Here is a 56597-nt window from a genome sequence, read left to right on the forward strand (position 1 = left end):
CCCGGAACCCGCCCTGCCGCCGCTGCGCCGACTCATCGAATCGCCACGTCACGACGTCATCGCGGTGTTGACCCGCCACCACCGCTGCTGCCGCCGCCACTGGACGACTGCGATGCGGTGTACGCGCCGATCGACGACGACAATGCCGACTCGAAGCTGTCGAAGTTCGCTCCGCCGGAACTGCCGACGAAGCCCGTCCCGCTGGATGAGGACGAGTGGTACCAATCCGGTTGTGGCGCCGGGGTTCCCATCGCCATCTCGTACTTCTTGGCCCACAGCGCCGCGGCGCCCGCCGCGACCGCGAACGGAACGTAGGCGGAGTAGAGGTCCTTGCGCGCGCCGAAGTCGAACCGCGCCTCGGCCGAATCGGTGGTCAACATGCGGTGGAAACCCCCTGCACGCGACCATAGTTCGCGACCCGCCTCGGTTCGCCGTGTGCCGACGCCGGCGGCCCACGATCCGATCGACAGCAGGAAGAACGCCGCGAACGGCAACGCCCACATCGTGGTCGGGAACAGCCAGCGGAAGACGGCACACAGCATGAGCAGGAACGCGATCGCGTTCGCGGTCCGTAGCCACAGTTCCTTGCTGCGCTTGACGAGCAGCTTGTTGTCGAAGGCCCAATTCTGTACGGCCTTGGTCAGATCGGTTTTGGCCTTGTTGAGCTTCTGCCCCGACTTGACCGTCTTCTTCGCCTCGAACTCGCTGCCAGGATGCAACAGCTTCAACACCGATCCGACGGTCACGCTGACCGGATCGACGTCGGCCCACGCACCGTGTTCGGCGATGCTGCGGATCTTCCAATGGTGGACGCTGACCTGGCGGAGTTCGATCAGACCCCGTTCCGCGAGGTAGAACAGCGTCGCGGTGAGTGCCTGTTTGGGCACCGCCTCGGTGCGGATGTACTCGGTCTGCACCGGGCCCAGCCCCTGGGGCGGCGCGTACTGCAGCGGGAAACCCGGCGACGGTTCGACCGTGGTGCGGTACCACAGCAGGGCCGCCAGACCGGACGCGACAGTCAGCCCCGCGACCCACAGCACTCCGGTCAGCGTCCGTCCCAGCACCCGATCCCACTTGTAGCTCCACGGCAGCTCGACTCGTGGCGGCGTCGGTACGTCCACGCTCGCGCGCACCGTCACGGGCGTCCGCGGCGGCAGGTTGCGCGCCGAGAACGTGACCCTGTGCCCCGTCGTCGTCAGACCCTGACACGGTCTGCCGACGCCGTAGCCGACCGAACACTGCACGGCGGGAACGTCTCCGGGCAGCCGAACCGAGATGTCGGCGCGTTCGATCTTGTTGTTCCAGGCCGGCGCGATCACGTTCCAGAAGAACACCGAACCCGTGTCGGCGGGTTCGCCCGTCGAGCTGGCGAACCGGCGGTCGGCTCCGGTGGTCCCGGGGTCCAGGACGCCGTCGACGGAGTAGCGGATCTCGTACACGTGCTCGCCGTAGCTGAGGTAGCTGCCGGGGTCGCCGATCTTGGCCACCAGGAACCGCTCGTCGCCCTCCCACAGCATCTCGTAGGGCACCGAGTCGCCGTCGAGCAGAATCGATTTGATGTCCGGCACCTGGCGGACGCGAGGGCTGCTGGCGTTGGTCACGTCCCAGTACCGGAAGATCCCGTGCCGGCTGGTCGGGAAATCCGCGGTTATGGTCTCCACGGCGTTCAGGCGGCCCTGCCCGTCGACGACGAAATCCACCTTGTAGTTCGTGATGACGACGGGGTCGTCGGCGGCAGGTGCGTTCGAGTCGCCGGCGGTGAACACCAGGGGCCACAGCACCGCAAACGCCAACACCAGCAACGTGAACACCCACGCGAACAGCCGACGCATGCGGACCTCCTGTTGCGTGCGACCCCGGTTTTCCGGTTCACCCTAAGTGCAACGTGGCGATTTCGACGTGAACTCGCCGGTGATCGTCTTCTCGACGGCCGGGGCGGGGCTCACCACGAGCCGCCCCCGCCCCCCCCGCCACCGAAACCGCCGCCGCCGCTGAAGCCGCCGCCGAAACCGGTACCGCTGAACCCACCACCGCTTGTGCTGCTCGACGACTGGGATGTCGTGTAGGCGCCGATCGACGACGACAACGCCGATTCGAAGCTGTCGAAGCCATCGAAGCCATCGAAGCCCCCGAAACCGGAACCGCCGTAGGTGTAGACGGCGCCAGTGGCGGAGGTGGTGTGATACCAATCCGGTTGCGGTGCAGCCGAACCCGTGTCCGCCTCGTATTTCTTCGCCCACGCCGCCGCGGCGCCCGCGGCCACCGCGTAGGGAACATACGCCGAATACCGGTCGCTACGGGCCCCGAAGTCGAACCGCGCCTCGGCCGAATCGGTGGTGAGCATGCGATGGAAACCGCCCGCGCGCGACCACAGTTCACGGCCCGCCTCGGTCCGGCGGGTTCCCACGCCCGCGGCCCACGACCCCAGCGTCAGCAGGAAGAACGCCCCGAAGGGCAATGCCCACATCGTGGTGGGGAACCCCCAACGGAACACGCCGAACGGGATGAGCAACAACGCGATCACGTTCGCCGCGCGCACCCACAACTCGCTTCGCGCCTTGACCAGCAGCGTGCCGTCGGCCCATTTTTCGACGGCCTTGGTCATGCCGGACTTCGCCCTCGAGAGCTTTTCTCCGGATCGCGCGGTCTCGTTCGCTTCGAACTCTTCGCCCGGGCTCGTCACCCTCAGCGCCGACCCGACGGCGACGCTGACCGGATCGACGTCGCGCCAGGCCACGCGCTCGGCCTGACCGCGAATACGCCAGTGTCCGTTGGTCATCTGCCGCAACTCGACCAATCCGCGTTCGGCGAGATGGAACAGCGTGGCGGTGAGGGCCCGTTTGGGCACCGCCTCGGTGCGGATGTACTCGGTCTGAACCGGGCCGAGACCCTCTGGCGGTGCGTACTGCAACGGGAACCCGGGCGGTCGTTCGACGGTGCTGCGATACCACGCCAGACCCGCCAAGCCGGCCGCCGCGGTGAACGCCGCGATCCACCACACACTCGATAGTGACTGCCCGAGGACGCCATCCCATCTGGGTGTCCACGGGACCGTGGCGCGCGGGGGGGTCGGCACGTCGACGCCCGCAAGAATCGTCACCGGAGTCCGCGGGGCCAGATGCCTGGCCGACAGTCGCACCTTGGTGCCGTCGATCGTCAGGTTCTCGCACGGTGCCCCCACGCCGTAGCCGACCGAACACTGCACGCGGGGGACCCCACCGGGGAAGGCGACCGAGATGTCGGCGTTGTTGATCGTGTTGTTCCACGCAGGGGCGATCACGTTCCAGTAGAAGACCGAATCGGCAGGGGCGCCGGCGGTATTCGGATCGAGGACGCCGTCGATGGAGTACCGGATCTCAAAGACCTGTTTGCCGCCGCTCAGCGTGCGGTCGGGGTCGCCGATCCTGGCGACGCGGAAGCGCCGACCGTCCTCCCAAAGCATCTGATAGGGAACGCTTTTCCCGTTCAGGGAGATCGATTCGATCTCGGGTATCTGGCGCACATGGGTGTCGTTGCGGTTGGTGACGTCCCAATAGCGGAAGATTCCGTGCCTGTCGCCGGGAAACGACGCGGTGATGGTCTCGACGGCCTCAAGCCGGCCGTCGGCGTCGATGACGAAATCCGCGTGGAAGTGGGTGATGACGACCGGATCGGCGGCGGGGGCGGCATCGAAGTCGCCGCCGGTGAGTGTCACCGGCCACAACACCCCAAAGGCCAACGCCAGCAGGCTGATAACCAACACGAGCCGCCGACGCACGTGAACCTCCTGTCGCCAGGTCGGTGTCCGGGTCACCCGATGTGCAGCGGGTCGATCTGGACGCGGACCGGCTGTTGGTCGTGACGGGCGCTGAGCACGGCGGTGGCCCGGCGCAGGGCCGAGGATAGGGCCAGGCCCGTATCGCGCGGAACCCGGAGCAGCATCCGGATCACCGCCGCGTCCGGCGGCAGGCCCGGTGGACGGCGAGCGCCGACCGGCAGTTCCACCGGTCCGAGTTGTTCGGCGAGATCGGGGAGGTCGGCGCTGTCGAGCAGCGCGTGCACCGCCTCGGGTATCCCGTCGATCGCGGCCATGTGCACGGCGGGCGGAAGGCCGACTTCGGCGCGGGCGTTCACCTCGGCGTCCGCGTGCCCGACGGGGTCCCAGCGGATCAGCGCCTGCACGGTGGGGATCGCGGATTCGGCGACGGCAGCGATCACCCCGCCCTCGCCGCGGCTGCGCACCAGGGCGCCAGCGGCCATCCAGCGGCGCAGGGTGTCCTCGGCTGCCCGCAGGTCCTGGCGGCCGAGCAGTGCCCAGCTGTCCAGCAGCAGCGCGGCCCCGTAACCGCCCGCGGCCACCGGTTCGGCGCCGGGCGTCGCCACCACGACCGCGGCGCGCTGCGGCACCTCGGTGACCATCGCGTCGCCGCCGGACGTGATGACCGTCGTACCCGGGAAGGCGCGGCCTAGCTCCTCGGCGGTGCGCCGGGCGCCGACGACGACCGCCCGCACCGCGTCCGAGCCGCAGCGGGCGCAACGCAGCGACGCGTGCGCGCGGCCGCACCACCGGCACACCGCGCCCGCGGCGTCGCGGTCGGGCAGCGACAGAGGGCCGGTGCAGTGCCGGCATCGGGCGATGGTCCGGCAGCGCGCACACGCGAGGGCGGGCACGTAGCCGCGCCGGGGCACCTGCACCAGCACGGGGGCGCCGGACTCCAGCGCCTTGCGCGCGGCCTGCAGCGCCATGGACGGAAGCCGGGCCGTCCGTGCGGCCGGGTCGCGCTCCTGTTCGAAACCGCTGTCCTCGAGGGCGACGACGCGCGGCGAGGCCACCCGCACCGCGGGCCGCAGCGCCACCAGATCGTGTGCCCAGCCGCTGCGCACCAGCGCCTGCGCCTCGGCGGTCCTGGCGTAGCCGCCGATCAGCGCCGCGCAGCGGAGTTGGTGCGCGCGCAGCATGGCCACCTCACGCGCATGTGGATACGGCGCGCGCGGTTCGGCGAGCGTGTCGTCGCCGTCGTCCCACACCATCACCAGACCCAAGTCGGCGACCGGGGCGAACACCGCGCTGCGGGTGCCGATCACCAGCCGGGCGCTGCCGCGCAGCACCGACAGCCAGCGCCGATACCGTTGTGCGGGGCCCAGTCCGGCCGACAACGCCACCACCAGGCCCTCGTGCAGCAGTCCGAGCGCCGCGGCGTGCACGGCGTCGATATCCCGTTGATCCGGCACGATCACCAGCGCGCCCCGGCCCGCGTTGACCATCACCGCCGCGGCTTCGGCCAGCCGATCGGCCCATGCCTCTCCGGGCAGCGCCTGCCACACCGCGCGGGCGGCGCGTCCGCCGGTCAGCGCCGCGAGGAATTGCTCCCCGCGGCCGTAGGAGTTCCAGGCCGCGGTGTCGACCGGGCGGCGCTCGGCTTGCGTCGGCTGCGGCGGGTCCTGCTTCTCGACGCGCGCGTGGCGCGGCGGGACGGCCAGCCGCAGGACGTCGGCGCGGGTGCCGGCGTAGCGGGCCGCCACGGCGTCGGCCAGCCGGCGAATGTCTGGCGTCAGCACCGGTTCCGGTGACACCACGCGATCCAGCCAGCCGAGCTTGCCGACGTGGTCGGTGTCGGACCGCCGTTCCAGGACGAACGCATCGACCAGCCGTCCGTGAAACCGCACCCGCACACGGACGCCGGGCTGGGCGTCGTCGGACTGCTCGGCCGACACCAGGTAGTCGAATTCGCGGTCCAGGTGCGGCACCGTCAGCATGGGCAGTACCCGCGCGACCGGTTCGTGCTCGGCGGGCTGTCGGGTGGCGCCCGGGCGGGCCGGGCCGTCGGGTGCCGTCACGCAGACGTGATAGCAGACGACACCGACGCCCTGCCGAAGAAGAACCCGGCGGTGATGAGCATCAGCGAGGCCGCGTACACCCACCAGATCGGCACTGCGAGGGCCTCGGAACCTAGTACGAACTTGCCGATCCCGATCATCGCGTCCGACACCGCGAAGCACACCGCGCCCAACGCCGTCCACGGTGTGGGCAGCCGCGCCATCAGCGCCGCACACACCATCGCGCCGAGCACGGTGATGTACAGCGTGACCGGGAGGGCCATGCCCTCGGCGACGAGTCGCGACCAGAACCACACCAGCAGCGCCAGGCAGGCCGCGACCGTGAGCGCGGCCGCGGCCAGGCGCGGCGCCGAGCGGGTTACCAGCGGCCACAGCGCGGCCAGGAAGCACAGGTGCGCGAAGAGGAAGGCGCCCAGCCCCAGCACGAACGACGGCTCCCACCACGGCAGCGCCAGCAGGAAATCGCCCGCGGCTGAAAACAGCAGCGCGGCCACCAGCCAGCGTCGTTCGCGAGTGACCGGATGCGTCAGCGCGGCCACGGCCAACAACACCGCCGCGGCGGCCTTGACCGCGGGCTGCAAGGTGAACTGACCGGTGAGCTCGGCACCGGCGGAAACACGTACCGCGGTGACGATCAGAAACACTCCGTAGCAGGCAGCGACGACGGCAGCGGCCACCCACAGAATCCTGGTGCGCGCGTGAACGTACGGTGTCTCCATGTCTGTCGCTGAAGAGAAGCCGGCTGTCGACGCCATTCTGCTGAAGGTACTGGAGGCGGTCCCGTTTCAGTTGACAACCGACGGCGGTCCGCAGGCGGCGCGGGAGCGCTTCAACGCGCTGCCCCGCATCGAGATCCTGCCCGAGATGCGCGCCGAGGACCGCGCGGTCGACGGGCCCGGCGGCCCGATCCCGGTGCGGGTGTACCGGCCGCCGACCGAAACCGAGGCGCCGCCCCCGGTCGTGCTGTTCTTCCACGGCGGGGGCTGGTCGGTCGGTGATCTCGACAGCTACGACGGGACGGCCCGACGGCACGCGGCCGACGCCGATGCCGTGGTGGTCTCGGTCGACTACCGGCTCGCGCCCGAGCACCCCTACCCCGCCGCCGTCGACGACGTGTGGGCGGTGACGCAGTGGGTGGCCGAACACGCCGACGAGTTGCGGGTCGACGCGTCGCGGCTCGCGGTGGCCGGTGATTCGGCGGGCGGCAACCTCGCCGCGGTGGTGGCGCAGCTGGCGCGCGAAAGCGGGCCCGCGATCCGCTTTCAGCTGCTGTGGTATCCGGCGACGACGTGGGATACCTCGTTGCCGTCGTTCGCGGAGAACGCCGACGCGCCGATCCTGAATCTCGCTGCGATAGGCGGGATTTCGCGGTGGTACATCGGCGACATGGACCTGTCAGACATGCCTGCGACGCTGGCGCCCGCGCGCGCGAAGGATCTGCGCGGCCTGCCGCCGGCCTACATCGCCGTCGCGGGACATGATCCGTTGCGCGACGACGGCACCCGGTACGCCGAGTTGCTGTTTGCCGCGGGCGTTCCCGTCGAAGTGCACAACGCCGAGACGCTCGTCCACGGCTACCTCGGTTTTGCGGGCGTGGTGCCCGCAGCGACCGAGGCCGCCGAACGGGGATTGCGGGCGCTGCGCACCGCCTTACACGCCGTGTGAACACAACGACAGCCGCGCTCACGACCCGGCCGCGACAGACCACTACGTGGTCGACTTCGTGATCGTCACCGTCGGCGAGGACGGCAAACTGCTCGCCAACTGGGTCGAGCGCAGTGCTTGGGAGTTGTCGCGACGGCTGACCGATGGGGGTACCGTGAGCGGGACGTGAGCAGCGCGGGAGGCCCTATGACAGTGCCCGATCACGACACCCTCATCGTCGGCGCCGGCTTCTCCGGTATCGGCGCCGGGATCAACCTCGACAAGGCAGGACTCGGTGACTACCTGATCGTCGAGGCCGGCGAGGGTCCCGGCGGCACCTGGTACTGGAACACGTATCCCGGTATCGCCGTTGACATTCCGTCGTTCTCATATCAGTTCTCCTTCGAGCAGAGTCCGGAGTGGACCCGCACGTACGCGCCGGGACACGAGTTGCGCGCGTACGCCGAGCACTGCGTCGACAAGTACGGGCTGCGTCCCAAGATCCGCTTCAACACCAAGGTTCTCGGCGCCGTGTTCGACGACGACCACAGCATGTGGCGGGTCGAACTCGACTCCGGCGAGGTCGTCACCGCGCGGTTTTTGATCAACGCGTGCGGCGTGCTGATCACGCCGAAACTGCCCGATATCGACGGGGTGGACTCGTTCGCCGGGGTCACGATGCACACCGCGCGTTGGGACCACGAGCAGGACCTGACCGGTAAGCGGGTCGCGGTCATCGGCACCGGAGCGTCGGCGGTGCAGGTGATCCCCGAGATCGCGCCGATCGTCAAGCAACTCACCGTTTTTCAGCGCACGCCGATCTGGTGTTTTCCGAAGTTCGACGTGCCGCTGTCCCCGACGGCGCGGCGGATGATGCGGCTGCCCGGCGGCCACGTCGTGCAACGGCTGCTCAGCCAGGCCTATGTCGAGCTGACGTTCACGCTGCCCGCGCAGTACTTCACCATCAATCCGATGGCCAAGAACATGTCCAAGGTCGGCGAGGCGTATCTGCGCAAGGAGGTCGACGACCCGGAGGTCCGCGACAAGCTCACGCCGCGCTATGCGGTCGGATGTAAGCGGCCCGGCTTCCACAACACCTACCTGTCGACGTACAACCGCGACAACGTCGAGTTGGTCACCGAGCCGATCGACAAGATCACCGGCTCGGGTGTGGCGACCGCCGACGGTATGACCCGCGACGTCGACGTGCTGATCCTGGCCACCGGGTTCAAGGTGATGGACGCCGACGACATGCCGACCTATCCGGTCACCGGCTCGGGCGGTCGGTCGTGGAGCCAACACTGGCAGGAGAACCGACTGCAGGCCTACGAAGGCGTGAGCGTGCCGGGCTTCCCGAACTTCTTCACGGTGTTCGGCCCGTACGGCTACGTCGGCTCGTCGTACTTCGCGCTGATCGAGACCCAGACCCACCACATCGTGCGCTGCCTCAAGCACGCCCGGCGCAAGAACGCGCGCCGCGTGGAGGTGACGCAGGAGGCCAACGACCGCTACTTCGCGGAGATGATGCGCAAGCGTCATCGCCAGATCTTCTGGCAGGAAAGCTGCCAGCTGGCCAACAGCTACTACTTCGACAAGAACGGCGATGCGCCGCTGCGCCCTACCACCACACTCGAGGCCCTGTACCGCAGCCGCCGCTTCCCGCTGCGGGACTACGCGTTCAGCTCCTGAGCGGGATCTCTTCTCCTCGCGGACAGACGCAAAACTGCCCGATTTCGCGTGGAAATGGGCAGTTTCACGTCTGCTCGGCGTTAGCTCGTCAGACGGAGGCCTTGAGCTCCTCGACCTTGTTCAGCTGCTCCCACGGCAGTTCGACGTCGGTGCGACCGAAGTGGCCGTACGCGGCGGTCTGCGCGTAGATCGGGCGCAGCAGGTCGAGATCGCGAACGATCGCGCCGGGGCGCAGGTCGAAGACCGACGTGATGGCCTTCTCGATGCGGGCCGGGTCGACGGTCTCGCTGCCGAACGTCTCGACGAACAGGCCGACCGGAGCGGCCTTGCCGATCGCGTAGGCCACCTGGACCTCGACGCGCTCGGCCAGACCCGCTGCGACGACGTTCTTCGCCACCCAGCGCATCGCGTACGCCGCCGAGCGGTCCACCTTGGACGGATCCTTGCCCGAGAAGGCGCCGCCGCCGTGACGGGCCCAGCCGCCGTAGGTGTCGACGATGATCTTGCGGCCGGTCAGGCCGGCGTCCCCCATCGGGCCGCCGAGCACGAACTTGCCGGTCGGGTTCACCAGCAGTCGGAAGTCCGAGGTGTCCATCGAGTCGTGTCCCAGATCGGCCAGCACGGTGTTGACGACCTTCTCGCGGATATCCGGGGTCAGCGTGCCCTCGAGGTCGATGCCCGCCGCGTGCTGCGTCGAGAGGACGACGGTGTCAAGGCGCACGGGCGTCGTGCCGTCGTACTGCACCGTGACCTGGGTCTTGCCGTCGGGCCGCAGGTAGTCCAGCACGCCGCTCTTGCGGACCTCGGTCAGCCGCCGCGACAACCGGTGCGCGAGCGCGATCGGCAGTGGCATCAGCTCGGGCGTGTCCTTGATTGCGTAGCCGAACATCAGGCCCTGGTCGCCAGCGCCCTGCAGGTCGAGCGGGTCGCCCGCCCCGCCGACGCGGGTCTCGTGCGCGGTGTCGACGCCTTGGGCGATATCCGGCGACTGCCGGCCGATGCCGATGTTGACGCCGCAGGTCTCGCCGTCGAAGCCCTTCTCCGAGGAGTCATAGCCGATCTCCAGGATGCGCTCGCGCACCGTGTTCGTGATGTCGGCGAAGGCCTCCTTGGCCGTGGTCGTCACCTCACCGACGACGTGCACCTGGCCCGTCGTCACCAGCGTCTCCACCGCGACCCGCGACTTGGGATCGCCCGCGAGCAATGCGTCGAGCACCGAGTCGCTGATCGCGTCGCAGATCTTGTCGGGGTGGCCCTCGGTTACCGACTCGCTGGTGAACAGCCGAGCTTCACTCACGGTGTGATCCTTCCCGCTCAAGTCAACTTGAGTTAGTTAGTTCATCAAATTATAGAAGTGCCCTGTTGCACCCAAGCCTGTGCGTTCGTCGCGCGCAAGCATTTCACGCAGCCAGATGCGTGATTCGTGCTACCCGCCGCCGCTCTGCAGGAAGGCCACGATCGCGTCCACGATACGGCTGGCCATCAGGGTTTTCGAGCCGTGCTCCAAGGCGGACTCCGTGCCGTCGGCCGCGAGCAGCCAGCCGTCGTTGTTGTCCACTTCGAACGCCCGATTCTCACCCACCGCATTGACCACGAGCAAATCGCAACCCTTGCGCTGCAGCTTCGCACGTGCGTGGTGAAGCACATCGCCGTTGGCGTCGCCGGTCTCCGCAGCGAATCCCACGATCGCCCGCATGTTGGGCAACTGTCCGTCGGCTCGGCCCCGCACGGCGCCCGCCAGGACGTCCTCGGTGCGGGTCAATTCGATGACCGGCGCGGCGGCGTCCGGATCGGCGGACTTCTTGATCTTGCTGGTCTGCATCTGGGTGGGCCGGAAGTCGGCGACCGCGGCCGCCATCACCAGCACATGCGCGTCCGGGGCGTGCTTGGACACGGCGTCCTTGAGTTGGGCGGCCGATCCGATGTGCACGACTTCGACACCGGCCGGGTCGATGAGTCCCGTGGTGTTGCCCGCGATCAACGTGACGTCGGCCCCGCGCTGGGCCATCACCCGGGCCATCGCATACCCCTGCTTGCCGGAGCTGCGGTTGCCGATGAACCGCACCGGGTCGATCGGCTCGCGCGTCCCCCCCGCCGAGACCAGCACCTTGACGCCCGCGAGGTCGTAGGGCAGCGCATCGGGCCGCGTCAGCAGCAGCTGGGCCAGCGTGGTGATCTCTTCGGCTTCGGGCAGGCGGCCCGCACCGCTGTCGGAACCGGTCAACCTGCCCGAGGCCGGTTCGAGAACGACGGCACCGCGACGGCGCAGCGTCGCGACATTCTCCACCGTCGCCGGATGAAACCACATCTCGGTGTGCATCGCCGGGGCGAACAGGACCGGACATCGCGCGGTCAGCAGCGTCGCGGTCAAGAGGTCGTCCGCGCGGCCGGCGACCGCACGCGCCAGGAGATCGGCGGTGGCGGGCGCGACGACGACGAGATCGGCTTCCTGACCGAAGCGCACGTGCGGCACCTCGTGCACGTCGTCCCAGACACCCGTGTGCACGGGATGACCCGATAGGGCTTCGAAGGTGGCGGTGCCGACGAACCGGAGTGCGGATTCGGTGGGTACGACGCGGACATCGTGGCCTGCCTCGGTGAGCTGTCTGACCACGGTGGCCGCCTTGTAGGCGGCGATACCACCGGCGACGCCGACGATGATCCGCTTGGGCTCCATGGCGGCCGCTCCCCTATGCCTCGCGGTGTTGCTACTCGCCTTCGGTGTGCTCGAGCAGGTCCGCGTGAATCTCACGCAGCGCGATCGACAGCGGCTTCTCCTGCAGGCCCGGCTCAACCAGCGGGCCGACGTACTCGAGGATGCCGTCGCCGAGCTGGTTGTAGTAGTCGTTGATCTGGCGTGCGCGCTTGGCGGCATAGATCACCAGCGCATACTTGCTCGACGCGCGATCCAGCAACTCGTCGATGGGCGGGTTGGTGATGCCCAACGGCGTGTCGTAGGCGCTGACGGCCGACGTGTCGAGGTCGTCCACAGCTGCCAGCTGCGTGTCGGCGTGCGGGGTGCTCACGTAAAAAATCTCCTGGCGGTTTTGACTGGATGCGAGATAGCTGTCAGGCCGTCCGGCGCCGAGGCCGGCGCGTACTTATCAGCGGTCCACCAGCAAGGATACCAATTCGGCGCAGGCAGACTCCAATTGACTGTTCACGACGACGGTGTCGAAGTCGTCCTGCGCTGCGAGTTCGGCCCGGGCGGTGGCCAACCGGCGCTCGATTGCCTCGGGAGTCTCGGTGCCGCGCCCGGTCAGCCGGTTCTGGAGCTCTTCCCAGCTCGGCGGGGCGAGGAACACCGACAGAACCTCGGGCATCGCCTTCTTGACGGCCCGCGCGCCCGCCAGGTCCACCTCGATCAGGACGGGCCTGCCTGCGGCGATCGCCTCGCGCACGGGCCGGGCGGGGGTTCCTGAGCGGTGTAGACCACCGTGGATCTCCGCCCATTCGAGCAGGGCGCCGTCGGCGATCAGCTGATTGAATTCATCCGGGGTGACAAAGGAGTAGTCAACGCCGTCGACCTCACCGGGGCGAGGAGCCCTGGTGGTGACTGAGACGCTGAAGTGCAGGTCGGGAACGCGTTCGCGCAGACAGCGGACGACGGTCGACTTCCCGACGGCTGAGGGGCCGGACAGCACGACTACCCGGCCGGCCCCTCGGCCGGCGCTCAACTTCTGCGCCTAGGACTGGTCGAACTTTTCCAGCAGCGCCTTGCGCTGACGATCGCCGAGACCACGCAGACGGCGGGTCGGGGCGATCTCGAGTTCGGTCATGATCTCCTGCGCCTTGACCTTGCCGACCTTGGGCAACGCCTCGAGAAGCGCCGAAACCTTCATCTTGCCCAAGACCTCGTCGGTCTCGGCATCCTTGAGCACCTGCTTAAGGTTGGTGCCGCCGCGCTTGAGCCGGTCCTTCAGTTCGGCTCGGGCTCGACGTGCGGCGGCAGCCTTCTCCAACGCGGCCGCGCGCTGTTCGTCGGTCAACTGGGGAAGGGCCACGGGTTCCTCCGTCTCATCACCATCAATTTTCACTGCCTCGGCTGATAGGGAAAACCCAGAAACAGCCAGCGACGACGACCGTACCCACGCAGGCTGACGAAAGCGAACCCCACCCCCTGGTTACGGCGTCAAAAGCCCAGCGTGTCGGGCCGTCGTCCGCCGGGCGTGTCAGCCACGTCCGACGGCCCGGAACGACGAAATCTCCCATTCCCCGGCCGGAACCGCCTGCATATCAAGGCAATTCGGCTCGCATCGGGGCGCTTTTCGACCGTTCAGCGCGTGACCTGCGCCACACTCAGGCGGCCCGGCGGCGCCTCCAAAGAAAATTTTCGCTGGTCATCCGCTTTCGGGCGTGTCGCGAACTGGCCGTTTGTGACATATGTGACAGCTGAGACAGACGTTGCATTTGTTGCTTCGCCGACGGCCGTCGTCACGCCAAGTAGGCCACGGCGTCGCGCATCGCCTCGGCCGCGGAGCGCAGGGCACCCACGTCCGGGCCGGCCCGCAGCACCTCCCGGGACACCGCGGGCAACAACTGGCCGGATTGGGCCCCTCCGAGCCCGCCCAGCGCCTCGGGGCGCCCGCCCTGGGCACCGACGCCCGGAACCAGCACCGGTCCCCCGAGCGCGCTGACATCGGGCGGGTCGGCCAGGGTCGCGCCGACCACCACGCCGATCGGACCCGGTCGGCCCTGTGCCGACCGGTTGACCTGCGCGGCGGCGTCGACGATCGACTGCGCGACGGTGCGGCCGCCGGTGTCGGCGCGCTGCACGGATGCGCCCTCCGGATTCGACGTGGCCGCGAGCACGAACACCCCGCGGCCGTTGACGACCGCCGTCTCGATCAGCGGCTGCAGCGAGCCGAAGCCCAGGTACGGCGACGCCGTCACCGCGTCGGCCGCAAGCGGCGAATCACCGGCCCACGCGTCGGCGTAGGCGGCCATCGTCGACCCGATGTCACCCCGTTTGGCGTCGGCGAGCACCAACACTCCCGCGTCGCGAAGCGCGGCGAAGGTGCGTTCGAGCACCGCGAACCCGGCGGCGCCGTACGCCTCGAAGAAGGCCACCTGCGGTTTGACGATCGCGAAGTCGGCGAACGCCGTCACGCACGCGGCGCAGAACCGGCGCAGTCCGTCGGCATCGGTGGTAAGTCCCCACGCCCGCATCAAGTCCGGGTGCGGATCGATGCCCAGACACAGCGGTCCACGCCGGGCCACCGCGTCGGCCAACCGCGGACCGAAACCGGTCACGGTCCCAGCACGCTGTGCAGTTCCTGCAGCGACATCACGCCGATGTCGCCGCGGATGCCGGCCTCGATGCCCTGTACCGCCGCCGACGCTCCCTGCACCGTGGTCACACACGGGATGCTGTTCGCCACCGCCGCGGAGCGGATCTCGTAGCCGTCGACACGAGGACCGGAGTTGCCGTACGGGGTGTTGATCACCATGTCCACCTCCCCCGCCTTGATGAGGTCGACGGCCGACGACGCAGGCCTGCCCTCGCTCGGCTCCTCGAAGTGCTTGCGGACCTCTTCACATGGAATGCCGTTGCGCCGCAACATCTCCGCGGTGCCCGCGGTGGCCAGCACCCGGAACCCGAGATCCGCGAGCCGCTTGACGGGGAACACCAGCGAACGCTTGTCGCGATTGGCCACCGACACGAACACCGTGCCCTCGACGGGCAGCGATCCGTAGGCGGCGGTCTGGCTCTTGGCGAAGGCGCTGCCGAAGTCGTGGTCGATTCCCATCACCTCGCCCGTCGACTTCATCTCCGGGCCCAGCAGTGAATCGATCTGCGTGCCATCGTGTTTGCGGAATCGGTTGAACGGCAGGACCGCTTCCTTGACCGCCACGGGAGCGTTGCGTGCGGTGGCCGCGCCGTCCCCGCTGCGTGCCAGCACCCCCTCCTCGCGCAGCTGGGCGATCGTCGCACCGAGCATGATCCGCGCACATGCCTTGGCCAGCGGCACCGCGGTGGCCTTGGAGACGAACGGCACGGTCCGGCTTGCACGGGGGTTGGCCTCCAGGACGTAGAGCACATCGTCCTTCAGCGCGTACTGCACGTTGAGCAGGCCCACCACGCCGATACCGTGGGCGATCGCTTCAGTGGCGCGCCGCACGGCCTCGATGTCGCTGCGGCCCAGCGTCACCGGAGGCAGTGCGCACGCCGAGTCGCCGGAGTGAATGCCGGCCTCTTCGATGTGCTCCATGATGCCGCCGATGTACACCTCGGATCCGTCGCACAGCGCGTCGACGTCGATCTCGATGGCGTCCTCGAGGAACCGGTCCACCAGCACCGGATGTTCGGGCGAGAGTTCGGTGGCCCTGGTGATGTAGCCCTGCAACGTCTCGTCGTCGTAGACGATCTCCATGCCGCGACCGCCGAGCACGTAGGACGGCCGCACCAGCACGGGATAACCGATGTCGGCGGCGATGCGCCGCGCCTGGTCGAAGCTGGTGGCCAGGCCGAACTTCGGCGCGGGCAAGCCCGCGTTGGTCAGCACCTCCCCGAAAGCACCGCGATCCTCGGCGAGGTCAATCGCCTTGGGGCTGGTCCCGACGATCGGCACGCCGGCGTTCTGCAGGCGTTCGGCCAGCCCGAGCGGTGTCTGCCCGCCGAGCTGCACGATGACACCAACCACGCCGGGACCGCCTGCGCCGGAAGCGGATTCGGCGTAGTAAACCTCGAGCACGTCCTCGAACGTGAGCGGTTCGAAGTAGAGCCGGTCGGCGGTGTCGTAGTCCGTGGACACGGTCTCGGGGTTGCAGTTGACCATGACCGTCTCAAAACCGGCCTGGCTCAGCGTCGTCGCGGCGTGCACGCAGCTGTAGTCGAACTCGATGCCCTGCCCGATGCGGTTGGGGCCCGAGCCGAGGATCAGCACCTTTGGACGCTCGGTCTGCGGCGCGACCTCCGTCTCCGCCGCGGGGTCGAGCTCGTAGCTGCTGTAGTGGTACGGCGTCTTGGCCTCGAATTCGGCCGCGCAGGTATCGACCGTCTTGAACACCGGGTGGATACCCAGCCGCTGACGCAGTGCCCGCACCCCGACCTCGCCGGCGAGTTCGGGTCGCAGCGCGGCGATCTGGCGGTCGGACAGCCCGTGGTACTTGGCGCGGCGCAACAGCCCGGCGTCGAGCACGGGCGCGTCGACGATCTCGGCGCGCAACCCGACGAGCCCGGCGATCTGCTCGACGAACCAGGGGTCGACGCCGGAGGCCTTCGCGACCTGCTCGACGGATGCGCCCTTGCGCAGCGCGAGTTCCAGGTCATAGACGCGTCCGTCCGACGGTGTCCCCAGTCGGGCCAGCAGTTCGTCGACGGTGACCGTGTCCTCGTCGGGGTCGGACTTGGTCCAGAACCCGGCGCGGCCGGTCTCCAGCGAACGCATCACCTTGCCGAGCGCTTCGATGAAGTTGCGGCCCAGCGACATCGCCTCGCCGACCGACTTCATCGTGGTGGTCAGCGTGCCGTCGGCGCCGGGGAACTTCTCGAACGCGAAGCGGGGCGCCTTGACCACGACGTAGTCGAGCGTCGGCTCGAAACAGGCCGGCGTCTCCTTGGTGATGTCGTTGACGATCTCGTCGAGCGTGTAGCCGATCGCGAGCTTCGCGGCGATCTTGGCGATCGGGAAACCGGTTGCCTTGGAAGCCAATGCACTCGAGCGCGACACCCGCGGGTTCATCTCGATGACGATCAGCCGGCCGTCGGCGGGGTTCACTGCGAACTGGATGTTGCAGCCTCCGGTGTCGACGCCGACCTCGCGCAGGATCGCGATGCCCAGATCGCGCATGGTCTGGTACTCGCGGTCGGTGAGCGTCATGGCCGGGGCGACGGTGACCGAGTCGCCGGTGTGCACACCCATCGGGTCGAAGTTCTCGATCGAGCAGACGACGACCACATTGTCGCGGCCGTCGCGCATCAGCTCGAGTTCGTATTCCTTCCAGCCGAAGATCGACTCCTCGATGAGCACGTTCGCGCTCGGGGAGGCCGCGAGCCCGTCGCCGGCCATCCGGTCGACGTCCTCGGCGGAGTACGCCATGCCCGAGCCGAGCCCGCCCATCGTGAACGACGGGCGCACCACCACCGGCAGGCCGAGGTCCTCGACCGTCTCGCGGACCTCGTCCATCGTGAAACAGACTCGCGAGCGTGCGGATTCACCGCCGACCTTGGCGACGATGTCCTTGAACCGCTGCCGGTCCTCGCCGCGCTGGATGGCCTCGAAGTCCGCGCCGATCAGTTCTACGCCGTGCTTGGCCAGCGCCCCCGACTCCGACAGGGCGACCGCGGTGTTGAGCGCCGTCTGCCCGCCGAGTGTGGCGAGCAGGCCGTCGATCTTGTTGCCGCGTTCGGCCTGCTGCACGATCACCCGTTCGACGAACTCCGGTGTGATGGGCTCGACGTAGGTGTGGTCGGCGTATTCGGGGTCGGTCATGATCGTCGCGGGGTTGGAGTTGATCAGGCTGACCTGCAGCCCCTCGGCGCGCAACACCCGGCACGCCTGGGTCCCCGAGTAGTCGAACTCCGCGGCCTGCCCGATCACGATCGGCCCGGAGCCGATCACCAGGATGTGGTTGAGGTCGCTGCGCTTAGGCATCGGCGCCCCTGTCCCGCGAAACTGCGCGCAAATCGAGCCTCACTTGCTCTCCCCCGCCATCAGGTCGATGAACTGATCGAACAGATAGTTCGCGTCGTGCGGGCCCGCCGCCGCCTCCGGGTGGTACTGCACCGAAAACGCCAGTCCGCTGACGAGTTTGATGCCTTCGACCACACCGTCGTTGGCGCACGTGTGGCTGACGACCGCCTCGCCGAACGGGGTGTCGAAGCGCTCCCCCGCCTCGCCCTCGAGGGCGAATCCGTGGTTCTGCGCGGTGATCGCGACGCTGCCGGTCTGGTGGTCGATCACCGGAACGTTGATGCCGCGGTGGCCGAACACCATCTTGTACGTCGAGCGCCCGAGTGCCCTTCCCAGGATCTGGTTGCCGAAGCAGATGCCGAACAGCGGAATTCCCGCGCCGAGCACCTCCTGGGTGACGGCGACAATGTGGTCGGCGGTGGCGGGATCGCCGGGGCCGTTGGACAGGAACACCCCGTCCGGCTTGAGATCGGCGATCTGCTCGAAGCTCGCCGACGCGGGCAGCACATGGCTGCGGATGCCGCGCTTCGCGAAGTTACGCGGGGTGTTCGTCTTGATGCCGAGGTCGATCGCGGCCACCGTGAACCGTTGCTGCCCTTCGGTTTCCACCACGTAGACCGCATCGGTGCTGACCTCGCCCGCGAGATTGGCGCCGAGCATGCTGGGCTGATTGCGCACCCGCTCGAGCAGTTCGTCGAGATCGGCGAGCGCCGGACCGGAGAACAGCCCCGCCTTCATCGACCCGCGGCTGCGCAGATGGCGCACCACCGCGCGGGTGTCGATGCCCGCGATACCGACGATGCCCTGGCGTTCGAGTTCCTCGTCCAGCGTGGACGTGGCCCGCCAGTTCGAGGCCCGCGGCGAGGGGTCACGCACCGCGTATCCGGCGACCCAGATCTTGTCGCCGCGGCTCTCTGCGTCCTCGCGGTTCCATCCGGTGTTGCCGATCTGCGGCGCCGTCGCGATCACGATCTGCCCGTGGTAGCTCGGATCGGTCAGCGTCTCCTGGTAACCCGACATTCCGGTGGAGAACACCGCTTCGCCGAGCGACTGACCGATCGCACCGAACGTCGTGCCGGTGAAGACCCGGCCGTCCTCGAGCACCAGAAGTGCCTTGTCGGTTCCCGTCACGCCGCCTCCTGCTCCACCCAGTGCGAGTACTCGCGACGGTCGTTGGCGCGGAACCCCGTGTCGATCTCGGTGCCCGACGGTAGCCGCCACCGGATCGCGAGAATGCCTTCGTGCGTCATCGCCTTGCCGGTGATCCCACGCTCGGTGCGGATCTGGGTGATCGACTCGTCGGGGATCCAGATCGGCAAGGCGCCACTGCGCTGCAACATGATTCCTTCGGGGTAGCGAGTCAGCACGGCCTTGGTGCGGAAACCGAGGTCGCCGACCACGATGCGGTTGTTCCAGTCGGGAGCCAGCGTGCTGCCGACGTACAACCCCTTGGTGGGCGGCACGATGGCCGGCCCGACGATGTCGGGAAGCGGCGGCAGCGTGCCGATGATCTCGGCCTGGCGCTCCGCGCGGCGGCGCCATCCGCGGATCATCGCCTGGATCAGAACCGCGATCAGCACGGCCACGACGGCGGCCATGATCAACGAACCGACGAGCGTGCCGGTGTTCACGCGGGGCACTTCCCATCCCGCGCGGTGACCTCGCCGCGCAACAGCGTCAGCGTCACCGCCGCCGGCAGTTCGAGCGCCTCATAGGGCGTGTTGGCCGAGCGGCTGGCCAGCGCGGAACCTTCCACGGTCCACGTCGCGTCGGGGTCGACCACGGTCAGGTTGGCGGGCTCGCCGACCTCCAGCGGGCGGCCCTGATCGGGCAGACCGACGATCTCGGCGGGCCGCTCGCTCATCACCCGCGCGACGTCGCGCCACGTCAGCAACCCCGGGCGCACCATCGTCTCGGCCACCACCGACAGCGCGGTCTGCAGTCCGAGCATGCCGGGACGTGCGACGGAGAACTCGCAGCACTTCTCGTGCTCGGCGTGCGGTGCGTGATCGGTGGCCACACAATCGATGATCCCGTCCGCCAGCGCCTGCCGCAGTGCCCGAGCGTCCGAGGTCTCCCGCAGCGGCGGGTTCACCCGGTAGCGCCCGTCGTACGTGGCCAGCCGTTCGTCGTCGAGCAGCAGATGGTGCGGGGTCACCTCGGCCGTGATCGAGATGCCCTGTGACTTCGCCCACCGCACGATCTCGACGGTGCCCGCGGTCGACGCATGGCAAACGTGCACCCGCGCCCCGGCGTCTCGGGCCAGCAGCGCATCGCGCGCGACGATCGACTCCTCGGCCGCCCGCGGCCACCCGGCCAGCCCGAGCCTCGCCGCATTGGGACCCTCGTGGGCCACCGCGCCGACGGTGAGCCGTGGCTCTTCGGCGTGCTGGGCGATCAGCACGCCGAGGCCCGTCGCGTATTCCAGCGCGCGGCGCATGATCAACGGATCGTGCACACAGATGCCGTCGTCGGAGAACATCCGCACCTGGGCGGCGCCGCCGGCCATCATGCCCATCTCGGTGAGCTGCGCACCCGCCAGGCCGACGGTCACCGCGCCGACGGGATGCACGTCGACCAGGCCGACCTGCTGCCCTCGCTGCCAGACGTGGTCGGTCACGACGGGGCTGTCGGCGACGGGGTTGGTGTTGGCCATCGCGAACACCGCGGTGTACCCACCCAAAGCCGCTGCCGCCGAGCCGGTTTCGATGTCCTCGGCGTACTCGCGGCCCGGTTCGCGCAGATGGGTGTGCAGGTCGACGAATCCCGGCAGCAGCACCTGGCCGGTGGCGTCGACAACGTCGGCATCGTCGGGAATCCGAAGATCGGCACCGATCTCGGCGATCTGCCCGTCGCTCGTCAGCACATCGACGGGATCGCCCTCGCCGTACAGACGGACCCCTCGTATCAACACGCTCATACGCTGATCGCCTCTTTCTCGGCACCCACCAGCAGATGGAAGAGCACCGCCATCCGGATGTGCACGCCGTTCGAGACCTGTTGCAGCACCGCCGATTGCGACGAGTCGGCGACCGAGAACGCGATCTCCATACCGCGGACCATCGGCCCCGGATGCAGCACCACCGCGTTGCCCGACAGCAGCGCCTGGCGCTTCTCGGACAGGCCGTAGAGCACCGAGTACTCCCTGGCCGACGGGAAGAAGCCGCCGTTCATGCGCTCGGCCTGCACCCGCAGCATCAGCACCGCGTCGGCCAGCGGCAGTTCGGCGTCGAGGTCGTGCGACACCGTGACCGGCCAGTCGGCGACCCCGACGGGCAGCAGCGTCGGCGGCGCCACCAACACCACCTCCGCGCCCAGGGTGTGCAGCAACAGCACGTTCGAGCGGGCCACCCGACTGTGCAGGACGTCACCGACGATGACGACCCGATTGCCCTCGATGTCGCCCAGCCGCTGGCGGATGGTGAGCGCATCCAGCAGCGCCTGGGTGGGGTGCTCGTGGGTGCCGTCGCCGGCGTTGATGACCGCCGGGCCATGTCCGTCCTCGGTGGCCGTCCACTCGGCCAGCTGCTGCGGTGCGCCCGAAGCGGGATGGCGCAGGATCAGCGCGTCGGCGCCCGCGGCGCGCAGCGTCAGCGCTGTGTCGCGCAACGACTCGCCTTTGGACACCGACGATCCCGAGGCGCTGACGTTGATCACGTCGGCGCTCATCCACTTGCCCGCGACCTCGAACGAGACCCGGGTGCGGGTGGAGTTCTCGTAGAACATCGTGATGATCGTGCGCCCGCGCAGCGTGGGGAGTTTCTTGACCTCGCGGCCGAGCAGCGCCTGGCTGAACCGGTCGGCGTTGTCGAGGATCGCCAGCGCGTCGTCGCGCGACAGATCCGCCGCCGAGAGCAGATGTTTCACCTGATGGGACCTCCGTACGGCGCAATGGACACCCCGTCGTGACCATCGTCTTCGGCTAGCCGGACCTTGACGTTCTCGCTGCGGGACGTGGGCACGTTCTTGCCCACGTAGTCAGCGCGCAGCGGCAACTCCCGATGGCCGCGGTCGACAAGCACCGCCAGCTGCACCGCCTTCGGCCGGCCGATGTCGCGCAGGGCGTCCAGCGCCGCGCGGACCGAGCGGCCGGTGTAGAGCACGTCGTCGACGAGGATGACCAGGGACTGGTCGATGCCGCCCTCGGGGATCGACGTCTCCTCCAGGGCGCGGGGCGGCTTGAAGTCCAGGTCGTCGCGGTACAGCGTGTTGTCCAGCGCGCCGTGCGGGACGACGACGCCGGAGAACTCCTTGATCTTCTCCGCGAGCCGGGTGGCCAACGTCACTCCCCGAGTGGGGATCCCGAGCAAGACGACGCGGGGAGCATCGGAACCGTCGAGTGCGGTCTTCTCGATGATCTGATGGGCGATGCGGGAAATGGTTCGGCCGACGTCCGCTGCGGACATCAGCTCCCGGTCGGTGCCCGACGAGCCTGATTGCGCGCCCAAGCGACTCTGACCTCCTTCTCCGCCTCTCTGGACGGCTCTTTAAAGGACGTCGAAACTGCCGGGAAGCTTAGCATCCGCGCAAGGGTGTTCCGCTCAGTAGGCTTGCCGCGATGAAACTCGACGGCAACTCCGCGTCCATTCGCGAGGCGATCGACGCCGGACTTCTCGCCGGAGCGGTGACCCTGGTGTGGCACGCCGGTGAGGTACTTCAGGTCAACGAGTTGGGGCATCGCGACGTCGACGCCGGGCTGCCGATGCAGCGCGACACGATCTTCCGCATCGCATCGATGACCAAACCGGTGACAGTCGCGGCCGCGATGAGCCTCCTCGAGGAGGGTCGCTTTTCACTGAACGATCCGGTCACGACGTGGCTGCCCGAACTCGCTGATCTACGAGTGCTCCTCGATCCGCAGGGCGATCTCGACAAGACGACGCCGGCGCGCCGCCTCATCACCTTCGACGACCTGATGACGCACCGCAGCGGTCTGGCCTACGCCTTCTCGGTGCTGGGCCCGTTGAGCCGCGCCTACGGCCGCATGTCGTTCCGCCAGGATCAGGACCGCTGGCTGACCGATCTGGCCAAGCTTCCGCTGGCGCACCAGCCTGGCGAGCGGCTCACCTACAGCCACGCCACCGACGTGCTGGGCATCGCGCTCTCGCGCATCGAGGGCAAGCCGCTCTCCGACATCCTGCGCGAACGGATCTTCGAGCCCTTGCAGATGCCCGACACCGGCTTCTCCGTGGGCACGTCGCGACGGCACCGCGCCGCCACGATGTACAAGCTCGACAAGAACAACACCCTGCAGCACGACGTGATGGGTCCCGCGCCGATCACCGATCCGCCGTTCTGCGCAGGCGGCGCCGGGCTGTGGTCGACCGTCGACGACTACCTGCGCTTCGCGCGAATGCTGCTGACCGGCGGCGCGCTCGACGGGGCGCGCGTGCTGTCCGAGGAGTCGGTGCGGCTGATGCGCACCGACCGGTTGACCGACGAGCAGAAGCGCCAGAACTTCCTCGGCGCACCGTTCTGGGTGGGCCGCGGCTTCGGGCTCAACCTGTCGGTGGTCACCGACCCGGCGAAGTCGCGTCCGCTGTTCGGCCCCGGCGGGCTGGGCACGTTCAGTTGGCCGGGCGCGTACGGCACCTGGTGGCAGGCCGACCCGTCGGCGGAGCTGATCCTGATCTACCTGATCCAGAACCTGCCCGACCTCAACATCGACGCGGCCGCCATCGCGGGCAACACGTCGCTGGCCAAACTGCAGAGCGCACAGCCGAAATTCGTCCGCCGGACTTACCAGGCACTCGACATCTGAGCGTTTAGTCTGACGGCATGAATCAGCCGACCGTCCTGATCAGTGGCGCCGGCATCGCCGGACCGTCCCTGGCGTTCTGGTTGAGCCGCAACGGCTATCGCGTCGTGGTCGTGGAGATCGCACCCGGCGTCCGGCCCGGCGGCCAGACCGTGGATCTACGGGGCGCTGGCGGCGACATCATCGAGCGGATGGGATTGATCGACCAGATGCAGGCCCGCGCCCTCGAGCAGCGGGGCGCGGCGTGGGTCCGTTCCGACGGCAGCAGACGCGCCGAGATGCCGGTGACGGCGTTCGACGGCAACGGTCTGGTGTCCAAACTCGAGATCCTGCGCGGTGACCTGGTGGACGTGTTGTATCAGGCCACCAGGGGCTCGGTCGAATACCGGTTCGGACAGCGCATTTCGGAACTGCGTGACGTCGACGGCGGCGTGGAGGCGACGCTGTCCGACGGGACGGTGCTGCACGCCGACCTCGTCGTCGGCGCCGACGGCCCGCACTCGACGGTGCGCCGGCTGGTCTTCGGCCCCGAAGAGAAGTTCGCCAATCCGATCGGCGGCTACAACGCGTGGTTCTCGGCGCCCGACAGCGTCGGACTCGACGGCTGGTTCCTGCTGTATCAGGCGCCCGGCGGACTCAACGCGTCGATGCGTCCCTCCCACGATCCCGCAATCGCCAAGGCCGGTATGGCTTTTCGATCCGAGCCGCTCGAGTACGACCGGCACGACGTCGACCAGCAGCGCCGGATCCTGGTCGAGCGGTTCACGGGCGCCGGATGGGAGTGTGACGCCCTGCTGGCGGCGGCCGAGAAAGCCGACGACTTCTACTTCGACTCTTTCATCCAGATCCACATGCCGTCCTGGTCGGCGGGACGCGTCACGCTGGTCGGCGACGCCGGATACTGCGCCTCGCCGCTGTCCGGCATGGGCACGAGCCTGGCTCTGGTCGGCGCCTATCTGCTCGCGGGCGAGTTGGGTCCCGCGAGTTCGCTTCAGCCAGTGAGCATTCCAACGGCGCAGGCCCGGTACGAGACCCGCATGCGCCCGTACGTGGACACCTGCCAGAAACTGAACAACACCATCGACCGGTACGCGCCCAGCACGGCTTCCGACATCGCGATCAACGCCGCGGTGATGAAGTGGATGCAGCGCTGGCCGTTTCGGCCGGTGGCCGCGCGGCTGTGGTTCACGACGGCCGATTCGATCGAACTGCCGGACTATCCGGCCAAGTCCGTCTCGTAACCCGCACGCACCAGCGCCTGACGGGCATAGGCGCGCACGTCGGCGTCGCCGTCCTTGAGTGCTAGCTCCAACGCATCCCGCGCAGCCTGTTCCGAAGCTGCCCACCGGGTCAGGCTCAGCACGGCAGCCTTTCGCACGTCGAGGTGCTGATCGCTCAGCGCCCGCGACAGCGTCGGCACCGCCACGGCGGGCACCGCGCCCGCCAGAGCCCGGGCCGCGCCCTCGCGCACCTGCCAAGCCGGCGCGGTGAGCGCCTCGCGCACACCGGGCTCGTCGTCGTCACCGCATCCCACCGCACCGAGCGCCGACAGCGCGGCCGCCCGCACCAGCGGATCGGTGTCGGCCACCAGGCGACGCACGGTCTCCGCGCCGGTGCCGAGCGTCGCCAGCCCGTTGGCCGCCGCGATGCGGACCTCACGGTTGTCGTCACCTGCGGCCGCCGCCACGCCATCGGCGTCGTCGACCGACACCAGGGCCCGCACGGCCTCGATCCGTACCCGATGGTCGACGTCGTCGAGCACGCGGCGGTACGTCTGTTGGCCACCGACACGACGCGCCGCCAGGACGTAGATGGCCACCGCACGCACCTCCGGATCCGCCGACTCGGCATGCGGAGCAACGTGTTCCGGACCGGTGAGCACCTCGACGAGCTCGCGCACGCCGTCGGCGGCCACACGCCGGACGCCGGAATCGGCATCATCCAGCGCGTCGATCAGCGGTGCCTCGTATCCTTCGGGCAGATGTTCGACGAGCGTGGCGACCGCGGTGCGGCGCACCCCGGCGTCGGCGTCGGCGAGGAACTCGGCGAGTTCCGGCACGGACGGCAACTCGAGCGCGAGCACCGCGGCGATGCGCGGTGACGGGGGCTCAGCCGGCGTGGTCGAGCGGATCCGGGAGGCAGCGTCGACCGGTGCGCGGCCGATGGTCATCGTGGGCTGTTCGACGTGGGTGACCGGGTCGTCGGAGGGTAGGTGCTCCAGATCGGGCACCGCTACGAAATACGGTGCGACGGGCCGTTTGACGAACGTCATCGACCCGTCGGACTCCTTGCGCAGGTTCAGGTGGTACCGCCAGCCCTCGTCGTCGCGCTGCGGCATGTCGGCGCGGTCGTGGTAGAGGCCCCACCGCGATTCGGTGCGCGTCAACGACGAACGCGCCGCCATCTCGGCGCAGTCGCGGATGAACGACACCTCGACCGCGCGCATCAGCTCGTGCGGAGTGGTCGCGCCGATCTCCGCGATCTCGTCGCGCATGCGCTCGAAGGTCTCGATGGCGATCGACAGCTTGGTCGCCGTCTTCGGCGGCGCCACATAGTCGTTGACGAACCGGCGCAGCTTGTACTCGACCTGCGGCTGCGGGGGGCCCTGGGAATGGCGCAGCGGGCGGTAGACGAGTTCGTGCGCCTCGCGCAGCTGGTCCTCGGGCAGGGTGGCCGGCGCGGTGACGTCCTGCAGCGTCGACGCCGCGTGCTGTCCGGCGAGGTCGCCGTAGACGAACGCGCCGATCATGTAGTTGTGCGGGACGCACGCCAGGTCGCCCGCCGCGTACAGGCCCGGCACGGTCGTTCGGGCGTGCTCGTCGACCCACACACCGGACGCCGAATGCCCGCTGCACAAGCCGATTTCGGAGATGTGCATCTCGACGTCGTGGGTGCGGTAGTCATGCCCGCGGTTGGCGTGGAACGTGCCCCGGGTCGGCCGCTCGGTGGTGTGCAGGATGTTCTCGAGCGCGGTCAGCGTCTCGTCGGGCAGGTGCGAGACCTTGAGGTATATGGGTCCGCGGGCCGATTCGATCTCGCGCTTGACCTCGGCCATCATCTGGCCCGACCAGTAGTCGGAGTCGACGAACCGCTCTCCCAACGCGTTGACCTGGTATCCGCCGAAAGGATTGGCCACGTAGGCGCAGGCCGGTCCGTTGTAGTCCTTGATCAACGGATTGACCTGGAAGCATTCGATTCCGGAGAGCTCCGCCCCGGCGTGGTAGGCCATCGAATAACCGTCGCCGGCGTTGGTGGGGTTCTCGTAGGTGCCGTACAGATAGCCCGACGCGGGCAGTCCAAGCCGTCCGCACGCACCGGTCGCGAGGATCACCGCCTTGGCCGCGACCGCGACGAATTCGCCGGTGCGCGAGTTCAACGCGGCGGCGCCGACGGCGCGGCCGGTGTCGTCGGTGAGCACCCGCACCGGCATCAGCCGGTTCTCGATGCGGATCTTCTCGCGCATGGACCGCTGGCGCAGCACCCGGTACAACGCCTTCTTGACGTCCTTGCCCTCGGGCATGGGCAGGACGTAGGAGCCGGACCGGTGCACCCGGCGGACGGCGTACTCGCCGTGTTCGTCCTTCTCGAACTTCACGCCGTAGCGCTCCAAGCGCTGCACCATCGCGAATCCGCGGGTGGCCGTCTGATAGATGGTGCGCTGGTTGACGATTCCGTCGTTGGCGCGGGTGATCTCGGCGACGTAGTCCTCCGGCTTCGCCTTGCCGGGGATCACGGCGTTGTTCACACCGTCCATCCCCATCGCGAGCGCCCCGGAATGCCGGACGTGCGCCTTCTCCAGGAGCAGCACCTGCGCGCCGTGTTCGGCGGCGGTCAGCGCGGCCATCGTGCCCGCGGTGCCTCCGCCGATCACCAGCACGTCGCAGTCGAGCCGAGCGGTGTCGGCGAGTTCAGGAATGTTCATGATAAATGATGAAGGGCAGCAATGATTTCGGTTCGGGACTCGTGGCGGGCGGCGTCGGCGACGCGGGGCTGTGGGACGTCGACCAGCGCACGGAGCGGCTGACCGGCCCGGCCGAGCACCGCGACGCGGTCGCCGAGCATCAGCGCTTCGTCGACGTCGTGGGTGACGAACACGATGGTGGTCGGGTGCGCCTGCCACGTCTGAATCAGCAACCGCTGCATCGCCGCTCGGGTCTGGGTGTCCAGCGCCGCGAAGGGCTCGTCCATCATCACCGCCCGCGGGGCACCCGCCAGCCCGCGTGCGAGTTGCACACGTTGCCGCATGCCGCCCGACAGGCTTTTCGGCAGGTAGTCGGCGAACCCGGTCAGGCCCACCTCGTCGATCCACCGCTCGGCACGCTCACGTCGCCCGGACCGCGGCATCCCGCGCAGTTGCAGTGCCAGCTCGATGTTGGAACGCACTGTGCGCCAGGGCAACAGCGCGCTGTCCTGAAATACCATCCCCCGGTCCCGCGACGTGGTCGTAACCTCCTCACCGTCGGCGAGCACCCGGCCGGCATCCGGTCGCAGCAGGCCCGTCAGCGCACGCAGCACCGTCGACTTGCCGCATCCCGACGGACCGGTGAGCACCAGGATCTCCCCCGGCCGTACATCGAGGCTCAAGCCGTCGACGACAGGTGCGCCGGTGTAGGACAGCCGCACATCGTCGAGTTCGAGTCGCATGCCCCGCAGGGTTTCGGGCGCGATCGTGGCGGTCATCTGACGTTCTCCTCCGCACGGGGCAGCCAACGCGTGGCGTGCCTGCCGATCAGTTCGACCGCGGCGGCCGTGGTGAAGCCCAGTACCCCGATCGTGATGATGCCGACGAACACGTCGGAGTAGTTGAGCACCGTATACGCCTGCCACGTCCGGTATCCGACACCGAGTCGGCCCGAGATCATCTCGGCTGAGATCACACAGATCCACGCCACACCCATACCGACCGACAGGCCGCCGAACAGTCCCGGCAGGATTCCCGGCAACACGACCCGCCGCAACACATCGACGCGTCCGCCGCCCAGGGTGCGCACCGAGTCCTCCCAGATGGTCGGCAGCGCGCGCACCGCGTGCCGGGTGCTGACCATGATCGGGAAGTAGGCCGCGAGGAACGTAATGAACACGATGCCGGCCTCGTCTGTGGGGAACAGCAAGATCGCGACCGGCACCATGGCGATCGCCGGTATCGGGCGCGCAAGCTCGGTGAGCGGCCCGAAGACGTCGGCGAACGCCGTCGACCGGACGAGCATGATGCCGGTGACGACGCCGACGAGCGCCGCGAGCCCGAACCCGGTCAGGATCCGGATCAGCGACTGCCCGAGGTCGAGCCAGTACTCCGGGGTTTCCAGCCTTTGGGTGAGGGCGGTCGCGACCTCCGTCACCGTTGGCAGGGTGTCGAAGCGCAACCACAGTCGAACGTCGTTGGCGGTCAACAGCTGCCAGAGGCCCACCGCCGCGACGACGGAGGCCACCCGCACCGACCGGCGCCGCCACACCACGGACTTCCGGTCCCGCACCGGCGCGCTTTCGACCTGCACCGGGGATTCGATCACCTCGGCGACCGTCGTCATGCCGCACCTGCCAACGCCTGCTCGTAGTCGACCGGCGCACTGCCGGGGTGGGCGGCGATGAACCGCTGCGCACCGCCGGGAGTGGCGAACGGCCGAAAGTCCGCACCGTCCTTCACCCAGATTGCCTTGTCGGCGAACCAACGGGTGCCGAACTCGGTATCGGGGACATAGGCGGCGCGGATCGTCGCGCCGCGGGCAGTGGCGTCGCGGACCGCTTTGAGTAGGCAGGCCGGCGTCGCCGCGGGCTGGGTGGCATCGGCGCCGTCCAGCCACAGCTCACCGGCCTTCGCCGGGTCGGTCACCGCGCTGTTGCAGACCGGGTCGGTGCCGGTGAGCAGCGACGGGTTCGCGGTGTCCGCCAAGGCCTTGTCGTAGTCGAGCCCGCGTTCCTGAAACGCCGCGCGCAGCGGGGCGTCTTCGACGAAACCCGGTACATCGAGGTCGGCGAAGTTGTCGATCGACTTCAGATACGGCACATCGCCTTCGAGCGCTTCGATCAGCGACGGCTTGAGCGTGGTGTCGAACGATGTGCCACCCGGCCCGTTGTAAAGGTAGACCACTTCCTGCGGCAGCCCACTGGCCTCTGCGACGATCCGGGCGGCCTCCAGCGGTTTGTCGTTGAGGAACTCGGTCGCGTCCAGCTGCGCCTGCAGGAACGCGTCGAGGACCTCCGGGTGCTCGGCCGCGTATGCCCGCCGCACGACCACCCCGTGCAGCGTCGGGTAGTCCAGCTCGGCACCGTCGTAGAGCAGCTTGGCCTTGTCCTGGAACACCAGCAGTCCGGGCCAGGCGACGAACTGCGAGAGCGCCTGCACCTGACCGGATTCCAGCGCCGAAGCGCCAACCTGAGGCTGCTGGTTGAGCACCTCGACCCCGGTGTTGGGGTCGACGCCCGCCCGGGACAGCGCCTGCACCAGCATGCCGTGACCCGCCGACCCGACGCTGGCCGACACCTTCTGACCGCTGAGGTCGGACAACGTTTGCGCCGGCGAATCCGGTTTGACGACAACCATGTTCAGCGCGCCCTTGGGGTTGTATCCCGTCACCGAGACGATCTCGGTGCGGGCGCGTTCGTTGGCCTGCGTCTTGGACCCGTTGATCAGCATCGGGTAGTCGCCCATGGACCCGATGTCGATCTTCTCGGCGACCATCTGCGCGGTGATCGGCGCTCCGGTGTCGTAGTCCTGCCACGTCACGCGGTACTCGGTGCCGGTGCGCTCGCCGATGCCGGAGAGCCGGCGCTCCAGGTAGCCCTGTGCGCGCAGCAGTGTGCCCGCGGTGACGGTGTTGATGGTCTTGGACTGATAGCCGATGACGACGTTGACGACGTCGGATGAATCGGACGCGGAGTCGAGCGAGCAGCCCGAGGCCGCGACCGTCAACGCCGCGGCGAATGCGGCCAGGCGGGTGAACGGTCTTCTCATGTGAGGGTCCTCAGCGAATCAGATACGGCATGTTGACGGTGACGGCGCCGGTAGGACAGCGCGCTGCGCAAGGTCCGCAGTACCAACACTCGTCGACATGCATGAAGGCCTTGCCGTTGTCGGGGTTGATCGCCAACGAGTCGAGTGGGCAGATGTCGACGCACAGCGTGCAGCCCTCGATGCACAACGACTCGTCGATCGTCACGGGCACGTCGGCGCGTTGGTTGATCAGTGTCACGGGTTGCTCCTCATCAGGCTGCCGCGCATGGTGATTCGGTCACCGCGCATGCGGATGTACTCCAGATCGACGGGCCGGCCGTCGTCGAGGCTGGTAAGTCGCTCCAGCATCAGCAGCGCCGCGCCGTCGGGCACCTGCAACGTCGCCGCCGAATGGGCGTCGGCCGAAACCGCCTCCAAGGCCAGCGTCGCCCGGCCCAGCCGGTGTCCGCTGACCAGCTCGATAAGCGCGAACACGTCGTTGGTCTCCAGCGAGTGCTGCACCACCTCGGCGCCGATGTCGGGCGCGAGATATGTCAGATCGAGCGACAGCGGAAGGTCACCGAGATACCGCAGCCGCTCGATGAAGACCACCTGCTCGCCCGGTTCCAGTCGCAGCTTGCGCGCGACCGCTGGTGGCGCCGCCAGATGCTGCACCGCGCGGACCTCGTTGCGGACCTCGCCGTACTCCTTGAACGTCTCCTTCAGACCCACCAGCGCGTCGAGGCCGTGATCGTACTTGCGCACCGCGACCTGAGTGCCGACCTTGGGGCCACGGTCGATCAGCCCTTCGTTCTTCAACACGGCGAGCGCTTCGCGAACGGTGTTGCGGGACACGAAGAACTCCGCCGCCAGCTCGTGTTCGGCGGGCAGGCCGCCGTCGAATGCGCCCGCGTGGATCTGGTGCCGCAACACATCGGCGACCTGGCGGGCGCGATCGGCGCGCGGCCGCCGAAGCGGCGTCGGCTCGGGCTGCGACATGCGAAACACGCTAGGGGCGTCACCGGACCGTTGCGCGGTGCCGGAAATCGCCTCGGAGCAGCGCCGTTCAATGCGCCGCCCGCGTCAGGCGACTACCAGGCGAAAGTCCGGCTGATGACGTGTATGCGCCACCGCGACCGCGGGGCGCGAATAACAATCGCGGTGAACAGAAGTGACGCGCTATTGCATACAGCGCGAGAGCACCCGGCCGAATTGCAGCAGACGCTGCATCTGGGCCAGTCCGCCGTTGTCGACGGACTTGTAATAGCGGAACGACTCGCAGTAGATGTCGGATTCGGTGGCCGACTTCTGCCGTGAACGCGTGATCAGCTGGGTGTACATCCGCAACCTGACCTCGGACAGCCGCCGGGTGTCGTCGTCGAGGACTTCGTATTCGGCGGTCAGCACGTGATCGGTGATCGTCGACAGCAGGATGGTGCGCACCGAGGCGTTGAGTACGCGGCGGTCCCGGTCGCTCGAGGACATCTCGTCATCGGCGCGCCACATGATCAGCCGGTGCCCGTCGGTGAGCACGACCTCCTGCCACAGAGCCTGGTCCTCGTCACCCCACTGCTCGTCGGTGTAGCCGCGCGACATGATGAACGACCTGAGTGTGGGCAGGTCCACCACCGAGCGCAGTTGGTCGAGCGCGAGGTCGGGGTCGCGCAGATATACCCTCGCCGCTTCCTCGACGCTCGAGTACGGCGCCCAGTCCTGCGGTGTGGGCATCGGCTATCCCCCGCTCCTGTCACCTCGCACGGCCTGTGCGGCGGCCCGAATCTGTGGCGTCACGAGCATGACCTGTCCCAGCACGCCGTTGACGAAACCCGGTGAGTCGTCGGTGGACAATTGCTTGGCGAGTTCGACGGCCTCGTCGACGGCCACCGGCTCGGGCACATCCTCGGCGTGCAGCAGTTCCCACACCGCCACCCGGAGGATCGCGCGATCGACCGCCGGCAACCGTTCGAGCGTCCAGCCCTGAAGGTGCGCGGCGATCAGATCGTCGATGTGCGCCGCGTGCTCCGTCACGCCGCGGGCCACCGTCAGCGTGTACGGGTTCAGAGGCGATACGTCGGACTGCTTCTGCGCCAACGCATTGCGCGCCTCGGCCACCTCCGCTGAGGTCAGGCCGCGCGCCTCGGCTTCGAAGAGCAGGTCGACGGCGCGCTTACGGGCCTGGTGCCTGCCCCGATCGCCTTTCCGGTCACTCACCCCGTCGCTCCGCTGCGCTCCGCTCGCCCCGGTCAGGCATTCACCCGGCCCAGGTAGCTTCCGTCGCGCGAATCGATCTTGAGCTTGTCCCCGGTGTTGATGAAAAGCGGCACCTGGATCTCGGCCCCGGTCTCCACCGTCGCCGGTTTGGTGCCCGCGCTGGAGCGGTCGCCCTGCAGGCCCGGCTCGGTGTGGGTCACCTCGAGTTCGACGGTCACCGGCAACTCGAGGTACAGCGGATTGCCGTCGTGGAAGGCGATTTGCACCGGCATGCTTTCGAGCAGGAAGCCGGCGGCGCGGCCCACGAGCGACTCCGGCAGCGGGTGCTGTTCGTAGTCCTCGGAGTCCATGAACACGAAGTCCGAACCGTCGCGGTAGAGATAGGTCGCGTCGCGGCGGTCGACCGTGGCGGTCTCGACCTTGACCCCGGCGTTGTAGGTCTTGTCGACGGTCTTGCCGGACACCACGTTCTTGAGCTTGGTGCGCACGAACGCCGGCCCCTTGCCGGGTTTGACGTGCTGGAAGTCGGTGATCTGCCACAGCTGGCCGTCGATCACCAGGACGAGCCCATTCTTGAAGTCGGCGGTCGTTGCCACGTTGGTAGTACTCCTGTCAGAGGATGGCCAGTTCCTTGGGGAACCGGGTGAGCAAGTCTGGAGCGTCGCGGCCGACGACGAGCGTGTCCTCGATGCGGACGCCACCACGGTCGGGCAGATAGACGCCGGGCTCCACGGTCACCGCGGAGCCAGCAAGCAGTGTACCGACGGACGCGGCGCTGATTCCCGGCGCTTCATGGATCTGCAAGCCGACGCCGTGCCCCAGTCCGTGTGTGAAGTTCTCGACATAGCCGGCGTCCGCGATGACCTGCCGCGACGCGGCGTCGACGTCTTTGCATGCGACGCCGGGGCCGAGCGCCTCACGACCCGCCTTCTGCGCGGTGGCCACCAGCTCGTAGATCTCGCGCTGCCAGTCCGCGATCGGCGCCAGCACGAACGTCCTGGTCATGTCGGAGTGATAGCCGCACACCAGCGCGCCGAAGTCGATCTTGACGAAGTCACCCGCGGCCAGTACTGCGTCGGTGGGCCGGTGATGCGGAATCGCCGAGTTCGCCCCGGCCGCCACGATCGTCTCAAACGACGGGCCGTCGGCGCCGTGCTCGAGCATCAGCCACTCGAGCTCGCGGGCGACCTCCTTCTCGCTGCGCCCGGGCCGCAGGCCGCCACGGTCGACGAGATCGTGCAGTGCCGCGTCCGCGGCCTCGCACGCCAACCGCAGCAACGCGACCTCGCCGGCATCCTTGACCTCGCGAAGCGCCTCGACGGTCCCGGCGGCGCGCACCAGTTCGGTCTGCTCGCCGGCCGCCTTCGTCAAGGCCGCGAACGCGTCGACGGTCACCACGTGACTCTCGAAGCCGAGCTTGTGCACCCCGTCGGCGGCGGCGCGCCGGGCCAGATACGGCCCGCACACCCGCTCGATGACGATCTCCGCGTCGGGGGCCTGCTGCGCCGCCTGCGTGCGGTAGCGACCGTCGGTGGCCAGCACCGGCGTTTCGTCGTCGGCCTTGATGAGCAGGGCGGCGTTGGAGCCCGTGAACCCGCTCAAATAGCGCACGTTCACCAGGTCCGATACCAACATGGCATCGATCTCGGATTCGGCCAGCCGCTCGCGCAGCCGGTGCCGGCGCTGTGAAATAGTCACGGTCGATGACGCTACTCGCTAAGGTGAGGCCCCATGAGTAAGTGGTTGCTGCGCGGACTGGTGTTCGCGGCCCTGATGGTTATCGTGCGATTGCTGCAGGGCGCGCTGATCAACGCGTGGGAGACCAAGGCCGGTCTGATCAGCATCGTGCTGGTGGTTCTGTTCGCCGTCGCGGTGTTCATATGGGGACTCATCGACGGCCGCGCCGACGCGCGAGCCAACCCGGACCCGGACCGCCGCGGCGACCTGGCGATGATCTGGCTGCTGGCCGGACTGTTCGCCGGGATCGTCAGCGGCGCGGTGGCCTGGTTCATCTCGATGTTCTACAAGGCCCTCTACGTCGAGGCGCTGGTCAACGAGCTCACCACGTTCGCGGCGTTCACCGCGCTGGTGGTGTTCCTGATGGCGCTCGCCGGCGTGGCGCTCGGCCGCTGGCTGGTCGACCGCAAGGCCGACCAGACCCCGCATCTGCACCACGCCGGGGACGACGACCGTGCCGACACCGATGTGTTCGCCGCGGTCAGCCAGCCGGGCGCCGATGAGACCACCACCCAGAGCGCACCCCGCGAGGACCGGGCCTAGCTCCAGGCACAGCGCTCACCTAGCTCCCTGTGAACCCGGACGAGTTCTGCACGTCCGATCAGTGGAGCGTGCTGTCGTCCGCGGCGTCGAATTCCCAACTGGCCGGGGTGCTCGGCGGCTTCCTGATCACCGCGATCGCGCTGCTGTTCGACAAGAACAGTCGCGAAGGCGTGCATACGCTCGCGCTGTTCTCCTCCGCCGTTTTGGTGCTCATGCTCGACAGCTTCCTGTTCAGCCTGATCACCGGCACGCAGGTGCCCGACGGCGCGCGGCGGGCCACGTGCGCGATCGCCTGGACCCAGGGAGCGGTGTCCACCGGGATGCTGGCCGCCGGAGCGACGGCGCTGTTCGGCGGGCTCGGGTGGATGCTGGCCAGCCACGCCGTCAACAAGGTGAGCGATCAGGACCCCGCTGACGTCCGCGCGTACTGCTTCTTGGCCGAACTCGGCGGCTGGCTGACCTTCGCGGCCGCGATGACGGCGACGCTGATCGTGTCCGAGACGTCGATCGACTACCTGCGGTTCATGTGGGGCCATCGACCCGAGGTGTGGATCGAAGGCGCCATCGTCGTCGCGGCCGCGGTCTTCGTCATCGCCGATTTCGCGCTGGTGTATCTGCGCACGCGGACGCTGCGGAAATCGTTGGCCGACACCGGCGAACCGACACTGCTCGAGTTGCGCTCGATCAAGTTCGCGACCGTGGGCACGGTGGTGCTCGCCATCGCCGGGTCATGGCTTGCGGTCAGCCTGGCGCGCATCCCCGAGGCCTGGCTCACCGCGCCGAACCCCGCGATTGTGCTGTTCGTACTGATGCTGACGCTGGTGCTGCCGACGGTGATCTCGACCGCGACCTGCTACTCGGTCGCCAGTACCGGCGGGTCCGGTTCCCCGCCGAGGCTGGCCAGGTACCGCAGGGCCAGCACGTAGCCCTGCACCCCGAGGCCGACGATCACGCCGGTGGCCACCGCACTCAGGTACGAATGGTGCCGAAACTCCTCGCGCGCGTGGACGTTTGAGATGTGCACCTCGATCAGCGGTGCACGCAGCTCACTGCACGCGTCGCGCAGCGCGACCGAGGTGTGGGTCAGCGCCCCCGCGTTGAGGATCACCGGATCGCCTGCGTCGGCGGCCGCATGAATCCAACCCAACAGGTCTGCCTCGTTATCGCTCTGGCGCACAACAGCTTTGAGACCCAGGGCGTCGGCCTCGCGCTCGACGAGCGCCACCAGCTCGCCGTGGGTGGTGCTGCCGTACACGTCGGGTTCGCGCCGGCCCAGCCGGCCGAGGTTGGGACCGTTGAGCACCAGCACCGTCTGGGTCATGACGTCACCGCTCCTATTTCTGCGTAGGCCGCCGCCAGAAGTGACGGGTCGGGCCCCTCCAGGCGTCCGGGCTTGGCGAGCCCGTCGAGCACGACGAAGCGCAGCACGCCCCCGCGGGTTTTCTTGTCACCGGCCATGTTCTCCAGCAACTCGGCGAACGCGTCGGGGTCGTAGGTGATGGGCAGCCCCAGCGAGGTCAGCACGGAGCGGTGCCGGTCGGCGGTCTCGTCGTCCAGGCGGCCCGCGAGCCGGCCGAGTTCGGCAGCGAACACCAGGCCCACCGAGACGGCGGCACCGTGGCGCCACTGGTAGCGCTCGCGGCGTTCGATCGCGTGGGCGAGGGTGTGGCCGTAGTTGAGGATCTCGCGCAGTTGCGATTCCTTCTCGTCGGCGGCGACCACCTCGGCCTTGACCGCGATCGCACGCCGGATCAGTTCAGGCAGAACGGTGCCCGCCGGATCGAGTGCGGCCTCGGGGTCGGCCTCGATCAGGTCGAGGATCGTCGGGTCGGAGATGAACCCGGCCTTGACGATCTCGGCCATGCCCGCCACGAGTTCGTTGCGTGGCAACGTCTCCAACGTCGCGAGGTCGACGAGCACGGCGGCCGGCTGGTGAAACGCCCCGACCAGGTTCTTGCCCGCGTCGGTATTGATGCCGGTCTTGCCGCCGACCGCGGCGTCGACCATGCCGAGCAGCGTGGTCGGCACGTGCACGATGTCGATCCCGCGCAACCAGGTGGCGGCGGCGAACCCGGCGACGTCGGTGGCCGCTCCCCCGCCGAGGCTGACGATCGCGTCCTTGCGGCCCACCCCGATGCGGCCGAGGACTTCCCAGATGAACCCGACCACGGGCAGGTCCTTACCCTTCTCGGCGTCGGGGATCTCGATGCGGTGGGCATCGATGCCCTTGTCCGCCAGCGCGGTTCGAATGACCTCGGCGGTCTGCGCCAGCGTCGGCTGGTGCAGCACCGCGACCTTGTGCCGGTCCGCCAGCACGCGCACGAGGTCGCCGAGCAGTCCGGTGCCGACGATCACCGGGTAGGGCGGGTCGACGAGCACCTCGATTGTGACGGGGTTGGCCACGGGTTCAGTCACGGTTGACCTTCGGATTGCGGGCGGCGACCGCCGCCGGTGACGGCGGGGCTTCGGTACTGGGTTCTGCGGTGAGCGACGACGGACTCCTGCGCCACGGCGAGCGGCGTTTGCGCCGCGATGGGTGGGAGCCGTCGGGGTTCTCGAGGCGGGTCACGATATAGCGCACCACCGCCCCCGGGTTACGCCGGTTGGTGTTGACCCGGATGGTCGCCACCTGACGGTAGAGCGGAACACGTTCGGACATCAGCGCTTTGAACTTCTCGCCGCGGTCGCCACCCTCGAGTAGCGGACGTACGGTACTCCCGCCCGTGCGGCGCACGCCTTCGGCGGCGCTGATCTCCAGATAGATGACCGTGTGCCCGGCCAACGCCTCGCGCACGCCGGGTGTGGTGACGGCGCCACCGCCCAGCGACAGCACGCCGTCGTGGGTCTGCAACGCCGCGCGGATGACCTCTTCCTCGATCCGCCGGAACTCCTTCTCACCGTCGGTGGCGAAGATGTCGGCGATCGTGCGGCCCGTGGTCTCCTCGATCGCGGCGTCGGTGTCGAGCAGCGAGAGATCGAGCGCCTTGGCCAGTCGCCGCCCGATGGTCGACTTGCCCGAGCCGGGCAGCCCCACCAGCACTGCGCGCGGCGCCATCAGCCCGAAGCCTGGACCCGTTGCGTGGCGGGCTCGCGCGCGGTCACCGCCCGCAGATAGTTGTCGATGTTCGCGCGCGTCTCGGTCAACGAGTCGCCGCCGAACTTCTGCAGCGCCGCGCGCGCCAGCACCAGCGCCACCATGGTCTCCACCACGACGCCCGCGGCGGGCACCGCGCACACGTCCGAGCGCTGATGGATCGCGACGGCCTCCTCGCCGGTGGCCATGTCGACCGTGGCCAGGGCCCGCGGCACGGTAGAGATCGGTTTCATCGCGGCGCGCACCCGCAGCGGCTGGCCGTTGGTCATGCCGCCTTCGAGGCCGCCGGCACGGTTGGTCGAGCGCATGACGCCGTCCGGGCCGGGATACATCTCGTCATGTGCGGCGCTGCCGCGGCGGCGCGCGGTCGTGAAGCCATCGCCGATCTCGACGCCCTTGATGGCCTGGATGCCCATCACCGCCGCGGCGAGTTGGCTGTCGAGGCGGTTGTCGCCGCTGGTGAAGGAGCCCAGCCCGATCGGTAGGCCGTTGGCCACCACCTCGACGACGCCGCCGAGCGTGTCACCGTCCTTCTTGGCCGCCTCGATCTCGTCGATCATCGACTTCTCGGCGTCCTTGTCGAATGCGCGCACCGGGCTGGCGTCGATGGCGGCAAGGTCGCCGGCCTGCGGCGGCGGGCCGTCGTAGGGGTCGGACGCGCCGATGGAGATGACGTGAGACAGCACCTCGACGCCCAGGGCCTCCTTGAGGAACGCGCGCGCGATGGTGCCGGCGGCGACGCGGGCCGCAGTCTCGCGGGCGCTGGCGCGCTCGAGCACGGGGCGGGCGTCGTCGAAGCCGTACTTGAGCATGCCCGCGTAGTCGGCGTGGCCGGGGCGGGGGCGGGTCAGCGGCGCGTTGCGCGCGGTCTCGGCCAGCTCGGCCGGGTCGACCGGATCCGGGGCCATCACGGTCTCCCACTTGGGCCACTCGGTGTTGCCGATCTCTACCGCGATCGGGCCGCCGAGTGTGACGCCGTGTCGAACCCCCGCGAGCATCGTGACCTCGTCCTGTTCGAACTTCATGCGGGCGCCGCGGCCGTACCCGAGACGTCGACGGGCCAGCTGCCCGGCGATGTCGTCCGAGGTGACGCGCACGCCCGCGACCATGCCTTCGACCACGGCCACCAGGGCGCGGCCGTGAGATTCACCAGCAGTGGTCCATCGCAACACGCGTCCCATCTTCCCACGTCGGCCGTCTCACCCCGAATCAGCCGATGACCAGGCCTGTCAGAACCCGGCCGAGCTCGGCCACGGCGTGGCGATGCGCAGACTTCTGGTCCGGCGCGCGCGCAACGATCATCGCCGCCTCGCAAAGGGCGCCGAACAGGAAATGCGCTAGCGGCCCGGGTGGGCGCTTGGCGATGACGCCGGCGTCGACAGCGCTCGTGATGCCGACCTCCATCATGTCGAGCAGCGGGGTCTCCAGGCGGCGCATCTCCTCCCAGCCGAGCGCGGTAAACCCGTCGAGCAGCACGATCCGCTGCACCCCGGGTTCGAGGCACTCGTCGAGGAACGCCCGGCACCCGGCGCCGAACGCGTCCCACGGATCCTTCTTGCGCGAGTACGCACGCTGATACGCCTCGGCCAGCGGCACCGCCATCCGCTCGACCTCGCGGGTGAACACCGCCTCGAACAGGCGGCGCTTGCCCTCGAAATGGTGGTAGACCGCGCCCTTGGTCACTGTGGCCCGGGCCGCGACCGCGTCCAGCGACGTGGCCTCGTAACCGTCCTCGGCGAACAACGCCCGCGCCGCGTCGATGAGCGCGGCGGTGGTCGCCTCGGTCCGCTCGGCCTGGGTTCGCCTCGCGGCTCTCGCGCTCTGGTTCACAGCACTCGGTAGACGCGGTAGTCGACGTGGTTGGGCGAGAGGATGTTGTAGCCCACCGCGACGATGCCGCCGAGCCACGCGTACCGCTCGTCGGACGTGGCGAACCGCGGCGTGGTCCGGACGTAGGTCTCGTCGAAGTCGAGCACCTCTCCTCGCACCAACCGGTCGAGGCCGTCGGCCGGAACCTTGATGACGCCCGCGCTCTCGACGTGGATGAGCACACCGTCGTGCGTACGCAGCGTCACGCGGACGTCGACACGGCCGCACCCGTCGTCACCGACCAACAGCCAGTCGCCGCCGCCGGGGAGCACCTCACCCCGAAGCCGCGGTCCGTCGATCGTCCCCCCGGTCGCGATGAATGTCATCCGCATGCCCGTCGTGGTCGGGATCGGTTGTGCCGGAAGCAGATCGACGTGCATGTCGAACAGGTGCTCCACCGGCACCGCCTCCACGAGCGGCAATTGGTCGATCGCCCCGGCCGCGGTCACGAGCGGCCCCCGATCGCGGCCATCATCTGTGCGGAGTCGATGAACGAGTCCTTGCGGGCGACCAGGCCCTCGGGTGAGACCACGACCACGTCGAGGCAGTCGAATCGGACGTCGCCGTCGATCAACACCCAGTCGAGCACCCAGTGGGCGTCGCCATAGAGCACCCGGTTGATCTCGAACGCGAAGCCCGGGAACTGTCGGAAGACACCCGCGAACGCCTCTCGCGCGGCGTCACGACCAACGGCGGGCTCGGCGTCCAGGTGGGTCCAGAACCGCGTGTCGGCGGTGTGCAGGCCGGCGATCGCGTCGGGGTCGCGCGCGGTCCACGCGGCGAAGTACCGCTCGGACAGGGCCTTCAGGGCATGAGAGTTACTTTGCATACTCTCAGTATGTACTAACCTACTCAGGGTATGCAACGACCAATCGCCGAGCGTGCGCTCAGGCCGTGCCGGTCTACCGGCGTTGTCATGAACCAAACACGGCCGTCACACCGCGGAAACACTGCGGCCTCAGAGTTTCTCCATGGATTCAAGATCGGCATTGACGCTGAGCATCGGTGTGCTCGGCGGACTCGCGGTGGCGCTCACCGCGGAAGTGATCACGGTCCCGATCTGGGTGGTCTTCCTGACGTGGGCCTCGTTCTTCTTCGTCGGTGGCGGAGTCGGCGGCTGGGTGCGGTCGCTGACGAGCAATCTGGCCGGCGTCGTGATCGCGTCGGCCAGCCTTTATGCGGGACATCTGTTGGGCGGCAGCCTGTTGGCGATTGCGGTCGCCGTCGGTATCGGAAGTGCGGTGATGGTGCAGGCGTCGTGGGTTCCGCTGCTGTCGACGACACCGGCGGTGGTGGTCGGGTTCGCGAGCACCGTCTCCACGGTGGCCGGTACGGGCCACGCGATCACCGTGACGTCGATATCGCATCCGGGCCTCGTCGCGGCGATGGCGTGCGTGCTGGGGGCGTCGTTCGGACTGTTGTCCGAATTCCTCGCGAAGGTGTTGACCCGCGAGACCGACCCGGCTCAGGCGAGTTCGGAGAGTTCCCCGACCACGGAAGGCAGCCCTGCGTAATGAAACTGCAGCACTATCTCGGTGGCCTCGAGGGGCTGCCGGAACCGCTGAATTTCGAGAAGCGCGTTTTCGTCGAAGAGTGGGAGAAGCGCATCTTCGGAATCCACGTCGCGATGATGGGGTTGTCGAACCACCTCGGTTCGGCGCTTCCGCAGTACCCCATCGACCAGGTGCCCACCGCGTTCAAGGACGAGTGGACGTGGGCCGATCTGCGAACCGGCGCGGAGGCGATGAACCCGTTCGACTACTTCAAGTTCCGCTATTACGAGAAGTGGCTCGGCGGCATCACGCAGTTCTTCATCGACAAGGGTTATGTGACCGAGGCCGAATTGACCGCGCGCAAGAAGGAGTTGGCGGCCGAGAGCGCCACCGCCGCAGTCGATCCGGTGCCGGAGATCGACGACCAGGTCGTCGATTATCTGCGCAGGGGTGACAGTCCCCGCCGTGACATCGCACATCCGAAGTTCGCCGTCGGCGACTCCGTGCGGATCACCAACGTGCCTGCCGCCGCGCATACCCGCCTGCCGGGCTACCTCCGTGGCCGCGTGGGCACCGTGGAACGCATCTTCGAAGGCGACTACGCCTATTTCACGCACACCGGCGACGGCATCGGGGATCCGATGCCGATCTACATCGTCGCGTTCGATCCGCAGGAGCTGTTCGGCGAGCGCGCCGAGGGCGGCCCGCTGACGATCTACGCAGAGTTGTTCGAGGCCTACCTGAAAGGAGCCCGATGAGCGAACAGTTCCACTACCCCGACGACCGAGAGGTGTCCAGCGCCGCGAAAGTCGCTGCGCTGGAGTCGCTGTTGATCCAGAAGGGCGTGATCACCAATCAGACGGTCGACAGGGTGTTGTCGTACTTCGAATCGGAGATGACACCGCTCAACGGTCGCAAGATCGTCGTGAAAGCCTGGACCGATCCGGATTTCGCGGCCCGCGTCGTGGTCGACACGCCCGCCGCGATCGCCGAACTGGACCTGCCCGAGGGCATGGCCGGCGCCGAGGGCGAGCACCTGCAAGCCGTCGCCAACTCCCCCGGTGTGCACAATCTCGTCATCTGCACGCTGTGCTCTTGTTTCCCCTGGCCGGTGCTCGGTCTGCCGCCGTACTGGTACAAGGATCCGGTGTTCCGCGCCCGCGCGGCGCGCGAGCCGCGCAAGGTTCTCGCCGAGATCGGTGTCGAGCTGCCCGAGGACACCGAGATCAAGGTCTGGGACAGCAGCGGGCACTCCCGCTGGTTCGTGATTCCCGAACGGCCGCTCGGAACAGAGCAATTCACCGACGAGGAGTTGATGGAACTGGTCACGACCGAATCCATGATGGGCGTCGCGCTGGCGGGACCGGTCTCATGAACCTGCACGAGACCTGCACCACCGACCAGGCCGCCCCGCAGTTCGACCACGACTGGCAGCGCCGCGCCTTCGGCCTGGCGCTGGCGTTGTCGGAGTTCCGCCACTTCGACTGGAGCGACTTCCAGCAGAGTCTGATCGAGACGATCGGCCAATGGGAGGACACACCGGAGGCCGAGCGAGGCGACTGGGAGTACTACGACCACTGGGTCAGCGCCCTGGAAAAGGTGATTCACGATCACCATCTGCTGACCGCGCCCGCCCGGATGACCGGAGACAGCCATGACTGAAGCGACCGCCACGCGGGTCGAAGCCCGCGCATTGGTCGCGACGGCGCGGCTGACCGGGACCGCGTTCCTGGCGCTGGCGGTGCTGTATCTCGTCGGCCTCGACCAGGGCGCGACGTCGATCTTCGGATCCGACACGCACATTCACGAGTTCGTGCACGACGCCCGCCACCTGCTCGGGTTCCCCTGCCACTAGATCACCACGAGCGCAGTCGCCGCAGTCGCGGCCACGCACATCGACAGCCCATGTGGTACCGGGCTATTCGATCGGCACAGTACGGCGCCGACGGCCCACACCCCCGTCCCCAGTGGGGCGCCGAGCGCCGCCAATGCCCACGCGTCGACACCGAACGAACCGGTCAACGCGCCGATTCCGATCGCGAGCTTGACGTCGCCGGCGCCCATCGCCGCGGGGGCCAAGAGATGCACCGCCAGGTAGACAGCGAACAGGGCCAGGGCACCCGCGAACGCCGGCAGCCCACGTCCCGTCACAAACGCGGCGCCGAGGATGGCCACCGAGCCCGGCAGTGTCAGCCAGTTCGGCAGCCGACGTTGTCGGATGTCGAATGCGCTCAACGCCATCAGCCACGCCAACACCGCGGCACAGGCCACTCCCCCCATCTACGAAGGCTAACCGCGATCCAGCGCCGCCCTCATCGCGTCTTTGGGCGCTGGCATCCCGGTGAATTGCTCGACCTGGGCGAAGGCCTGGTTCAGCAGCATCTGCAGTCCGCTGATCACCCGGCCGCCGGCACCCTGCACCGCGGCGGCCAACGGTGTCGGCCACGGGTCGTAGATGGCGTCGAGCAGCACCGGGATCCGCGCGAAGGCCGATGCGTACGTCGCGGCCGCGTCGGCGGGAATGGTGTTGACCATCAGGTCCGCGTCGGCGACCGCCGCGACAATCCCGGAACCGTCGATGTCGGCCCACGCGCCGTCGGCACCCAGCCGCGTCGCCAGGTCCACCAGGGGTGCGGCCTTGTCGGGATTGCGGGCCGCGACGGTGATCCGCTGCACTCCGAGTTCGGCCAGCCCAATCACCCCCGCGGGCGCCGTGCCCCCGGAGCCCACCACGATGCCGTGGGTCGCCGCGATGCCTTCCAGAGCGCCCGTCACGCCGTCGATGTCGGTGTTGTCGGCGCGCCACCCGGTTTCGGTGTGCACGAGCGTGTTGGCCGAACCGACGAGTTCCGCGCGGGTGGTGCGCTCATCGGCGACGGCGAGCGCCGCGAATTTGCCCGGCATCGTCACCGAGACGCCCACCCACTCCGGGCCGAAACCGAAGACCAGTCCGGGCAGTTGCTCCGCGGTGCACTCGATGCGCTCGTAGGTCCAATCGTCCAGCCCCAGCGCCCGATACGCGGCCAGGTGTAATTGCGGAGACCGCGAATGGGCGATCGGCGATCCGAGCACCGCCGCCTTACGGCTCACCGCGCGGAGTCGAGCACACCGTTGCGCCGGGCGAGCTCGATGTTCGCGAGATGCTGCTGATAGTCCCGGGTGAACAGCGTCGTCCCCTTCATGTCGATGGTGACGAAGTACAGCCAGTCGCCCGGCGCGGGATCCTCGGCGGCGGCCAAGGCGGCTGCGCTCGGCGAGCAGATCGGGGTCGCCGGAAGTCCGGGCCGGACATAGGTGTTCCAGTCGTTGTGCTGGGCCCGGTCGGCGTCGGTGGTGGCCACCTCGATGCGGTCGAGCGGATAGTTCACGGTGGAATCGAACTCGAGCGTGCGGTTCTCGGCCAACCGGTTGTAGATGACGCGTGCCACCTTGGAGAAGTCCTCGGGCGTCGATTCGCGCTGCACCAACGAGCCGACCGTCAGGATCTGATACGGCGACATGTCCATGGCCGCGGCCGTCTCGAGCAGGCCGCCGTTGGCGTATTGCGCTGCGCTGGTGGAGATCAGGTTCGCCAGGATCTCCTGGGGCTGCGCGGACGGGTCGATGTTCCACGTCCCCGCCGCGATCAACCCCTCGAGTCGGCGATGATCGTCCCCCATCGCCTCGACGGGGGCGACCGCCCACTCGGCGACTCCGAGCGACGCCGGTGTCGCCCGTGCGGCCACGTCCTTCAACGCGTCCGCGGGCACGCAGTGCCGCTGGCCGTCGAGGTCCACACACGTCGCCCTGGAGATGAGGGTGAGGATGCCTTCGGTGACGGCGTTGGTCTTGACATCACGCACGTCGTCGAGCTGGCGCCCCTCGGGGATCGTCAGCTTGCCCACGCGGTTCTTCGGATCCGACAGCCTCTCAACGGCATTGGCGGCCGGGATCTCGGTGCGCAGCTTGTAGTAGCCCGGCTGGATCGCCGAGATCGCGTCGTTGCCCTCGGCCGCGTCGACGAACGCGCTGGCGGTCGCGACGATGTTGTGCTCCTTCAACGTCTTGCCGATCGCGGTGGTGGAGTCACCGTCGTGCACCTGGATCACGACGTCGGTGACGCCGCTGCCGGTGAAGTCGTTACCGCCGAACAGCGAATGCCACATCCTGGAGCCGAGGAACACCGCGCCGATCACGACCATGATGAGCAGGCCGACGGCCAGACCACCGGCCAGCCGGCGCTTGCGCCGGCTGCGCGCAGCCCGGATCCGCTCCGCGCGCGTCATCCGGCGCCGCGGCGGACCCACGGCCACCGGTTCGGCCCGCTCGCGGCCCCATTGGTTAGTCATTACCGACCTCTCCGTGCGCGGCGACGTGCTCGTCCGCTCCTCGCGTGCGCGCCGCGGTGCGCCGCTGGTCCAACCAGTTCTGCAGAATGCCCACCGCCGCCGCTTGATCGATGACCGACCGCTGCCCTTTGGCGCGGACACCGGCATCGCGCAGCGAGCGCTGAGCCACCACCGTAGTGAGTCGTTCGTCGGCGAGGCGCACGGGTGTCGGGGCGATCCGCGCGGCCAACGCGTCGGCCAACGCGACGGCGTCGGAAGCCGAGGACCCCGAGCGCTCGGCGAGCGTGCGCGGCAACCCCACGATGACCTCCACCGCGTCGAGCTCGGCGACCAACGCCGCGAGTCGCCGGATGTGCCGGTTCGTACGGTCGCGCCGCACGGTCTCGACCGGGGTGGCCAGGATGCCGTCCGGGTCGCTGGCGGCCACGCCGATGCGCACAGTGCCGACGTCGATGCCGATCCGGCGGCCCCGCCCCGGGTCGGGCGGGTTCAGTGAATCCCCTGGCCGATCCGGCAGACGATCACCTGATGCTGCTGGCGCAAGCGGATCGCCTCCCGTCGGTGTGGAATTCACGCCGCTAGCCCCGGTCGATCTCTGCTCGGAGCGCGGCCAGCGCCGCGTCGATTCCCGCGGCTCCCTTGCCGGAACCCTGTGCCAGATCGGCCTTTCCGCCGCCGCGGCCGTTGACCGCCGCGCCCAACGTCTTCACCAGATCGTTGGCGTTGAAGCCCAGATCCTGTGCGGCCGGGTTGACCGCGACCACGAACGGGACGCTGTCGTTGTCCCCTTCGGCGATCAACGCGACGACGGCCGGATCGCTGCCGAGCTTGCCGCGGATATCGCCGACCAGCGTGCGCAGGTCACCGGCCGACATCCCTCCGGCCATCCGCTGCGCCACGAGACGGACCTTACCGACAAGTTCCGCACCCGCGGCGGCATTCGCGGCCGCGGCGCGGGCGTTGGCCAGGCGCAGCCGGTCGAGCTCCTTCTCGGCGGCGCGCAGCCGCTCGACCAGGTTCGCCACCCGCGCCGGCACCTCTTCCGACGGCACCTTCAGCGTCGAGGCGAGCCCGGCCATCAACGCCCGTTCCTTGGCCAGGTGACGGAACGACTCCAGACCGACGTAGGCCTCGACCCGGCGCACCCCGGAGCCCACCGAGGACTCGCCGAGGATCGTGACCGGACCGATCTGTGCGGAGTTGTGCACGTGGGTGCCGCCGCACAGCTCCAAAGAGAACGGGCCGCCGATCTCGACCACGCGGACCTGCTCGGGGTACTGCTCGCCGAAGAGCGCGATGGCGCCCATCGACTTGGCCTTCTCCAACTCGGTGGTGAACGTGTGCACCTCGAAGTCGGCTTCGACCGCCTCGTTGGTCACCTCTTCGATCTGGGTGCGCTGATCCTCGGAAAGCGCGCCCTGCCAGTTGAAGTCGAATCGGAGATAGCCGGGGCGGTTGAGCGAACCCGCCTGAACCGCGTTGGGCCCCAACACCTGCCGCAGAGCGGCATGCACCATGTGCGTACCGGAGTGTCCCTGCGTGGCACCATGGCGCCACTTCGGGTCGACCGCCGCGACGACCGTATCGCCTTCGACGAATTCGCCGGACTCCACGTTGACGCGGTGCGACCACAGGGTTTTCGCGATCTTCTGCACATCGGTGACCGCCGCCTTGGCCGCCGTCGACGCACCCGATCCGCTGATCGTGCCCTCGTCGGCGATCTGGCCGCCGGACTCGGCGTAGAACGGCGTGCGGTCGAGGATCAACTCGATGCGGTCGGGAGGCGGGCCCCCACCGGCGGCCGAGCCGCCGAAACCGGCACCGTCGTGCGAAACGACGGGCACCCGCTTACCGTCGACGAAGATACCGAGAATCCTTGCCTCGGAGGTCAACTCGTCGAACCCGGTGAACTCGGTCGGACTCGAGTCGACCAGGTCGCGGTAGGCCGACAGGTCCGAGTGCGCCTGTTTGCGCGCCGCGGCGTCGGCCTTGGCGCGCTGCCGCTGTTCGGCCATCAGGCCGCGGAAGCCCTCCTCGTCGACGGACAGCCCGTGCTCGGCGGCCATCTCGAGGGTGAGCTCGATCGGGAAGCCGTAGGTGTCGTGCAGCGTGAAGGCGTCCGAGCCGGACAGCACCGTCGCGCCCTTGGCCTTCGTCGCGGTGGCCGCCTCGTCGAACAGTCGCGAACCGGAGGCCAGCGTGCGGTTGAACGCGGTCTCCTCTGCCACGGCGATCCGCTCGATGCGGTCGAAGTCGGCGATCAGTTCGGGGTAGGACGGGCCCATCGCGTCGCGCACGGTTGCCATCAGCTCGGCCATGATCGGCTGTTCCACGCCGAGCAGTTTCGCGGCGCGAATGATCCGGCGTAGCAGGCGGCGCAGCACGTATCCGCGGCCCTCGTTGCCCGGGCTCACGCCGTCGCCGATGATGATGGCCGCGGTCCGGCTGTGGTCGGCGATGATGCGGTAGCGCACGTCGTCGGTGTGGTTGCCCTGCCCGTAGCCGCGGGGGGCGCGCGCAGCCACCAGGTCGATGGCCGGACGCAACAGGTCGGTCTCATAGACGTTGTCGACGCCCTGCAGCAGGCAGGCGACGCGCTCGACGCCCATGCCGGTGTCGATGTTCTTGCGCGGCAGCGGTCCGAGGATCTCGAAGTCCTCTTTCGAGGTGCCCTCGCCGCGCTCGTTCTGCATGAACACGAGATTCCAGATCTCGATGTAGCGGTCCTCATTGGCGACCGGACCGCCCTCGACGCCGTACTCGGGGCCGCGGTCGTAGTAGATCTCCGAGGACGGCCCGCAGGGTCCTGGGATGCCCATCGACCAGTAGTTGTCGGCCATCCCGCGACGCTGGATCCGCTCGGGCGGCAGCCCCGCGACCTCCTGCCACAGCTCCATCGCCTCGTCGTCATCGAGGTAGACCGTCGCCCACAGGCGTTCGCGGTCGAGGCCGTATCCACCCTGGTCGACCGGGTTGGTCAGCAGCGTCCAGGCGAACTCGATGGCGCCCTTCTTGAAGTAGTCGCCGAAGGAGAAGTTGCCCGCCATCTGGAAGAAGGTGTTGTGCCGGGTGGTGATGCCCACCTCGTCGATGTCGGGCGTGCGGATGCACTTCTGGACGCTGGTGGCCCGCTTCCAGGGCGGGGTCTGCTGCCCGAGGAAGTAGGGGACGAACTGCACCATGCCGGCGTTGACGAACAGCAGGTTCGGGTCGTCGAGAATGACCGAGGCGCTCGGCACCTCGGTGTGGCCCGCCTTCACGAAGTGATCGAGGAAACGCTTCCTGATCTCGTGTGTCTGCACGTCTGATACATCCTTGAAGTTTCGCTGGTACCTGCGACTATTCGACCGCACTACAGTACCGGTCGCGGTTGTCACGCCGTAGAGCCAACGATCGTGCGACGCCTGCAGTGCCCTGGTCACACCTCTTCGGGTGTCATCGACGTCACGTCAGCCGCCGATAAAGCTCAACCGGACCTTCCTCTGCGGGTTGTCGCGGTTGAGGTCGACGAGCACGACGCTCTGCCAGGTGCCGAGCTGCGGCTCGCCGTCCTCGACGGGCAGGGTCACCGACGGCGACACCAGCGCGGGCAGCACATGATCGGCGCCGTGTCCCGGCGAACCGTGCGAGTGGCGGTAGCGGTCGTCTCGTGGCAGCAGGCGTTCGAGCGTCTCGACGAGGTCGTCGTCGGAACCCGCGCCCGTCTCGATGATCGCCACACCCGCGGTTGCGTGCGGCACGAACACGCTGCACAGGCCGTCGCCGCGGCCGCCGCAGAACGAGCGCACCGCGTCGGTCAGGTCGATGATGCGGCGTTGGCCGGTCTCGATGTTCAGCACGTCGGAATCCACGTCATCGAGCGTACGAGGCGGCTCGCCGAATTCGTTGTATCGGCCACCGCTCAAGAGGAAGCTGAGAGGTGGTCCGGCGGCGCCGATGGGGCGCTGCCCCGAACAAAGGGGTCGGCCGTGTACGCACGCTCTACCACCGTTCAAGCCCGCCCGTCGGCGATCAACGAGGGCATCGCGGTTATCCGGTCCGAGGTCATGCCCGCGCTGGAGGCGATGGACGGGTACATCGGCTTGTCGCTACTGGTGGACCGGGAATCCGGCCATTGCATCGCGACCAGCGCCTGGGAGTCAGAGGGTGCGTTGCGCGCGAGCGCCGAGCAGGCGGCCCCGTTGCGCGACCGTGCCGCCGAGATCCTCGGCGGTGAGGCGACGGTCGATCAGTGGCAGATCGGCGTCATGCACCGCGATCACCGCTCGGCGGAAGGTGCCTGCGTCCGGGTCACCTGGCTGCGGGTGCCCCGCGAACACATCGCACGATCGATCGAGTTCTACAAGACCGACGTGCTGCCGGCCCTGGAGGCGCTCGACGGGTTCTGCAGCGCCAGCTACCTGATGAACCCGGATTCGGGTCGGGCCGTGTCGTCGGCGACCTTCGACAGCCACGACGCCATGGTGGGCAATCGCGAGCAGGCCAGGGAGCTGCGCAACGCCCGCACCCGCGAACTGGGGGCCGACATCGTCGATCTCGGCGAGTTCGAGCTCGCGGTCGCACATCTGCGCATCCCGGAACTGGTCTGATCGCGAACCCGCGGAACCGTTTCGTTTATTGACGCCGGTGTCGGGGTATGTCAGCTGCACCCCGAGACCCTGGAGGAACCATGACCGTCACCGGCATTCTCACCGCAATTGTCATCGGCGCAGTGATCGGTTTGCTCGCCCGCTTGATCCTGCCCGGCAGGCAGCCCATCGGAATCATTGTGACCGTCCTCGTCGGCATCGTGTCGGCGCTGATCGGCACATGGCTCGCCAACGCGCTCGGCCTGCCGACCGCCACGAAGGGTGTCGACTGGATCGAGTTGCTCTGCCAGCTGGTCGTCGCCGTCATCGGCGTGGCCATCGCGTCCGCGCTCATGGGCCGCAGGCGCACCGGCATGATGGGCGGTCGTCGCGGCGGCGTCCTGCGCTGACCTGACCACCCAGGCGATCCCGGCTGCGCCCCCCCGCAGCCGGGATCGCTTCTGTCACAAGGCCTTCGACAACTCCGTCCTCAGCAGCTCGTCGAGCCTCTCGTAGCCTTCCGTCATCCCGCCCGCCATGCCGGAGGCCATCAGCGCGTCTCTGGCCTCAACGGTCGGGCAGATCGACCGGCCCCGCAACCTGCTGCGACCACCGCCCAGGTCCTCGAACCACAGGTACTCGATGTTGACCTGATCGGGTGCGCCCTCGAACTCGAACGTCTGCAGGATGAACTCGTTGCCGCGGACGGTGTGGAAGGTTCCGTTGAACCTGTAAGCGCCGTCCTCGTCCTTGTGCGTGTAGCGATATCCGCCGTGGCTCCTGAACTCCCACTCCTCGATCGTCATCTCGAGTCGGCGCGGGCCGAGCCACCGCTTGACCAGGTCGGGTTCGGCGTGCGCGCGGAACAGGGCTTCGACGGGCGCGTCGAACTCCCGGGTGAACTCCATGGCCAGGGTGTCTACCGGGGCCGTGAGGTCGAGTGCGTTGCTCATGTGTCGGTTCCTTTCTCAGAGGTGGCGGTCATGTCGGCCAGCAGGGTGTCCAGCCGGCGGTAGCTGCGTTCGGCGTCGAGTCGGTACCGGTCGATCCATGCGGTCAGCCGCTCGAGAGCGGCCGCATCCAGGTGTACGGGCCGACGCTGCGCATCGCGGGTCCTGGTGACCAGTCCCGCCTGCTCGAGCACCTGAATGTGTTTGGACACCGCCTGTTTGGTGATGTCGAACGGTTCGGCGAGCTCGTTGACCGTCGCCGGTCCCCGCGACAGCCGCGCCACGATGGCGCGCCGCACAGGGTCGGCCAATGCAAGGAATGCGCGGTCGAGCCGGGACTCCTCATCGCCATCACGCTCCAATAATCAACCTCTATTTTGATCAATGTTTTGGTTGAATACCAACGTAGATCCCATTTGGTCGGGTGTCAACGTTCAAATCAGCGCTTGCGACGGATGATCGCGCGCAGCTTGTCGAGCCGGGTAGCGATCTCGCGCTCGGCACCGTGGGAGGTCGGCCGGTAGTAATCGACGCCGACCAGCTCGTCGGGCGGATACTGTTGGGACACAACGCCATCGGGGTCATCGTGGCTGTACTTGTACCCGACCGCGTTGCCCAGCTTCTGCGCGCCGGAATAGTGGCCGTCGCGCAGATGCGGTGGGACCATCCCGGCCTTACCCGCCCGGATGTCGGCCATCGCCGCTCCGAGCGCGGTGGTTACCGCGTTCGACTTGGGCGCCGTCGCGAGATGCACCGTGGCGTGCGCGAGCGTGAGCTGCGCTTCGGGCATACCGATCAGCTGCACGGTCTGGGCGGCGGCCACCGCGGTCTGCAGCGCGGTCGGATCCGCCATGCCGATGTCCTCGCTGGCCAGGATCATCAACCGCCGCGCCACAAACCGCGGGTCCTCCCCCGCGACCAGCATCCGCGACAGGTAGTGCAGCGCCGCGTCGACGTCGGAGCCGCGGACCGACTTGATGAACGCGCTGATCACGTCGTAGTGCTGATCGCCATCGCGGTCGTAGCGCACGGCGGCCTTGTCCAGCGACTGCTCGATGGTCTCGACCGTCACCTTCTCGCCCGCCTCGGCGGCCACCTCGAGCGCGGTCAACGCGCGGCGGGCATCGCCCGCGGACAGCGATACCAGCAGGTCGACGGCTTCGTCGGTGACCTCGACCCGGCCCGCGAGGCCGCGAGGGTCGTCGATGGCGCGGCGGACCAGCGTGCACACCGCGTCGGCGTCGAGCGGCTGCAGTTGCAGGATCAGCGACCGCGACAGCAGCGGGGCGACGACCGAGAACGATGGGTTCTCGGTGGTCGCCGCGACGAGCGCCACGACGCGGTTCTCGACCGCGGACAGCAGCGCGTCCTGCTGTGTCTTGGAGAACCGGTGCACCTCGTCGATGAACAGCACCGTCTGCTCGCCGTATGCGGCGGCGCGCCTGGCGACGTCGATGACGGCGCGAACCTCTTTGACCCCCGCCGACAGCGCCGACAGGGCCTCGAATCGGCGGCCCGTGGCCTGTGAGATCAGCGACGCGAGCGTGGTCTTACCGGTGCCCGGCGGCCCGTAGAGGATGACCGAGGCCGCACCGGAACCCTCGACCATCCGGCGCAGCGGCGAGCCCGGCTGCAGCAGGTGGTCCTGCCCGACGACCTCGTCGAGCGTGGCCGGCCGCATCCGTACCGCCAGCGGTGCCGACGCACCGACGGCACCAGCCGCCGGCGCGGGGGCCTCACCGGGGACGTCGAACAGACCGTCGGACACGCCTTCTGCTTACCACGCCGTCACGACGCGGGTTGCGTGACGAAGTCGATGAGCTCCTCCACGCGCCCGATCAGCGCGGGTTCCAGGTCGTTCCAGTCACGCACTCGCTTGCGGATCCGCTGCCAGGCGCGCGCGATGTCGGCCTGCCCGGCCGTCGGCCAGCCCAGTGCCCGGCACACGCCGGTCTTCCAGTCGACGCCCTTCGGCACGACGGGCCATCTCTCGACGCCCAGCCGCTCGGGTTTGACGGCCTGCCAGATGTCGATGAACGGGTGGCCGACGACCAACGTGTGGGGTCCGCCCGGGCCGCGTCGGACCGCGTCCGCGATCCGGGCCTCCTTCGAACCCGCGACCAGATGGTCGACGAGCACGCCGAGCCGGCGGCCGGGCCCCGGCCGAAAGTCCTCGACGATCGCGACGAGATCGTCGACGCCGCCGAGGTGTTCGACCACCACCCCCTCGATCCGAAGATCGTCGCCCCAGACCTGCTCGACGAGTTCGGCGTCGTGCCGGCCCTCGACGTAGATGCGGCTGGCCAGCGCGACCTTCGCCCGTGCACCGTGCACCGCCACCGATCCGGAAGCGGTGCGGGTCGTCGTTGGCGCGGATTTTTTGGGCGCGGTGAGTATCACCGGCTTGCCGTCGATCAGGTAGCCCGGCCCGACGGGGAACGGCTTGCGCCGTCCGTTGCGGTCCTCGAGCTCCATCCGGCCGTACTCGATTCGCACGATCGCGCCGACGTAACCCGTCTGCGCGTCCTCGACGACGAGGCCGATCTCGGCCGGTTGTTGGGTGGAGCGGGCCTTGCGCTGGTGCGGGTTGTCGGCTAGGACGTCGAAACCATATCGATCAGCCACCGGGCGATCGTAGGGCCGCGTCCGCGACAGCCCACGACGGCGCGCCCGGGCGCGTCGGCCAGAATGCGGGGCATGACGGATCTCGCTCGATACGGGCCGTGGGCGGTGATCGCCGGCGGTTCCGAAGGCGTCGGCGCCTCGTTCGCCAACCGACTTGCCGGCGCGGGGATCAACCTCGTGTTGATCGCACGCAAACCCGACGCGCTCGAGCGCACGGCCGAGGACTGCCGCGGCAGCGGTGTGGAGGTCCGAACGCTCGCCGTCGACCTGACCGCATCCGATGCGCTGCAGCGCACCGCGGACGTCACCGACGACGTGGAGGTCGGCTTGCTGATCTACAACGCCGGCGCCAATACGTGCAGCGAGCACTTCCTCGACGGAGCGCTCGACGACTTCCAGCAGGTGATCGACCTGAACATCGGCACCATGCTGGCGATGGTTCAGCACTTCGCCCGTCCCATGCGTGAGCGCCGCCGCGGCGGAATCCTCATGGTGGGCTCGATGGCCGGTTACCTGGGTTCGGTGCGCCACACGGTCTACGGCGGGGTGAAGGCGTTCGGCCGCATCTTCGCCGAGAGCCTGTGGCTCGAGCTACGCGAGTACGACGTGGACGTTCTCGAACTCGTTCTCGGCGTGACCCGCACACCCGCGATGGAACGGGTGGGCCTGAACTTCGATGTGCCCGGCCTGCGGGTCGCCGAACCCGACGACGTCGCACGAGAAGGCCTGGCGCAGTTGGCCAACGGGCCGGTGTACGTGGCGGGCGGTAATGCCGACGACGTCGCCCGCCGCAACGATCCCGACCGCGCGAAGGTGGTGCTCGGTACCGATCGGATGATGCGCAAGTTGTTGGGCGAGAGGGAAAGCCGATGATCGAGCTGGCGGACCTGGAGCGGCGTCTGCGCCGCATCGAGGACGAACGTGCGATCGAGCGGATGATCGCGTCCTACGGTCCCCTGGTGGACGCCGGTAAAGCCGATGCGGCAGCGGATCTTTGGGCAGAAGACGGCAGTTACGACGTCGAGGGGTGGCGCATGGCCGGACGCGACGAGGTCGCGGCGATGGTGCGCTCGGACGCACACCAGGGCTTGATCCGCCGCGGCTGCTGCCACTTCCTGGGACCCGCGGTGGTCACCGTGAACGGCGACGAGGCGGTGGCGGTCTGCGATTCAGTGTTGGTGACCCGCCACGACGACGGCTTCGCGGTATCGCGGGCGGGCGCCAACCACTTCCGGTTGCGCCGCAGCGACGGACGATGGGTCATCGTCGAACGGCGATCCCGTCGGCTCGACGGCAGTGCCCAGGCCCGCGAATTGCTGGCCGACGGCATCACCCCTGGGTGACCTCTTCGACGACCGTGTGGATGAAGCGCATCTTCTCGAGCACCGGGGCGGGTAGCACGAACGGGTAGAGATCTTCCTTGCCCATCGAGCGGTTCAGCATGTTCAGTGCCCATGACAGGGGTATCCACATCTCAATGATCGCGTCGAAGCTGCTCGGACCCAACACTTTTCGCTCGAATGTCGCGGCCGCGGGCGCGACCCCGAACGCCGCCGCCGTGTCCTGAGTGTCGCGGATGTGCAGGTAGTGCGCGAACGTCTCCGCCCAGTCCTCGGCGGGATGCATGGTGGCGTAGGAGGAGACGAAGCTCTTCCCCCAGTTGTCGGGCGGACCTTCGTTGTAGTGGCGATCAAGGGCCGCTTGGTAGTCGGCGTCGGGATCGCCGAACAGTTCGCGGAACCGTGCGTCGTATTCGGGCGACACGCTGACCAGGCGGTAGTAGTAATAGTGCCCGACCTCGTGGCGGAAGTGGCCGAGAAGTGTGCGGTACGGTTCCCCCATCGCCTTGCGCAACTGCTCGCGGTGTACGTCGTCACCCTCGGCGAGATCCAATGTGATGACGCCGTTTTCGTGACCGGTGAACACCTTGCGGTGTTCGCTGGAGAGCAGGTCGAAGGCCAGGCCGTAATCGGGGTCCTCGTCGCGGCCGATGATCGGCAGCTTGAGTTCGTGCAGTTCGACCAGCAGTCGCCGCTTGGCGCGTTCGGCGTCGGCGAACGCCGCGAGGGCCTTGGTGTCGGAGTCCTGGGGCCGGGTACGGGTGAGGCTGCACGCCTCGCACAGCTTGTGGTCGGGTGTCTTCTCCACCAGCCAGTTGCATTCGGCCAGATGCATGTTCGCGCACAGCTGGTACTTGTCGCCGTCGACGAAGCCGGCCTGGCTCTGCTCGTCCCCAGAGGCGATGACCAACAGCGCCATGTCATCGAGCGAGAATCCCAGAGGCCGACCGCACGACAGGCACAGCGAGTTCTCGAACGCGAGACGCTGACCGCAGTTCGGGCACAGGAAGTCACGCATGCAGCACGCCTCCCTCGAACGGTTCGACGTCAACCGCGACCTCGATTTCGCTGCTCTGCGAATCGGTGTAGATGATGCCGCGCAACGGTGGGACGTCGGCGTAGTCACGCCCGTATCCGACGGTGATGTAGCGCTCGTCGACCATCTGGTCGTTGGTGGGATCGAGGCCCAGCCACTGGTTCTGCGGTGTCCACACGGCGGCCCATGCGTGGGTCGCGTCGATACCGATCATCCGTTCCTTCCCGGGGGGTGGATCGGTCGCCAGATATCCGGACACATAACTGGCGGCCAACCCGTTGGCGCGTAGGCAGGCGATGGCCAGCCGTGCAAAGTCCTGACATACCCC

General features: G+C 68.4%; 60 protein-coding genes and 2 pseudogenes (1 of these 62 running past the window's edge). 17 read left to right on the forward strand and 45 right to left on the reverse strand.

All coding sequences use genetic code 11. From position 1 onward, the window contains the following. Positions 1-76, forward strand: a pseudogene (locus A5650_RS27285) (hypothetical protein); the annotation flags it as partial. Here A5650_RS27285 and A5650_RS05935 read toward each other — a convergent pair. The 4 genes from A5650_RS05935 to A5650_RS05950 form a co-directional block, all read right to left on the reverse strand. Further along, a complete protein-coding gene (locus A5650_RS05935) occupies positions 57-1832 on the reverse strand; it encodes a DUF2207 domain-containing protein (RefSeq protein WP_067287517.1) in 1776 nt (591 codons plus the stop codon). The pseudogene A5650_RS27285 and the gene A5650_RS05935 sit on opposite strands and share 20 nt — an antisense overlap. Before the next feature lie 110 nt (positions 1833-1942). Next, positions 1943-3757 (reverse strand): DUF2207 domain-containing protein, encoded by a 1815-nt coding sequence (locus A5650_RS05940; RefSeq protein WP_067287680.1) that lies wholly within the window; start codon positions 3755-3757, stop codon positions 1943-1945. Between the two features lie 32 nt (positions 3758-3789). Further along, positions 3790-5736: a primosomal protein N' gene (locus tag A5650_RS05945; protein ID WP_197501798.1), complete on the reverse strand. Its 1947-nt coding sequence runs from the start codon at positions 5734-5736 to the stop codon at positions 3790-3792. Between the two features lie 77 nt (positions 5737-5813). Further along, positions 5814-6536 (reverse strand): lysoplasmalogenase, encoded by a 723-nt coding sequence (locus A5650_RS05950; RefSeq protein ID WP_067287524.1) that lies wholly within the window; start codon positions 6534-6536, stop codon positions 5814-5816. Between A5650_RS05950 and A5650_RS05955 the strand changes: the two genes are divergently transcribed. Genes A5650_RS05955 through A5650_RS05960 form a run of 3 tightly spaced genes read left to right on the forward strand, consistent with a single transcriptional unit; the run spans position 6535 to position 9150 of the window. After that, on the forward strand, positions 6535-7482 hold the full coding sequence (locus A5650_RS05955) for an alpha/beta hydrolase (protein ID WP_067287527.1): 948 nt from the start codon (positions 6535-6537) through the stop codon (positions 7480-7482). The genes A5650_RS05950 and A5650_RS05955 overlap by 2 nt on opposite strands. A 46-nt stretch (positions 7483-7528) precedes the next feature. Then, on the forward strand, positions 7529-7651 hold the full coding sequence (locus tag A5650_RS27500) for a hypothetical protein (RefSeq protein ID WP_286150359.1): 123 nt from the start codon (positions 7529-7531) through the stop codon (positions 7649-7651). Between the two features lie 17 nt (positions 7652-7668). Beyond that, positions 7669-9150, forward strand: a complete 1482-nt coding sequence (locus tag A5650_RS05960) for a flavin-containing monooxygenase (protein ID WP_067287531.1) — start codon at positions 7669-7671, stop codon at positions 9148-9150. A gap of 88 nt (positions 9151-9238) precedes the next feature. Here A5650_RS05960 and metK read toward each other — a convergent pair whose 3' ends face one another. From metK to pyrR, 12 genes are all read right to left on the reverse strand, one after another. After that, complete coding sequence (gene metK / locus A5650_RS05965; RefSeq protein WP_067082757.1) at positions 9239-10447, reverse strand: methionine adenosyltransferase; 1209 nt, start codon at positions 10445-10447, stop codon at positions 9239-9241. Positions 10448-10576: 129 nt separating this feature from the next. Beyond that, complete coding sequence (coaBC, locus tag A5650_RS05970) at positions 10577-11827, reverse strand: bifunctional phosphopantothenoylcysteine decarboxylase/phosphopantothenate--cysteine ligase CoaBC (protein WP_067287534.1); 1251 nt, start codon at positions 11825-11827, stop codon at positions 10577-10579. 31 nt (positions 11828-11858) lie between these two features. Continuing rightward, positions 11859-12176 carry a DNA-directed RNA polymerase subunit omega gene (gene rpoZ, locus A5650_RS05975; RefSeq protein ID WP_067287537.1) on the reverse strand — a complete coding sequence of 106 codons (318 nt, stop codon included), beginning with the start codon at positions 12174-12176 and terminating at the stop codon, positions 11859-11861. Positions 12177-12254: 78 nt separating this feature from the next. Then, a complete protein-coding gene (gene gmk, locus A5650_RS05980; protein ID WP_067287541.1) occupies positions 12255-12827 on the reverse strand; it encodes a guanylate kinase in 573 nt (190 codons plus the stop codon). 9 nt (positions 12828-12836) lie between these two features. Continuing rightward, on the reverse strand, positions 12837-13154 hold the full coding sequence (gene mihF / locus A5650_RS05985; protein ID WP_003889986.1) for an integration host factor, actinobacterial type: 318 nt from the start codon (positions 13152-13154) through the stop codon (positions 12837-12839). A gap of 430 nt (positions 13155-13584) precedes the next feature. Further along, positions 13585-14403, reverse strand: coding sequence for an orotidine-5'-phosphate decarboxylase (gene pyrF, locus A5650_RS05990; RefSeq protein WP_067287545.1), 819 nt, complete (start codon positions 14401-14403; stop codon positions 13585-13587). Continuing rightward, on the reverse strand, positions 14400-17747 hold the full coding sequence (gene carB / locus A5650_RS05995) for a carbamoyl-phosphate synthase large subunit (RefSeq protein ID WP_067287548.1): 3348 nt from the start codon (positions 17745-17747) through the stop codon (positions 14400-14402). The genes pyrF and carB overlap by 4 nt, the downstream gene beginning before the upstream one ends. Positions 17748-17786: 39 nt before the next feature. Continuing rightward, positions 17787-18917 carry a glutamine-hydrolyzing carbamoyl-phosphate synthase small subunit gene (gene carA, locus A5650_RS06000; RefSeq protein ID WP_156744025.1) on the reverse strand — a complete coding sequence of 377 codons (1131 nt, stop codon included), beginning with the start codon at positions 18915-18917 and terminating at the stop codon, positions 17787-17789. Further along, positions 18914-19417, reverse strand: coding sequence for a PH-like domain-containing protein (locus A5650_RS06005; RefSeq protein ID WP_067287684.1), 504 nt, complete (start codon positions 19415-19417; stop codon positions 18914-18916). The genes carA and A5650_RS06005 overlap by 4 nt, the downstream gene beginning before the upstream one ends. Continuing rightward, complete coding sequence (locus A5650_RS06010) at positions 19414-20706, reverse strand: dihydroorotase (protein ID WP_067287550.1); 1293 nt, start codon at positions 20704-20706, stop codon at positions 19414-19416. Before A5650_RS06010 ends, A5650_RS06005 begins: the two co-directional genes overlap by 4 nt. Next, positions 20703-21653 (reverse strand): aspartate carbamoyltransferase catalytic subunit, encoded by a 951-nt coding sequence (locus A5650_RS06015; RefSeq protein ID WP_067287554.1) that lies wholly within the window; start codon positions 21651-21653, stop codon positions 20703-20705. Before A5650_RS06015 ends, A5650_RS06010 begins: the two co-directional genes overlap by 4 nt. Further along, positions 21650-22234 (reverse strand): bifunctional pyr operon transcriptional regulator/uracil phosphoribosyltransferase PyrR, encoded by a 585-nt coding sequence (gene pyrR / locus A5650_RS06020; RefSeq protein ID WP_082950629.1) that lies wholly within the window; start codon positions 22232-22234, stop codon positions 21650-21652. The genes A5650_RS06015 and pyrR overlap by 4 nt, the downstream gene beginning before the upstream one ends. Positions 22235-22344: 110 nt before the next feature. Here pyrR and A5650_RS06025 point away from each other — a divergent pair, with 110 nt between their 5' ends. Beyond that, positions 22345-23547 (forward strand): serine hydrolase domain-containing protein, encoded by a 1203-nt coding sequence (locus A5650_RS06025; RefSeq protein WP_067287557.1) that lies wholly within the window; start codon positions 22345-22347, stop codon positions 23545-23547. 17 nt (positions 23548-23564) lie between these two features. Further along, complete coding sequence (locus A5650_RS06030; protein ID WP_067287560.1) at positions 23565-24785, forward strand: FAD-dependent monooxygenase; 1221 nt, start codon at positions 23565-23567, stop codon at positions 24783-24785. Here A5650_RS06030 and A5650_RS06035 read toward each other — a convergent pair. The 10 genes from A5650_RS06035 to A5650_RS06080 form a co-directional block, all read right to left on the reverse strand. Further along, complete coding sequence (locus A5650_RS06035) at positions 24761-27466, reverse strand: fumarate reductase/succinate dehydrogenase flavoprotein subunit (RefSeq protein WP_067287564.1); 2706 nt, start codon at positions 27464-27466, stop codon at positions 24761-24763. The two genes, A5650_RS06030 and A5650_RS06035, sit on opposite strands and share 25 nt — an antisense overlap. Beyond that, positions 27463-28224 carry an ABC transporter ATP-binding protein gene (locus tag A5650_RS06040; protein ID WP_067287569.1) on the reverse strand — a complete coding sequence of 254 codons (762 nt, stop codon included), beginning with the start codon at positions 28222-28224 and terminating at the stop codon, positions 27463-27465. Before A5650_RS06040 ends, A5650_RS06035 begins: the two co-directional genes overlap by 4 nt. After that, the gene (locus A5650_RS06045; RefSeq protein WP_082950630.1) at positions 28221-29072 is read right to left on the reverse strand and encodes an ABC transporter permease; all 852 of its coding nucleotides are present in this window, start codon (positions 29070-29072) and stop codon (positions 28221-28223) included. The genes A5650_RS06040 and A5650_RS06045 overlap by 4 nt, the downstream gene beginning before the upstream one ends. Then, positions 29069-30496: an ABC transporter substrate-binding protein gene (locus A5650_RS06050; RefSeq protein WP_067287572.1), complete on the reverse strand. Its 1428-nt coding sequence runs from the start codon at positions 30494-30496 to the stop codon at positions 29069-29071. Before A5650_RS06050 ends, A5650_RS06045 begins: the two co-directional genes overlap by 4 nt. Positions 30497-30506: 10 nt before the next feature. After that, positions 30507-30734, reverse strand: coding sequence for a 4Fe-4S dicluster domain-containing protein (locus A5650_RS06055; RefSeq protein ID WP_067082806.1), 228 nt, complete (start codon positions 30732-30734; stop codon positions 30507-30509). Continuing rightward, complete coding sequence (locus A5650_RS06060) at positions 30731-31474, reverse strand: GntR family transcriptional regulator (protein ID WP_067287575.1); 744 nt, start codon at positions 31472-31474, stop codon at positions 30731-30733. Before A5650_RS06060 ends, A5650_RS06055 begins: the two co-directional genes overlap by 4 nt. 180 nt (positions 31475-31654) lie before the next feature. Next, positions 31655-32203: a hypothetical protein gene (locus A5650_RS06065; RefSeq protein ID WP_067287578.1), complete on the reverse strand. Its 549-nt coding sequence runs from the start codon at positions 32201-32203 to the stop codon at positions 31655-31657. Between the two features lie 3 nt (positions 32204-32206). Then, a complete protein-coding gene (gene nusB / locus A5650_RS06070; RefSeq protein WP_067287582.1) occupies positions 32207-32686 on the reverse strand; it encodes a transcription antitermination factor NusB in 480 nt (159 codons plus the stop codon). Between the two features lie 32 nt (positions 32687-32718). Continuing rightward, positions 32719-33282, reverse strand: coding sequence for an elongation factor P (gene efp, locus A5650_RS06075; protein ID WP_067287585.1), 564 nt, complete (start codon positions 33280-33282; stop codon positions 32719-32721). Between the two features lie 16 nt (positions 33283-33298). Then, positions 33299-34384: a M24 family metallopeptidase gene (locus A5650_RS06080; protein WP_067287589.1), complete on the reverse strand. Its 1086-nt coding sequence runs from the start codon at positions 34382-34384 to the stop codon at positions 33299-33301. A gap of 33 nt (positions 34385-34417) precedes the next feature. On the opposite strand from A5650_RS06080, the gene A5650_RS06085 reads away from it, so the two are divergent. Together A5650_RS06085 and A5650_RS06090 are read left to right on the forward strand one after the other, a co-directional pair. Continuing rightward, positions 34418-34966 carry a B-4DMT family transporter gene (locus A5650_RS06085; RefSeq protein ID WP_067287592.1) on the forward strand — a complete coding sequence of 183 codons (549 nt, stop codon included), beginning with the start codon at positions 34418-34420 and terminating at the stop codon, positions 34964-34966. A gap of 29 nt (positions 34967-34995) precedes the next feature. Then, positions 34996-35892 (forward strand): hypothetical protein, encoded by an 897-nt coding sequence (locus tag A5650_RS06090; RefSeq protein ID WP_067287595.1) that lies wholly within the window; start codon positions 34996-34998, stop codon positions 35890-35892. Here A5650_RS06090 and aroQ read toward each other — a convergent pair. The 7 genes and pseudogenes from aroQ to A5650_RS06125 form a co-directional block, all read right to left on the reverse strand. Next, positions 35820-36287 (reverse strand): type II 3-dehydroquinate dehydratase, encoded by a 468-nt coding sequence (gene aroQ / locus A5650_RS06095; RefSeq protein WP_067287597.1) that lies wholly within the window; start codon positions 36285-36287, stop codon positions 35820-35822. The two genes, A5650_RS06090 and aroQ, sit on opposite strands and share 73 nt — an antisense overlap. After that, complete coding sequence (gene aroB / locus A5650_RS06100; RefSeq protein ID WP_067287600.1) at positions 36284-37369, reverse strand: 3-dehydroquinate synthase; 1086 nt, start codon at positions 37367-37369, stop codon at positions 36284-36286. Before aroB ends, aroQ begins: the two co-directional genes overlap by 4 nt. A 136-nt stretch (positions 37370-37505) precedes the next feature. Continuing rightward, positions 37506-38021 (reverse strand): annotated as a pseudogene (locus A5650_RS06105) (shikimate kinase); the annotation flags it as partial. Then, complete coding sequence (aroC, locus tag A5650_RS06110; protein WP_067287689.1) at positions 38021-39232, reverse strand: chorismate synthase; 1212 nt, start codon at positions 39230-39232, stop codon at positions 38021-38023. The gene aroC and the pseudogene A5650_RS06105, both read right to left, overlap by 1 nt. Before the next feature lie 37 nt (positions 39233-39269). Continuing rightward, complete coding sequence (locus A5650_RS06115; RefSeq protein WP_067287605.1) at positions 39270-39890, reverse strand: TetR/AcrR family transcriptional regulator; 621 nt, start codon at positions 39888-39890, stop codon at positions 39270-39272. Beyond that, positions 39887-40378 (reverse strand): DUF3237 domain-containing protein, encoded by a 492-nt coding sequence (locus A5650_RS06120; protein ID WP_067287607.1) that lies wholly within the window; start codon positions 40376-40378, stop codon positions 39887-39889. Before A5650_RS06120 ends, A5650_RS06115 begins: the two co-directional genes overlap by 4 nt. Further along, entirely contained in the window at positions 40375-40758 is a 384-nt protein-coding gene (locus A5650_RS06125; RefSeq protein WP_067287610.1) for a nuclear transport factor 2 family protein, read from the reverse strand. Before A5650_RS06125 ends, A5650_RS06120 begins: the two co-directional genes overlap by 4 nt. A 142-nt stretch (positions 40759-40900) precedes the next feature. Here A5650_RS06125 and A5650_RS06130 point away from each other — a divergent pair, with 142 nt between their 5' ends. The 5 genes from A5650_RS06130 to A5650_RS06150 are packed head-to-tail and all read left to right on the forward strand — an operon-like array spanning position 40901 to position 43277. Beyond that, a complete protein-coding gene (locus A5650_RS06130) occupies positions 40901-41443 on the forward strand; it encodes a DUF1097 domain-containing protein (RefSeq protein WP_067287614.1) in 543 nt (180 codons plus the stop codon). Then, positions 41443-42180 carry a nitrile hydratase subunit beta gene (nthB, locus tag A5650_RS06135; protein WP_067287616.1) on the forward strand — a complete coding sequence of 246 codons (738 nt, stop codon included), beginning with the start codon at positions 41443-41445 and terminating at the stop codon, positions 42178-42180. The genes A5650_RS06130 and nthB overlap by 1 nt, the downstream gene beginning before the upstream one ends. After that, complete coding sequence (gene nthA / locus A5650_RS06140) at positions 42177-42797, forward strand: nitrile hydratase subunit alpha (RefSeq protein WP_067287618.1); 621 nt, start codon at positions 42177-42179, stop codon at positions 42795-42797. Before nthB ends, nthA begins: the two co-directional genes overlap by 4 nt. Next, positions 42794-43084, forward strand: coding sequence for a nitrile hydratase accessory protein (locus A5650_RS06145; protein WP_067287621.1), 291 nt, complete (start codon positions 42794-42796; stop codon positions 43082-43084). The genes nthA and A5650_RS06145 overlap by 4 nt, the downstream gene beginning before the upstream one ends. Further along, a complete protein-coding gene (locus tag A5650_RS06150; RefSeq protein WP_067287623.1) occupies positions 43077-43277 on the forward strand; it encodes a CbtB domain-containing protein in 201 nt (66 codons plus the stop codon). The genes A5650_RS06145 and A5650_RS06150 overlap by 8 nt, the downstream gene beginning before the upstream one ends. Here the strand turns inward: A5650_RS06150 and A5650_RS06155 are convergent. From A5650_RS06155 to A5650_RS06180, 6 genes are all read right to left on the reverse strand, one after another. Next, positions 43274-43702: a prepilin peptidase gene (locus A5650_RS06155; RefSeq protein WP_067287626.1), complete on the reverse strand. Its 429-nt coding sequence runs from the start codon at positions 43700-43702 to the stop codon at positions 43274-43276. The genes A5650_RS06150 and A5650_RS06155 overlap by 4 nt on opposite strands. A 9-nt stretch (positions 43703-43711) precedes the next feature. Beyond that, positions 43712-44512 (reverse strand): shikimate dehydrogenase, encoded by an 801-nt coding sequence (locus A5650_RS06160; protein ID WP_067287627.1) that lies wholly within the window; start codon positions 44510-44512, stop codon positions 43712-43714. Continuing rightward, positions 44509-45750, reverse strand: coding sequence for an endolytic transglycosylase MltG (locus A5650_RS06165; RefSeq protein ID WP_067287628.1), 1242 nt, complete (start codon positions 45748-45750; stop codon positions 44509-44511). Before A5650_RS06165 ends, A5650_RS06160 begins: the two co-directional genes overlap by 4 nt. After that, a complete protein-coding gene (ruvX, locus tag A5650_RS06170; RefSeq protein ID WP_082950631.1) occupies positions 45743-46324 on the reverse strand; it encodes a Holliday junction resolvase RuvX in 582 nt (193 codons plus the stop codon). The genes A5650_RS06165 and ruvX overlap by 8 nt, the downstream gene beginning before the upstream one ends. A gap of 4 nt (positions 46325-46328) precedes the next feature. Then, positions 46329-49052 carry an alanine--tRNA ligase gene (alaS, locus tag A5650_RS06175; RefSeq protein ID WP_067287633.1) on the reverse strand — a complete coding sequence of 908 codons (2724 nt, stop codon included), beginning with the start codon at positions 49050-49052 and terminating at the stop codon, positions 46329-46331. Positions 49053-49199: 147 nt separating this feature from the next. Further along, positions 49200-49601 (reverse strand): secondary thiamine-phosphate synthase enzyme YjbQ, encoded by a 402-nt coding sequence (locus A5650_RS06180; protein WP_067287694.1) that lies wholly within the window; start codon positions 49599-49601, stop codon positions 49200-49202. 117 nt (positions 49602-49718) lie between these two features. On the opposite strand from A5650_RS06180, the gene A5650_RS06185 reads away from it, so the two are divergent. Further along, positions 49719-50339: a hypothetical protein gene (locus tag A5650_RS06185; RefSeq protein WP_067287636.1), complete on the forward strand. Its 621-nt coding sequence runs from the start codon at positions 49719-49721 to the stop codon at positions 50337-50339. A gap of 80 nt (positions 50340-50419) precedes the next feature. Further along, on the forward strand, positions 50420-50728 hold the full coding sequence (locus A5650_RS06190) for a GlsB/YeaQ/YmgE family stress response membrane protein (RefSeq protein ID WP_067287638.1): 309 nt from the start codon (positions 50420-50422) through the stop codon (positions 50726-50728). Between the two features lie 54 nt (positions 50729-50782). On the opposite strand, the gene A5650_RS06195 is transcribed toward A5650_RS06190, so the two are convergent. From A5650_RS06195 to A5650_RS06210, 4 genes are all read right to left on the reverse strand, one after another. Then, the gene (locus A5650_RS06195) at positions 50783-51271 is read right to left on the reverse strand and encodes an SRPBCC family protein (RefSeq protein WP_067287641.1); all 489 of its coding nucleotides are present in this window, start codon (positions 51269-51271) and stop codon (positions 50783-50785) included. Beyond that, on the reverse strand, positions 51268-51630 hold the full coding sequence (locus A5650_RS06200) for an ArsR/SmtB family transcription factor (protein WP_067287643.1): 363 nt from the start codon (positions 51628-51630) through the stop codon (positions 51268-51270). Before A5650_RS06200 ends, A5650_RS06195 begins: the two co-directional genes overlap by 4 nt. 77 nt (positions 51631-51707) lie before the next feature. Beyond that, positions 51708-53036: a replication-associated recombination protein A gene (locus tag A5650_RS06205; protein ID WP_067287646.1), complete on the reverse strand. Its 1329-nt coding sequence runs from the start codon at positions 53034-53036 to the stop codon at positions 51708-51710. A gap of 20 nt (positions 53037-53056) precedes the next feature. Further along, on the reverse strand, positions 53057-53893 hold the full coding sequence (locus tag A5650_RS06210) for a DUF3097 domain-containing protein (RefSeq protein ID WP_067287649.1): 837 nt from the start codon (positions 53891-53893) through the stop codon (positions 53057-53059). Positions 53894-53965: 72 nt separating this feature from the next. Here A5650_RS06210 and A5650_RS06215 point away from each other — a divergent pair, with 72 nt between their 5' ends. Beyond that, positions 53966-54766: an SDR family NAD(P)-dependent oxidoreductase gene (locus A5650_RS06215; RefSeq protein WP_067287651.1), complete on the forward strand. Its 801-nt coding sequence runs from the start codon at positions 53966-53968 to the stop codon at positions 54764-54766. Next, positions 54763-55236: a nuclear transport factor 2 family protein gene (locus A5650_RS06220; RefSeq protein WP_067287654.1), complete on the forward strand. Its 474-nt coding sequence runs from the start codon at positions 54763-54765 to the stop codon at positions 55234-55236. Before A5650_RS06215 ends, A5650_RS06220 begins: the two co-directional genes overlap by 4 nt. Here the strand turns inward: A5650_RS06220 and A5650_RS06225 are convergent. Together A5650_RS06225 and A5650_RS06230 are read right to left on the reverse strand one after the other, a co-directional pair. Beyond that, positions 55223-56251, reverse strand: coding sequence for a zinc-binding metallopeptidase family protein (locus A5650_RS06225; protein ID WP_067287656.1), 1029 nt, complete (start codon positions 56249-56251; stop codon positions 55223-55225). The two genes, A5650_RS06220 and A5650_RS06225, sit on opposite strands and share 14 nt — an antisense overlap. Further along, positions 56244-56597, reverse strand: the end of a protein-coding gene (locus A5650_RS06230) for a transglutaminase family protein (protein ID WP_067287659.1). Its footprint extends 579 nt past the window's final position; only the last 354 of its 933 coding nucleotides appear in the window; its start codon lies beyond the right edge, outside the window; the stop codon is at positions 56244-56246. Before A5650_RS06230 ends, A5650_RS06225 begins: the two co-directional genes overlap by 8 nt.

Origin of the sequence: Mycobacterium sp. 1164985.4 (assembly GCF_001668575.1) — a bacterium.
Lineage (GTDB): Bacteria > Actinomycetota > Actinomycetes > Mycobacteriales > Mycobacteriaceae > Mycobacterium.

Bases quoted from the DNA above. Each gene is read 5' to 3' on its own strand.
- A5650_RS06155 (WP_067287626.1), bottom strand. From the start codon at position 43,702: ATGGGGGGAGTGGCCTGTGCCGCGGTGTTGGCGTGGCTGATGGCGTTG.
- A5650_RS05935 (WP_067287517.1), bottom strand. From the start codon at position 1,832: ATGCGTCGGCTGTTCGCGTGGGTGTTCACGTTGCTGGTGTTGGCGTTT.
- A5650_RS05945 (WP_197501798.1), bottom strand. From the start codon at position 5,736: ATGCTGACGGTGCCGCACCTGGACCGCGAATTCGACTACCTGGTGTCG.
- nthA (WP_067287618.1), top strand. From the start codon at position 42,177: ATGAGCGAACAGTTCCACTACCCCGACGACCGAGAGGTGTCCAGCGCC.
- A5650_RS06150 (WP_067287623.1), top strand. From the start codon at position 43,077: ATGACTGAAGCGACCGCCACGCGGGTCGAAGCCCGCGCATTGGTCGCG.
- A5650_RS06035 (WP_067287564.1), bottom strand. From the start codon at position 27,466: ATGAACATTCCTGAACTCGCCGACACCGCTCGGCTCGACTGCGACGTG.
- A5650_RS06165 (WP_067287628.1), bottom strand. From the start codon at position 45,750: ATGACTAACCAATGGGGCCGCGAGCGGGCCGAACCGGTGGCCGTGGGT.
- A5650_RS06045 (WP_082950630.1), bottom strand. From the start codon at position 29,072: ATGACGACGGTCGCCGAGGTGATCGAATCCCCGGTGCAGGTCGAAAGC.
- A5650_RS06215 (WP_067287651.1), top strand. From the start codon at position 53,966: ATGACGGATCTCGCTCGATACGGGCCGTGGGCGGTGATCGCCGGCGGT.
- A5650_RS06125 (WP_067287610.1), bottom strand. From the start codon at position 40,758: ATGCAAAGTAACTCTCATGCCCTGAAGGCCCTGTCCGAGCGGTACTTC.
- A5650_RS06190 (WP_067287638.1), top strand. From the start codon at position 50,420: ATGACCGTCACCGGCATTCTCACCGCAATTGTCATCGGCGCAGTGATC.
- A5650_RS05955 (WP_067287527.1), top strand. From the start codon at position 6,535: ATGTCTGTCGCTGAAGAGAAGCCGGCTGTCGACGCCATTCTGCTGAAG.
- A5650_RS06225 (WP_067287656.1), bottom strand. From the start codon at position 56,251: ATGCGTGACTTCCTGTGCCCGAACTGCGGTCAGCGTCTCGCGTTCGAG.
- A5650_RS06065 (WP_067287578.1), bottom strand. From the start codon at position 32,203: ATGCCCACACCGCAGGACTGGGCGCCGTACTCGAGCGTCGAGGAAGCG.
- A5650_RS06130 (WP_067287614.1), top strand. From the start codon at position 40,901: ATGGATTCAAGATCGGCATTGACGCTGAGCATCGGTGTGCTCGGCGGA.
- A5650_RS06010 (WP_067287550.1), bottom strand. From the start codon at position 20,706: ATGAGCGTGTTGATACGAGGGGTCCGTCTGTACGGCGAGGGCGATCCC.
- A5650_RS06040 (WP_067287569.1), bottom strand. From the start codon at position 28,224: ATGACCGCCACGATCGCGCCCGAAACCCTGCGGGGCATGCGACTCGAA.
- nthB (WP_067287616.1), top strand. From the start codon at position 41,443: ATGAAACTGCAGCACTATCTCGGTGGCCTCGAGGGGCTGCCGGAACCG.
- A5650_RS06220 (WP_067287654.1), top strand. From the start codon at position 54,763: ATGATCGAGCTGGCGGACCTGGAGCGGCGTCTGCGCCGCATCGAGGAC.
- coaBC (WP_067287534.1), bottom strand. From the start codon at position 11,827: ATGGAGCCCAAGCGGATCATCGTCGGCGTCGCCGGTGGTATCGCCGCC.
- A5650_RS06050 (WP_067287572.1), bottom strand. From the start codon at position 30,496: ATGAGAAGACCGTTCACCCGCCTGGCCGCATTCGCCGCGGCGTTGACG.
- A5650_RS06145 (WP_067287621.1), top strand. From the start codon at position 42,794: ATGAACCTGCACGAGACCTGCACCACCGACCAGGCCGCCCCGCAGTTC.
- A5650_RS06030 (WP_067287560.1), top strand. From the start codon at position 23,565: ATGAATCAGCCGACCGTCCTGATCAGTGGCGCCGGCATCGCCGGACCG.
- A5650_RS06060 (WP_067287575.1), bottom strand. From the start codon at position 31,474: ATGTCGCAGCCCGAGCCGACGCCGCTTCGGCGGCCGCGCGCCGATCGC.
- aroQ (WP_067287597.1), bottom strand. From the start codon at position 36,287: ATGACCCAGACGGTGCTGGTGCTCAACGGTCCCAACCTCGGCCGGCTG.
- A5650_RS06085 (WP_067287592.1), top strand. From the start codon at position 34,418: ATGAGTAAGTGGTTGCTGCGCGGACTGGTGTTCGCGGCCCTGATGGTT.
- A5650_RS06025 (WP_067287557.1), top strand. From the start codon at position 22,345: ATGAAACTCGACGGCAACTCCGCGTCCATTCGCGAGGCGATCGACGCC.
- A5650_RS06195 (WP_067287641.1), bottom strand. From the start codon at position 51,271: ATGAGCAACGCACTCGACCTCACGGCCCCGGTAGACACCCTGGCCATG.
- A5650_RS05950 (WP_067287524.1), bottom strand. From the start codon at position 6,536: ATGGAGACACCGTACGTTCACGCGCGCACCAGGATTCTGTGGGTGGCC.
- carB (WP_067287548.1), bottom strand. From the start codon at position 17,747: ATGCCTAAGCGCAGCGACCTCAACCACATCCTGGTGATCGGCTCCGGG.
- A5650_RS05960 (WP_067287531.1), top strand. From the start codon at position 7,669: ATGACAGTGCCCGATCACGACACCCTCATCGTCGGCGCCGGCTTCTCC.